Below are 42,930 nucleotides of genomic sequence, written 5' to 3'. Positions count from 1 at the left end.
CTAAAAAGATTAGGCTATGTAATAAACAAGAAGAAAGTACAAAGACTAGTACAAAAACTAAAACTTCAAGTAACAAGTTTCTCAAAGAAAACAAGAAAATATTCCTCATACAAAGGAACAATAGGAAAAGTAGCAGATAATGAAATAAATAGAAACTTTAAAGTAGAAAAAGCCTACACATGTATAACAACAGATACAACAGAATTTAAATACCTAGAAAAAGATAAAAATGGAAACTATCAAGTAAAAAAACTTTACCTAAACCCATATTTAGATATGTATAACAGTGAAATCATAAGTTACGAAATATCAAAACAACCAACACTAGAACCAATACTAAAAGCCTTAGAAAAAGCAATAAAAATAACAAATATAAATAAAGAAGAAAGAGTCTTTCATTCAGACCAAGGCTGGGCTTATCAAGTAAAACAATATACATCAAAACTTGAAGCCAAAGGAATAACCCAATCAATGTCAAGAAAAGGCAATTGTCTAGATAACTCCCCAATGGAAAACTTCTTTGGAATACTAAAACAAGAAATATACTATGGCAAAAAATTCTATTCATATGAAGAATTAAAAGAAACAATAGAAGAATATATGGAATATTACAATAAATATAGAATAAAAGAGAAATTAGGATATTTAAGTCCAATAGAATATAGAGAAAAGAATGCAGCATAAAAATTCCACCCCTAGGGGTGGAAAGTAATAAAATAATACCAGAACTAGCAAACTACCAGTCCTGGTATTAGGTCCAACTTTATGGGGTCACCACATTTGTCGTGGCGATTTTTTTGTGGCTTCTTGCAGATTTTTATGTAAATACAAATTTTCTTGGACTTGTGAAATTTTATCTTATGAATTGTATTTAAAAAAATATAATTTATTTATGTGGCAAAATTTTTTTGTGTCGCAATTTATTTTCCAACTAATAACTTAAAAAGAACATAAAAAAAGAATGCCTTTATTTTCTAAATAAATGACATTCTTTTTAAATATCCAATTCCATCCAACTTAAACTTTTTGGTTCAATCACTACTATCACCTTTATTCTTATTTTACCAAAGCCTTATATAAAATAAATATTTCTCGCATTCCCAACTCTAAGTCTGCGTACCACTTTATATAAAAACTAAGAGTAATATCTAAACAAACTATTTACCATCAATTATTTTAAAAGTTATACTATTAAAAATTCTTTATCGTCCATAAAAAACTATTCGATTTATATAAAAGTCTTGGCATTTTAAGTCAAAACTTGTAAAATTAATAAAAATCAAAAACATTTTTACTGATCTTGGATGGAATTGTCATGTTTCGCCAAATAAGAAACTTCACAATAATTCTATTCACTTCAATAAGTTAATCTTATTTGGTACTATCATTATACCACACTAAATTAAAATGTAAACACTTTTTGCAAAAATTTTTAAAAATTTTTTTATTTTTTTGTAGTATAATGAAATTACTAAAAGGAGGCTGAAAATGAACACATTGATCGGCTACAAAAGATGTAGCACTTGCAAAAATATAGAAAAATTATTGGAAGAAAAAAATATTTCCTACGACTACAGGGAAATCGACAAGGACCTCTTGTCTGTTGATGAGCTTAAAAAAATAAAGGACTTGGCAGAAGTTGACATCTTTAAACTCTTTAACACATCTGGCGTGAGGTATAGAGAGCTTGGACTAAAGGACAAAAAAAATGAAATGACAGAAGAAGAAATTTTTGAGCTTCTCTCCACTGACGGCATGCTAGTAAAAAGACCAATCCTTTTGACAGAGGAAAGAGCCTTTGTAGGTCCCCAAGTAAAAAAATATTTAGAAAGTCTATAAAATTAAATAAAAAATTTACAGAGTGCAAGAAAAACTTGCACTTTTTCTATGCAAAAAAATATAAAAACACAAAAAAATACCAGAGCTTAAGCCCTGGCATATAATTTATTCGTTTTTTAAAAATTTGTCTATCTCTAGGGCGTCTGCTGCCTTTATTAGGACTGTAATTTTGTCACCTAAAAGGATCAAGTCGTCTGCTGTTGGGACGATTTCTGTTCCTTCTCTTTCTATTGACATTATTATTAGGTGCCTTGGGAAATTTATTTCTCTCAGGCTCTTCCCTATTATTTTTAAGTCGCCAGTGATTGTGTACTCAAAGACTGAATAGTCGCCAAGTTCTCTTTCTTTTGGACTGAGTAGGTTTTTGTCCCTTAGTTGTCTCTCGAAAAGGGTGTCATAAATTGGGGCAACTTTTAAGATTTCTGCCACATAATAGGAGACGACGACTACTATGGATAGGGCAATTAAGTGATCAAAGGTCTTGGTCATCTCTGTTACTAAGATCACTGAAAGAATTGGACTTCTCACTACTGATGCAAGGATGCCACTCATGCCGAGAATTATGAAGTTGACATAATATGGATCTAGGTCAAGCTTCTTTCCAAGTAGGGCAAATATTAATGTCCCGCATGACCCACCTATGACTAGGACTGGCAAAAAGATTCCGCCTTGGACTCCTGAGCCATAGCAAAATGTTGTGTAAAATAATTTCACAAGAAGGATTGCCAAAATGTACTTTACTGCAAATTCTTCCTTTGCCATTTTTTCTAGCAGTCCATGTCCGCCGCCTGTTCCTTCAAAAAAGCTAAAGCCAATTATTATTGTCACGCCCATAAGTAGGGCGTACTTTAAAATTTTTGAATCTATTTTTTTGAAGAGGTCTTGAAATTTTGTTATTAGTAAGTTATATAGTCCTCCAACTAAACCTGTGAGAATGCCAATTAGTATTGCCAGCCAAATTAAATTCATGGGTAGGGACTCTGTCACGAAGAAGGAGAAAGATGTTTCCGCCCCCATTATGACAAAGGACACATAGTTGGCTGTTATTGATGCTATAAGGGCTGGCAAGAGGACATACTTTGAATAGGTTTTGTGGAGTTCTTCTATGGCAAAGATGCAACCTGCCATTGGCGCGTTAAAGGCTGCGGCAAGTCCTGCTGCTGCTCCTGCTGTTATCATGTATTTTATTTCGTCGGGAGGCCTTTTCAAGGTCTTGCCTATAAATTTTGCTGCTGCGCCACCCATTTGTATTGATGGACCTTCTCTTCCAAGGGAAAATCCCATGAGGTTACCCAGTCCGCCACCCACTATTTTTGACACCAAGGTTGGGACTTCATCCATATTGAATTTGCCAAGGATTTCGCCACGAATTTGTGGTATTCCACTGCCGCCTGATAGGGGCGCCCATTTTAAGAGCCTATAAATTATAAAAGATATTATTATTGCAAGGACAAGTAAAATTAAAAGGGACTTTATACTAAATTCGCTGTATAAAAATTTTCTGTAAGAATCCATCTTCATTATTACAAACCTGTAGAGAACTGAAAAGAGTCCTGCGAAGATCCCTACAATTAGGGAGTCAATTAATATTCTAAATATTAATTTGCTTTTTTGGTTAAAATCATCTTTCATTCCTTGCTCCTTTTATTAAATTATTCCAATCTTCTTCACTTAATTTTAAAATTTCTATATAATTTTTTTCTTTTTCTATTTTATTTGGGACTGTATAAAAATTGAAGTTGACTTTTTTTATCTTGCTGCCATCTATGTCAGCTATGACCTTAAATTTTTTGGACTTGATGAGATTATAGAAGCGGGCGTTTATGTGAGTTAGCTCGTCGTGATAGATGAGCTTATTATTTTTGGGATAGTAGCTCATCCTGAAGTTCCTGTCGTCAATCTTGCCCTTAATAGTTTTTAGGCTTTCATTTTCTTCATGCTCAATATAAATATGCCTGTGGGGCACCTTTAATTCAAAGTCCTCCTTAATTTTTAGGCTGTACTTTTTGTCAGCTGACTGAAGTTTTAAGAGGTTTAAATCCTCATCAGTGTCCATGTAAAATACTATGTCATCTCTATTTTTTAGGTCACCTGAAATATTTTTAAATTCTTTTTCCAGAATTTTGCTTATATAAGTGTAGGGAAAATAATTTTCTTCTCTATAAAATTCTTCCACCTTATTCATAAGTTTTTCCAGGTCCTTGGACTTCACCTTGATTTCAAATTTATTGTCAGAAATATTTTTCACATGAGTTGTCCTTATTATTTCCGTCCACTCTTTTTTACAATATTTTTTTAGCTCTGAATTTTTTTCAGAGAAGGAAACTGGTGGGAGAAATAATTTTTTGTTTTCTATGTCGTAGCCCAAATCACTTAGGACATGGGAGTCGCGAGAGAGATTCACCATAGTGTTCCTGTCAATGTATAGGGGCAAGTGGGACAAGTCTTCTCTATAAAGATAGACATCACTATTTACAATTTTTTCGCCAACTGTCTCTATATTATTGTCTTTTTCTCTCCTCTTCATAAAATATCTGGACTTATTACTTGCGCTTTGAAAGTTTATAATATTTAATTTGTCGCCACTTATGCCTTGGCTGCTTAACCTTATGCCATAGTCTCCGCTGGTCTTCACCTTTTCGAAAATATCTGACAGACCAAAGTCTTCTATGTAATCATCGGCAAAGGCAAAAATTCTGTCGTCAATGGTGTAGAGAACTTCTGCCACGATTTTTTTGGGATAGCGTCTAAAGCTTGTCAGGCTCCAAAAAAATCCTCCAAGTAAAATTAATATTAAAAAAATGCTTTTCTTTTTCATATCATCACTGCTTTTTATATATTAAGTATAGTTTACAATAAAACTTTATTTTATTGCAATAAAAAAGGCACCTGTGGTGCCAAATTTTACATATCTATATTTTTTCTCCACTTGCCAAACTTGTAATAAATTGCCATCAATAAGAAATTTGCAAAGTAAGACACTGGATAGATTATACTAATTACTCTTATGGAATTAAATATTGGCATTGCAAAGTAAACTACTACCAGCCTCAAAATGCAAATTGTAAGCAGGGAAATGATCATTGGACCCATGGCATGTCCGCTTCCTCTTATGAAGCCAGAAATGGTTTCTGAGAGTCCAAAGAACCAAATGCCAAGACTTATTATCTTCAAGAAATCGGCACCATAGGCTACTACATCTGGGTCTGGATTAAATATTGCAATAAGTGGTTCTGCCAGTGTAAAGGCAATTACCGATAGGACAGCAGAGATTCCAAAGACTATTAAAAGGGAAACTTTCAAGCCTTCTCTTAGTCTATCGAATTTTTGTGCCCCAAAATTTTGTCCTGAGAAAGTTGTTGCCGCAAGGGCTATGGCTTGAAGGGACATAAATAAAAATCCGTCGATCCTTCCTTCAGCTGCAACACCTGCAATGGCATCGGCACCAAAGTAGTTGATCTTTGCCTGGAAAATTACATTTGTAAAAGACAAGAGTGCTGTCTGCACTCCCGTAGGTATGCCCACATCAAAAATTCTCTTGGCTTCATGCTTGTGAAGTTTTATTTCTTCTTTTCTAAGCTTATAAGACCCGTCTGTCTTTAGTAGTGAATAAGTAACTAGGATGGCTGATACAACTTGTGATGCAAGAGTAGCTATGCCTGCTCCCAAGACTGACATATGAAGCCAGCCTACTAAGATAAGGTCAAGGACAATATTTACTATAGCTGACACACACAAGAAGTTAAAGGGTCTCTTAGAGTCTCCAGTCGCCCTTAGGATAGATGCCCCCATGTTGTAAATTAAAATTGGAACAGTGCCCATAAAGAAAACTCGCATATAAATTGTGGCATCATTAAGAATTTCTGGAGGCGTGTCCATTATTCTTAAAAAGAAGGGTGTCGTTAGATAACCAAAAATTGTTATAAAGAGCCCTGATGCCAGACCAAGAAAGTAGGAAACACCTACAGATTTTTTTAAAGCCTCTCTGTCATTTGACCCATAGTATAGGGAGATGACCACAGATGCACCAGTGGTAAGGCCCAAGAAAAGTCCAATTAGTAAGTTGGAAACAGGTCCCGTTGCACCAACTGCTGCCATGGGATTTTTGCCAGCGAACCTACCAACTATCATAAGGTCGGCAGTGTTGTATAGCTGTTGCAAAAAATTTGTGAGAAGTAGTGGTATTGCAAATTTTATTAGACCTTCAACTATTGAGCCTTCTGTCAAATTTATATTTCTGCTAATTTTTTTACTCATCCTTGTACCTCACAATCCCAATATATATTTTCTTAAGCTCTCCCACATTGCTATTCAAAAGCTCACCCTTTTTTATATCGGATATTGCGTAGGTAACATTACAAGCCACACAGTTGCCATATTCTTCGCCTGTGTCTGCATCCATGCCAGAAGGTATGTCCACAGCAATTATATAATTGCCGTGAATATTTATGGCATCAATTAAAGACCTGTAAAATTTATTTAACTTCCTATTGAGTCCTGTGCCGAAAATTGCGTCTACAGTAATTTCATTTACTTCAATGGATTCAATTAGTTCGTCAAAATTATCATCTTCTATATATTTTACATCTGTAAGTTTTTTTATTATTTCTAAGTTTTTGGAAAATTCTTCGCTCTCCTTGTCGCCAACAACAAAGACTTCCACGATTTTTCCACTGAGAATCAAATGTCTTGCGATGACAAGTCCATCGCCACCGTTATTTCCCTTACCGCAAATTATCGTAAAGGAATCGTACTGATTAATTTCGCGGAAAATTCCCATTCCTGCGTTTTCCATTAAAATAAGAGAATCAATTTTAAATTCTTCTATTGTTCTCTTCTCTAGTTCAATCATTTTGTCTCTTGAAATTGTCACAGTAATCCCTCCCTGCTCTTATTATATGCTATTTAGTAAAAATTGACACCACATTATAAAAATTTTAAAAATTATATTTGACTTCTTTCTTTTCATTTTTAATTTAAAATTTTTTTCGCCAAGAAATTTTTTTAAAAAAATTTTAAAATTATTCATCTCTCAAAGTATCTCACAGAAAATTTTTCTCGCCAATATTTTTTGTGATTTTTCGCAAGGACAATATCTTACAACAAAAAGTGTCAAAATGCAAAAAATTTCACAGACAAAATTTTTTAAAAATTTATAGAATTTATTTGTTGATATTTAATATCATTTGTCTTATAATTGGGTTAAAGATAATACTTATCAAAATTTTAATAATTACACATAAAATAAAATTAAATAATAAAGGAGGACTTATGACAAATTATCTTACTATTGCCGAAAAGGCAAAGCCCGAATGCATAAATTGTGCTCACGAGATTTTTGAAAATATTTCAAAAAATTCACTTAGCAAGAGCCTTGATGAGATGAAAAAGCAAATTGATGACCTAAACACCTTCCTGTATACATATTTCCTAATTACATATAACAAGGATCTAACAGATATACACGATGACTTCACCCTTAAATTAAAAAAGGCAGAAGACAAGTCAGCTCTCAAGTATATTGCCAAGGATTTAATAGAATCTTATTCCAATTCCCTTCTCGATGAAATGGATTTTTCCAGAAACGAAATAATTGACAAGGCTTTAAAAATTATAAACAGCGAATATACTTTAGGCTTAAACCTAGAAGAGCTTGCAGAAAAACTTCACCTATCAAAAAATTATCTCTGCTCACTTTTTAAAGAAGAGACAGGATACACTTTTTGCCAATATTTAAATACCCTAAAGACAAACAAGGCGAAAAAACTTCTCTTAGAGGACAAAAAAACTTTAGAATACATAAGTTATGAGTGTGGATTTTCTTCACAACCACATTTTACTATGACCTTCAAAAAGTACACTGGCAAAACTCCTAGAGAGTACAAGATGAGCGTTGCTCCTTAATAATCCAATATTGAAATCCTCCATCATTTGCTATAATATAAAGTGATTGGAGGATTTTATGCTTTTTAATTCACTTGAATACTTAATTTTTTTGCCAATAGTTGTAATTTTTTACAATTTATTGCCACAAAAACTTAAAAATATATTTTTGCTCTTGGCAAGCCTCACTTTTTATAGCTTTTGGAATGTGAAATACACCCTCCTCATGGTCTTCTCAATATTTGTTACCTACATGACAGGTCTTTATATTGAGAAAAACAGAGGGCAGGTTAAAAAAATGAAGCTTGCTGTCTTTTTGTGCTTTTTTATAAATTTGGGCATACTCTTTGTCTTTAAGTACTTTAATTTTTTTGCCGACCTCTTAAATAATTTTTCTGGCAAAGATTTTAACCTGGCCCTTGATGTCCTTCTTCCCGTTGGGATTTCCTTTTACACCTTCCAGGCTCTGGGCTACACAATTGATGTCTACAGAAAGGACATAAGGGCAGAAGAAAATTTTATTGACTACGCACTTTTTGTATCCTTTTTTCCACAACTTGTGGCAGGACCCATTGAAAGAAGTGTAAACTTACTTCCACAGATCAAAAAACCTAGAAAATTTTCCTACGACAACTTAGTCAAGGGTCTTGTCCTATTTTTTTATGGAATGTTTTTAAAATTAATTATTGCCGACAGGGCAGCCATTCTCGTCAATGAAGTTTTTGGAAATTACAAAAATTTTTCTAGGGAGATCTTAATCATCTCTGGGATTTTATTTACCCTACAAATTTATTGCGACTTCTACTCCTATTCCATAATGGCTAAGGGATCTGCGAAGATCTTAGGCATTGACCTTATGGACAACTTTAAGGAGCCACTTTTATCTAAATCCATAACAGAATTTTGGAGAAGGTGGCATATTTCCCTCTCCACTTGGTTTAAGGACTACCTCTACATTCCCCTTGGCGGCAACAGAAAGGGAGACCTTCGCAAATATTTTAACCTTCTTGTGGTCTTTCTCGTAAGTGGACTTTGGCATGGGGCAGAACTTTCCTTTGTCCTTTGGGGTCTCATCCACGGAGTCTTTAATGTCCTTGAAAATATTTTGGGCATCAATAAAAAGTCCAAGAGAAATATTTTATTAGACAGCCTGAGAAGAGTCCTCACCTTTATAATTGTTGTCTTTGCCTTTATTTATTTTAGGGCAGAAAATATTCATCACGGCAATGAATATCTCCTTGCAATTTTAAATAATCCAAGATCTTTAAATTTAATGGAGGACCTTTCTAAGACTAAATTTGGCACAGCAAATATTTATCCCCTTCTTGTTGGCATAGCCATTTTATTTATCTTTGATGTGCTTAAGTACAACAAGATAAATTTAAGCGAAAAAGTTTTAAAAATAATTCTCCCAATAAGGTGGATAATTTACCTTGCCTTTATCTTTGCCATAATAATTTTCGGCGTCTATGGTCCAGAATTTTCTGAATCCGCCTTTATTTACTTCCAGTTCTAGTTTTGTAGGTGATAAAATGAAAAAATTTCTAAAAATTTTAAAATCAATAATATTTATTGCCCTAATAATTTTTGGTAGCCTAGAGCTAAATAATCTCTTTATGAGAAAGTCCCTGGCTAAGCCTTGGGACATGGGAAATAAAATTGGCGGCTTCTTTAATGAGACAGAAGACTACAATGCCATGTTTTTCGGCACCAGTCACTCCTACTGCTCCTTTGAGCCCCTTGTGATTTATGAAAAGACTGGCGTAAAATCCTATGTCCTCGCCTCACAAAGTCAGCCCCTAAGGATCACAGCATCCTATGTAAAAGATGCCTTAAAAAGAAAAAATCCAAGCGTCATCTTTGTGGACATTCAATCAGCAATTTATAGGATCACAGAAGATTCCAGCGTGGTAAATTCTTATTCAGACTACATGCCTATGTCGAAAAATAAAATTGAGATGATTGCAAAAAAAGTTCCCAAGGGCTTTAAGGCACAGGCAATTCTTCCTCTTGTAGCTTACCACAGCAGGTGGGATGAGTTAAAAGATGAGGACTACGACTTTGACAAGGCTTCCTATGATGACTACTTAAAGGGCTATGTCCTCTTAAAGGGTCAGAGCCAAAACTTTAAAAATAATGAAGAAGCTGAGATAAATAAGTTTAGGAAGTCCGCTCATGCCTATGATGAAAAAACTTACTTTGCCTTTAATATGGCTGCCCTTGATGAAATAATTGACCTGGCAGAGAGAAATGGCGTGAAATTATTTTTCGTCAAGACTCCCATCTACGATTACGACTTATATCGCGATAACATAGGGGTTATAGCCAAGGAAATAGAGGCTAGGGGCGAAAGCTTTATCGACTTCAACGACTTTAATGAAGAGATGAATTTATCCAAGGAAGATTTTTATGATCCCCACCACCTAAATGTTCTAGGCGCAGAAAAGTTTAATTTATTTTTTATAGACTACATGAAAAAGGAGGGCGTCTTCCAAGAAAATTTGGCTGATGATAAGGCTTGGTTTAAGGATATTAAAAGCTACGATATAAATAAATGGTGATAGACAGAAGCTTAAGGCTTTTGTCTATTTTTTTACAAATCTTTTTTATTCTTGATGAGTTCCTTTATCAACAAGAATGAAGAATCTTTACTAAAAAATAAAAATATAACCTTTTTACTATAAATCTTGATTTTTCTTAAAAATAATAATAGAATAAGTTTAAGGAGGTTAATATGACTATAAGGGATTTGGAAATATTTATCGAAGTTGTTAGGGCAAAGAATATGTCTAACGCTGCAAAAAATTTAAAAATTTCGCAGCCAACTGTCTCCCACGCAATTTCGCAAATAGAAAACGAGTACAATGTAAAATTGTTCGATAGGATTTCAAAAAAGTTATACATAACAGATGTTGGCTTAAGGCTTTATGATTATGCCCTAAATATCTTGGAACAATTTGAAGATACTGTTGTTTTTTTGCAAAGTTCATCTACTGCTCACAACATAAATCTTGGTGTGAGTTCAAACTTTAGCTCTCAATTTTTGCTTGAAATAATCAACGATTATGAAAAGAAAAAAGAAGATGTAAGCTTAAGAGTATATGTTGATTCACGCGAAAAAATAATTGAAAAATTACATTCTGGCATTATAAATCTTGCCATAATAGATGGCGATGCTGGCATTGAAGATAATTCAGCTGAGTCCTTCTATGAAGATGAAATTTTTATAATTTCCTCAAAGGATTCTGACATCAAAGACAAGGAAGTCCTTGACGCAGAAGATTTGAGAAACAAAAAATTTGTCCTTGGCGATTTAGATGATAATTCTAAAAAAATGCTTTTAAATTTCCTTCGTGAAAGAGGCATACCAATTGATTTAAAATTCATCTGCCAAAACAAGGACATGGTTCTAAATATTGTAAAAAATTCTGACGCTCTTTCCATTGGCGCATCTTCATCCTTTAAGGACGAAGACGTTGTTAAACACAGACTAGAAGACCTCTCTATTAAGAGAACTTACTACATGGTCTACCACAACGACGCCTTCCTAAAAAAGGACATGAAGAATTTTGTGAACTTTGTAAAGCATAAATTTAGTAAAAAGTAATAATGGAATTAAAATTTTTAGAATCGCTACAAAGTCTCCACTCTCCAATACTAAATTATATTATGATTTTTATAACTAGTCTTGGGAATGGAGGATTTATTTGGATTGTTGCTGCTCTATTTTTGCTCTTTCAAAATAATAACAAATTAAAGAGAGAGGGCTTTAGCCTTGCAGTAGCTCTTATTATTTTTTCTGTCTTTGGTCTCTTGATTTTAAAGCCAATAATAGCGAGACCGAGACCCTTCACAGTAGATGATGTGGCAATCTTAATAAGGGAGCCCATGGGATATTCCTTCCCATCGGGACACACTGGCTCATCCTTTGCCGCTGCATCTGTAATTTATTATTACAACAAAAAAAGAGGAGCCCTTGCCCTAATCTTAGCAGGACTCATTGCCTTCTCCAGGATGTATCTCTTCGTGCATTATCCAAGCGATATAATCGCAGGACTGATCCTGGGCCTTATAGCAGGAAGGCTTGCAATAAAAATTACCCGTGAAATTTTAAAAAGTTCAAGAAAATAGAAAAATGCCCCGTATTAATTACGGGGTAAATATTTTTCTGCAATTTTTATATTTAATTCTTCGCCAAGACCTCCATAGATCTCTTGGTACTCTTCATAGACTCCCTTTAGCCTCTTTAGGTTAAAGTCTATTGCCTCCTTGTCATCAAGCATATCAAGTTGGTTAAGGGGAAACCTGTCAAAGATCATGGATATTTCTATTTCTAGGTCCTCTCTCATGTATTGCAAGTTTTCACTACTTATGTCAAGCTCTCTTGGTCTATCTCTCTTTAAAAATTCTAAAAGACCATCCTCGTCGCAGTTTTTAAAAAGTTCCTCTGCCCTTTCAAATTCCTCAGTTGGAAAATCATTTAGGCTTGGGCTGTAATAAAAGATAACTTCCCTAAAGATGTCCTCGATTTCCTTTCTCTTTTCATCAGAAATTACAGGTCCCTCATCTCTTGCGTACTTATTTTTATTTTCCTCTTCAAGCTCTTTAAACTCTCTCTCAAATTCTTCTTCAGATTTTCTTTTTGCATCTTCAGGAGAAAATTTGTCCAATAATTTTATGTTCCTCCTGACTTTTCTTATATTTAAATTTAAGCTATCAACAAAATTTTCTAGATCACCAAAAATTTCTCCGTATCTCTCGTATGTCTTTGGTATCAAATTTATTATTGTGTCTTCCTTTACAAAAAGCAGTTCTGAAACTAAAAATTTTAAATAAGATTTCTCCATAACATCACCTTTTCTCTAGACCTAAACTCTATTATATTTGACAAAATTAGTCAATGTTAAAAATATTGTAAGAAAAAACTGGAAAATTCATAAAGCCTTTGAGGTTGCTGTAGTCTATGTAGGAAGGAGTCTTGTTCCAACCGTCATAGACATGAAGGATTTTTATCTTCATTCCCCTGTAGTCATAAAGGGAGTAGCCAAAAATAACCAGGGAGTGATTTTTGTAGTAGCCAGTGGCAAGATTCATGAGGACTGGACGAAATTTATCTATCTCCTCTTTTACATGAGAATAAAAATTTCCCAGGTAGATGCCTCTCGCCTTTATCTTCATCTTATTTTTCTTAAAATAAGTATTGGCTATACGAGAAATAAAAAAGGGTAGGGTTCCAATTTCTTTGAAGTATCCATTTCTCCTTGCGATTTCAAAAATTTCCCCATAAATTTTAAACTTGTCCAAGTCCTTAAAATAATAATTTATAATTCTCGTAAGGCTGGCAAGGGTGCAGTTCTTTTCTCCATCTTGAAAGTCTCTCTGCAAAAAGTTTGGAATTTCTATTTCACTTGATTCCATAAAAATTGCCTTGGGATAATTTTTTTCTATATATTTATTTAAGTCTGCAATTCTATTTTTTTCCATTACTTCCTCCATCTTACATATACCCATTGTGGGAGATAAAAAATTTTTATGGCAATCTATAAGGCTCAAAAAATTTCTGCCATCTAAATTTTCAAGATCTAAAGCTTTTAAGCCTTTCCTAAAAAGACATAAAAAATCTGCCCCAAGGAGCAGATCTTAAAATATTATATGGCAAGTTTTCCTGCATTAGAAATGTAGGATGAAATTCTTTCCATGGCTGCCAGTGTCTTTTCGTAGAGAAGTCCACTTTCAGGGTCACAGATTTTTTCTCTCATTCTAAGCATGTGATTGTTTCTAAATTGTGTAGCATCCTTTTGAACTAATTCGTTTGAGGATCTCATAAAGGCAACTCTTTCGTCCTTATCTAATTCGCCAAGGGCTGAAGAAAACATCTTTTCAATTACATCATTTATTTCTTTTAATTCTTCAAAGGTTTTATCTGTAAAGGCAAGACTTTGGTCTTCCTTTAATTTTGCAACTTCAGCAATGTTTTTGGAGTGGTCTCCAATTCTTTCCATGTCCCTTGAAATTCTAAGGTAGGCTGCAAAGTTTGCAGAAGTTTGTTCGTTCATGGCAAGCCCCAAGGAGTCGATTATAAAGGCGGAAATTTCTTTGTTTAAATAATTTATTACTTCTTCACGCCTAAATATTTCATCGTATTTTTCTTCGTCAAAATTTTTCAAGAGGCTAACTGAATTTTCATAGTTTTGACTTACTATTTCAAGCATTCTTCTAATTTCTGCCTTCACATCAGTAAAGGTAGCTGGTGCATCCTTGACAATATTTTTGTTGATATATTGTAGAGACATCTCTTCTTGTTCCTTGTCGATACCAGGAATGATCTTGAAGGATAAATCTGCAAGCTTTCTTGAGAATGGGAACAAAAGTATTGATGTTGCAACGTTAAATAGGGTGTGCAAGTTGGCAATTTGTGCCGCTGGCAAGTCCCTTGAAAAACTAATTATTATTTTATCAATTGGAACTATAAAGGAAACTGTTACAAATATTATAGTACCAATAATGTTAAAGAGCACGTGGACTAGGGCTGTTCTTTTGGCATTCTTAGATGAACCAACTGATGACAAGACAGATGTAATACAAGTTCCAATGTTAAATCCAAAGATTATATACATGGCTGAGTGAAGTGGCATTACACCTTGGTTGGCAATGGCCTGCAAAATACCAAGAGATGCAGAAGATGATTGGAGTATTGCAGTGATAGCTGTACCTGCAAGTACGCCAAGGATTGGGTTGTCAAACTTTGTCATGAGAGTTACAAAGCCAGGATAGTCTCTAAGAGGTTCCATGGATTCGCTCATAAATTGCATTCCCATAAACAAAAATCCAAGTCCAATTACAGCTTGACCAATGTATCTTTTCTTTTTGTTTTTAGAAAATGTATTTAGCAAAAATCCCACAAAGGCAATTATAGGAGCCAGTGTAGAAATATTTAGGGCAACTAATTGTCCAGTGATAGTTGTACCAATATTGGCCCCCATTATAATTCCAACTGCTTGATAAATTGTCATAAGTCCAGCATTTACGAAACCCACAACCATTACCGTAGTGGCAGAGGATGACTGGATTATGGCAGTTACGAAAGTACCAACGAGTATTGATTTAAAAAAACTCGATGTCATTTTTTCGATTACAACGCGTAGTCTGTCACCTGCAACTAGCTCAAGGCCGCTGCTCATCATTTCCATGCCGTAGAGGAAGAGAGCAAGCCCTCCCAATAGTTCGATAAAATAATTAATTGACATAAATCCTCCCAATTTTTTACTCAACTTAATCTTACAATATAATTGTCTTTTTTTAAAGGAAAAGTAAAAAAATTGTAAATTTTCCTTAAAGTTTTTTGAGAAATTTATGCAATAAAAAAAGACGGAGACCGCCTTTATTTTACTCTTGCAACCTTTAAGTATAGTGGAATAGCAAGAAGTTGCGCAGCTATAGAAATACTTATCGTAGCTGGTAGGGAGATGCTATACATAACTCCCAGTAGCCAAGACCCCAAGAACCAGAAAAATCCAAAGGAACATTCAAAAATTCCGTAGCCCGTTGCCCTGTTTTTCTTTGGCACCATGGAAGTCACTGCCGCCTTTAAAATTGATTCCTGTGCACCCATGCCTATGCCCCAAAGGACAAGTCCAAAGTAAAGTGCTGGAAGGCTCTTAAAGCCAAAGATAAATAGAGAGAAGGGAGCAGAAATTATTGTGGAGATTACAAGAGCCTTCACTCCATTTTTGTCGTAAATGTGGCCGAAAACCAGTGCCGCTATGGCATCCACCAGCATGGCTCCTGCATAGAGGAGTGGAATTGAGCCAGAATTTATAATAGCAGATGTCTCCTGAAGGCTTCCAGCCACAGCCGTGTAATTTCTCGTTATGTGCATAATTATTATTGAGTAGTCAATAAAGCCAAAGGCAAAGAAGGAAATACCTGCAATATAATATATAAAGGACTTCTTCATGTGGAAGGCCTCTTCTTTTTTTGACTCAGGCTCAAAGTGCTCTGGGTTTGGAAATTTCATCTTGGTATAAAACAAGAGAAGAATGGTAATAAAACCAGGGATAGCCAAAAAGGCAAAGCAAGTTCTATAGATGTCAAAGGTGCTGCCCTCTGTCTTAAATAACATAACTAAGTAGAGCATAACTGGACCAAGAAAGGCACCAATTTGATCTAGCATCTCTTGTATGCCAAAGGACTTGCCCACGCCCTCTTGGGAGGCAGCAAAGGACATAATAGTGTCCTTGGCAGGTTTCTTTATAGCCTTGCCCATTCTTTGTACCACCAAGAGAATGGATGCCGCAAGCCAACCCTTTTCGCCAACAAGGGCAAGAGCAGGCACTGCCAAAATATCTAAAATGTAGCCAAAAATTACCATGGGCCAATATTTTTTTGTCCTGTCAGTAATTTTCCCAAAGACATACCTCATGGAGTAGCCCACAAGTTCGCCAAGACCTGATATAAAACCAATTGTCCCAGCTGATGCGCCAAGTACACTTAGGTAAGCTCCCCTAATGCTAGCTGCACCTTCATGGGTCATGTCGGAAAATAAACTGACAATGCCAAATAAAATTATAAATAACATAGCTGTGGAAATTTCTTTCTTCTTCAAAATAAGCCTCCGAAATCCTTAGTCCTATCATTATATCATCATATTGTAAATTCTCTTTAAAATAAATAAAAAAGTCCGCAAAATTTTCAAAGTTTTCACTTTACTTTATCTTAAAAAGCGTAATTCCATTTATTATTATTGAAGCAATTGTGCAAAAGAATAAACTTTCTGATATTGTAGGAACAACATCTAAAGCGCCCGCTATATCTCCTTTTGATAGAAACTCCGCTCCCATATAATAAAAAGAAAAAATTGTAAGAGATGTAAAGGTAAGGCTCAAAAATCTATACTTTTGCGGATCCTTTCCATGAGTCCAAGCTATTATATTTTTAATTGCAAAAAATATTGCCAAAATTCCAAGAATAAATTCCATATTTTCTCCTCATTTTTCAAAAGTTCTGCCTCCGTCCCTTGAAATATAGTGGGTCTCATTTTTATTTACATCAGTAAACTTTAAATAAATATTTCCCTTATCATCAACTCTTCCGCTGACGCCTGGGCTTGTTTCTTCTAATTCTGAAATAAATTTCATGTCATCGCCCACTATTTTTACAAAAAACCAGCGACTCCTGGCTCCTGCATGGTCTACTTCAAGTAGTCCATAGTCTGAATTTTCTATTTTTATGGCATCTTCTGCTGTGAAATTTTTTAAAAATTCATTTTTATCTTCTGCTGGATTTTTTTCTTCAGGCTTTTCTTCTACTTGATGATTTTCTTTTGCACCATGATTTTCTTCTTTCATATCTTCTCTTCCATAAATTAAAAACCTTAAAATTTCTCTCTGGTCCTCATCATGAATTTTACTCAAATCAGAAAAGACCTGATCAAGCCCTTCTTCATCTAACTTATCCATGGTGATGAAATTTTTTCTGTAAACTTCATAAAGAGGATCCATCCAGCCCACATTTAAAATATAATATTTTTCGCCAGCATAAATTAAACTTCGATTCTCTTTTCCAGAAAATACAGAGGCTAAAAATATATAGAAGGCAAAAATCAACCCAAGAATTAAAATTAGAATAAAGACAAATATTTTACCCTGCTTATTAATTTTAAATTTCGTAAACTTGTAGAGTGAAAAAATTTGTAGACCAATAAAAAGTAAAAAACCAAATCCTAGGATGATATTATTTATTATTGGGATAAATTCAATTTTATTAACTAAGACTAAAATTCCAAAACTTATAGCAAAGGAGGCAAGATAAAGAAAAATATATGCAATTTTTTTATTTTTTAAACTCATAAAAACTCCTATTAAAATTTCAATTTATTTTCTCTTTATTTTACCATTTTTACTGGGAAAATTATAAAAATTAATAGAAAAAAAGAGACCTCTAAAGTCTCTTTAAAAAATTACATATTGTCCTTTACACCAACGGCAACCATCTTTGCCTTGGCACGAACTTCACCATCAGCTTCCATTACCATGTTTACAATGACTTTTCTTTCGCCAATTTCTTCAGCAGTGGCAGTAATTGTAATTTCAGTGTCCATTGGAGTTGGCTTTTTAAAATCAACTTCAAGTCTTGCAGTTATGAAGCGACCAATTACTGTGTCTTCAGTTAGGTCAAGACCTAGGTCGTGGTGTTTAAACCAAGCAGCAGATGCAGTTCCATGGCAGTCGAAAAGCATGGCAATCATTCCACCAAAAAGATTCTTTGGAACGCCACCAGTGTAAACTGAATCAGGAGTAAGCTTTGTTATGCACTCACTTCCATCTTCTGATGGATAAGATTTTAAATGCATTCCCTCGTGATTTTTAGGACCGCAACCCCAGCAATATTGAAATCTTTCGCCATAAGTTTCTTGAATGGCGATTTTTTTATTTTCTGACATAATATCCCCCTTCTAATTTATAAAAACATTTTATCACATTTATAATTTCTTTTCCCTATACTCTTTTATTTATATCCTTTAAGCCCATAAAAAAACAAAATTAATTAAAAGGAAAGTCCCCTTGCCATTATTCCTTCTTAAAGAATCAAAATATTATCCAAGTCCTTTGTATCTTCACCAAATAAAATAAGGCATAAAAAATTGCCCCCTGTGGAGGCAATTTTTTTAAATTATCTTTTATATTTTGTATTGTAGCCAGTGTTTTCTTCAGGTCTATAGGCATTGGGATAGGCTTGGTCTGTTGCAACATCGAGGGATACTTTTTTAAGTAGTTTATAAACATCGTAGGGATCTTCAATGGAAATAAATTTATTGTTATCAGCCTTAAAGCTGTAAGCTGAATTTCCCCCTTCGCCCTTATAAGCTAGGATAATTGTGCCAAGTCCCTTGATGTTTTCCATAAAATTTACATCTACTTTCAAATTTGTAAGCTCTCTGTGCTCATAATTATTTACATCTCTTCCAAAAACGCCCTGGCTGATGTAAACTCTCTTGTCTGTAATTGCATATTCTATAGTTCCATAATTAAAAATCCTGTAAATGGGCATTAAAATTGCAAACCAGACAGGGAAAAGATGAAACATAAAGAAAATTATAAAAAATCCATTCATAAAGCTAAGTTCTCTAAAAAATCCATTCATAAAGGTAAATTCTCTAAAAAAATTAGAAATAAAAAAGAAGTCAAAGATTCCCCAAATTAATGCAATCAAATAAATGCTTGGCTTGCCTAGAATATAAAGAAAGGCATTGGGCTTTCCTCGCCACAATATATTTTCATTGTCGTCAATAATTTTTTCAATCATAATTTCCTCCATTGCTTTCTCTTTATTAAGATAAAGTATTCTTGTCTAATATTTTATCATAAATGTCCTTGCGAAAAAATATTTGAATGATTGAATTCCCATCTTATCAGTAAATTTCTCTTTACATTTTTTGAATTTAATTTTTTAAAGACCTATAAAAATTAAAAAGTAAAACTTTCTATTTGAAATATTTCCACCCTGCCAACAATAAAAACCCCTCTACTGGAAATTTTCCAATAAAGGGGTTAGGAAGAAATAAAAATTTGTACTCTAGTTTATATTTTTATTCCTTATTTTCTACTCTTAGGCTTAATTTTTTTCTAAGCAAAAGTTTTTTGAGCCAATAGAATTTCTAGATTTTATTCTGGCACATCTAAGCCGTCAACTGTTACTGTTTCCATATCAGCAAGAGGCACTTGGATTTTGCTTTCATCTGATCCATCTATGTCAGATATTTTTATGGTAACTGGACTTTCTTTGTCCTTTAGCTTATAGGAAGTGAAAAATACTTTGCTTTGTCCTGGCTCTACATTTTCAAAGGAGTAGTCTGCCAACTGGTCTGTAGAACCTTCTTTAATGAAAATTGAGCCCGGTGTATCCATGTCTTGGTCCTTTTGCATAAAAGTTATATAGACATTTAGGGCAGCTGATGTTGCTTCCTTAGTGTTGTTTGTAAATTTCCAAGTGTTTACAAGGTCTGTGTCGCCATCGGAATCTTCTATTAGGTTACTTTCTAGGAGCTCAAATTTATTGCCTGCAAGCTCAAAAATCCTTTGGTCTCAAATTTTTTCTTCCCTATTTTCTTTTTCCCTTTCAATTTTTTCTTTTTTCATATATTCTTTTTCAGCAACATCATCTGGCCCTCCAGTTTCACCACCAGTTTCATTGCCACAAGCTCCTAAAGTCATGGTCATTAAAATTAATGCCAAAAGTAAGGACAGAATTTTAATTTTTGATTTTTTCATAGTCCACCCCCAAATTTTTACTGGTCTTTTTCTTCTAGTTTCTTTTGATTTTCAAGGGCTTCATCTAGGACTCCCTTATCCATTGCTTTTTTAAGCACCTTGTCCTTACTTAGGTCTAGTTTGTTGCCCTTTAGTTCATCTGTGTTGTCTCCCCAGATTTGGCTGTTTCTCACTGAGTAAATACTTGTCACAAAGTTATCTTCACAGACTAGATTTGAAATTGCGTGCTTAGTCTCAAGCTCGTAGTGGTGTCTGGCATTGGCGTTTCTGTAGCGCAAGTACATGGTTACAAAAAATACAAAGCCTGAAAGCAAGAGGAGCCAAGCATAATTTCTGTAGTCTTGAAAATCTGTGCCATTAAATTTTTCCATGGCAGCAAAAGTCGTGATGATAAATGCCAATATTCCTCCAAAAATTTCTATTAAAATTGAAACGGAATAAAGCTTGGTGAAATTAATTGGAACGCTGCCCATTGTCTCCAAGGTCCTGGCATTTACTGCTACATAGTGAAGGAGGTTCTTCTTGCCCTTAGTTTGCATGTAGCTGTAGAGCCAGACTGGCAAGTAGGCTGACTTCCATGAGTCGCCCTTGACTTCAAAATCTTCTTCCTTCCACCTTACTCCCCTGTCATACTCTGTAATGGTATTCTTGGCTTCAAGCCTTGCCACATCAGAGCTTTGTGCATGAACTACTTCTTGAAGAAGGTCTATGTTTGTGTCCCTCTTTTCTGATGTGTAGCCTGTCAAATAATTTGAGTTGAAGTTTACGCAATTTTCTGTGTCAAAGGGCATAATGGAATTTATTATGTTGTTGGTTTTACTTTTTGATGAGTAATCTAGTTTGTCGCTTGATGATTCAATGGAGAGGTCGTCTATAAATATGTCAAAATCTCTTATAACGTCATAGACATCTGCGTCGTATTCGTAATGCTCCTTGCCCTCTTCTCCAACTTTCCTGCAAGCTGTTTCGATTTCACCTTCGCCAACAAGTCTCATGTGGCCATTGACATCTATTAACATGTAAGGAATGTAAACTCCGCAAATATTTTCTGTGGAAAATTCTCTGGTAAAGCTTGGGTGAGCAAAAAACTTTCTCGCCTTTACAAAGTCTGCAATTTCTTTTTTTGCATCTTCCTTAGATACCTTGAAGGGAAGTATTACATCGGGCACAGCACCATTTGGTATTTTATTGTTAATAGACAAGGTATTGCGGCACCAGTGGCATCTAGCCTGAGTTGAAGTTCTGGTATCTATGACAACTTCTGCGCCACAGGATTCACATTTTAGGGTGATTATATCTTTACTGTCTTCTTCTATGTCCTTGGCGCCAGCTCTAATTTTTCTTCCTTCCAAAGTGCTTATATCTTCATCTTCTTCTGCAAGGTCCAGTTCAAATTCGTGCCTGCAAAAGTTACATCTTAGTTTCCCCGTCTTGGTGTTTGTGGCAATGTCAGTAGAGCCACATTTTGGACATTTCACCTGACCATCTTTTTCTTTTTCTTCGCCTTCTATTATTTTTACATCTTCTCTTGACTTGTCATCTGTCATAAGATCACCTCTTATATGCCTAGCAAATCAGACTTCATCTTGGCAAATTCTTCTTCAGTGATAACTCCTGCGTCGAGAAGTTTTTTCATCTTGATTAATTTTTCTGTTGGGTCTTCTTGGTCTTGGCTTGGACTTGGACTAGCTTGTCCTTGGTTGTAGGCTTGATTTTGTCCTTGATTATATCCTTGGTTTACCTGTCCTTGGTTGTAGGCTTGGTTTGCCTGTCCTTGGTTGTAAGCTTGGTTTTGATTAACTTGTCCAGCCCCAAAATTTGGTTGGTAAGAATTTCCAGCATCTGGCTGTTTTACTCCACCCATCATATTTCCAGCTGCATTCATGCCCATGCCCATAAATGCCATATTTGCTCCGCCGCCATTTTCACCAGCAGACTGCATACCTCTTGCTGCTGCTTGTTGGAAGAAGGAGTTGCCACGGCTGCCAGCAAGGGCATCTGCCTTTTTGACATCAGACATAAGCGTCTTAGTATCTTCGTCATATTCAATGGCAAGTATGGCAGTCTTTGCAATTTGAAGTCCCCTTGAAGTCTTCCATTGATAGCCCTCTTCCACTGCCTGAGCTAGAGCTTGGGCAAAGCCAATTTGATCGCCTTGGATCCTGCTCATGCGGTTGCCCCTACTTGGGTCATTGGTATAATTTGAAAAGGCTGCTGAAAGACTACCCACAACTTCGTTAAATAGTTGCTCTGCTGCGTCATTGTCCATGTCGGATAAGTCAAAAATTTCTGCATCGGCTATTAAATATTTTACTGGCACGAAATTTTTTATAAATAAAATAGGGTCGATTATGTTAAGGGTGTAGGTACCACGAGTTATGGCGCCAACTTGTGTGCCAAAAAAGGCATCGTCCCAATAAATTTCTGACTGTGTGCCAAACCTGTTGTTTGGAATTTCCTTTAAGTTCACATAGAAAAGCAATTGGCTAGTGGCAGGTATGCCCCCAAACTTAAACTTTTCCCAAGAAGACTTAACTATGGAGTCCACAAAGCCGTCGCCTGCAAATATTGATTTAGAGTTTGGGTCCTCAGTATTGTATTCGTATCCGCCAACTTCAGTTATAATATTTGTAATTGCTCCATCTTGAATAGTTATAAGGGCTGTGCCTTCAGGTACGATTACCTTTGTGCCATTAGTAATTACATTTTCGTTGCCCTTATAGTTTGCTCCCCTCTTGTTGTTTACTCCCATAGGTATTCCAGGAAAGACTGCTGCTGTTGCAGGCACTCCTGGCATTGGTCCATAAAAATCCTTCCATTGATCTGCTAGTGTTCCACCTAAAGAACCCATAAAAGCTTGTATAAATCCCATTATTTCCTCCTTATATCTTTAACTTTTAATTAACTCCAATTAAGAGCTTAAAATTATCTTTTACCACATCATATTCCATGATTATAGTCCCCTTCTTGTTGATAAAGTATTGCCCCATCATTTCCGTCAAATTCTCATCAATAGGGTTGTCCTTCCTAAGAGTAACTAAATAGCCCTCATAACTTCCGCCATCTAGTTTCATTTCATAGTCATCTACCTCAAAATAAACTTTTTCATTTTTAAAAATTCCAAGTTCCTTCAATCTTTCAAGGACTTCTTCTAATGCATTATCTCTATTAATGTAGTCATGCAAATAAGATTTTTCCTTTATGTAGATAGCTCTCTTACCTCCATCCCAATCAACCTGCATGCCAAATAATTCTGAAATAGACCTCAGTGGCAGGTAGGTCCTATCATCTCTCAAAAAAGCTGGCGCATCTAAGATTGCAGGTCTCGTCTCCACATCACTTGAAATTCGAGCAATATCATCGCCAATGGCAAGTAAAATATTTGTCTTGTCTCTTTTTATTGTCACAATTCTGTCTTTATTGTCGTAGTTAACTATTGCACCAAGATCTTCTGCAATTACCCTAATTGGAACGAAGGTCCTGTTATCTATAATAAGTGGCGGTTGATCTGACTCTACCAGTTGCCCATTAATATAAATTTTTATTGGCTTTTGAATCTTATATCCACTAAAAATAAAGGATGATAAAATTAAAAGCAGTAACAAAATTTTTGAAATCCCATTTTTCTTTTTCATGTCGTCACCTTCCTATACTTTTGTAAGTTCTATCCTTAAATTCTCTTGGCCTTTCCTAAAACTTTTCATTCCTATCTCCTCTCTTTCTAAAAATATTTCTTCCTAATTTCAAATTTTTCCAACTTTCTATCTTTATAATTTCATTCTACTAAAATTTAAAATTTTCACATCACCCAAAAGGGTGATTTTTTATAAATTTTTAAAAAATTTTTTATTTTTTTGCTAAAATAATTTCCACCCCTTATCCAAGGTCTGAAATCAAATAGCTTAAAGACCTTTTTTTTGATATAATTAAAAAAACTTTAAGTGATTAAATCTCTATCTAAATAAAATTGTGGAAGAAGGGAGGGAGACTAGTGTATCGCAAAGAAATAATTAGCTATTTGCTTTCAATTTTTTTAGTTTTTGTGGCAGGCATCCTTCACACATTGGATTATTTTTCTCTAATAAATTTTCCTGTACATGTAATAATTTTTTGCCTCTACACCACAATAATTTTCTTGTGGCTTAGAAATATGAATAACAGAGTTTTAAGGGCATCAGTTGTCAGAAGATTTAAAACTATTGGCATCCTCTTAATTTTTTATTTGGCATTTAGAACTCTTAAGTACGAAATATTATTAGAAAGTCCCTTGGCTGTCAGATACATCAGATATTTTTATTATGTCTTCCCCATAGTCCTCATCCAGCTTGTATTTTTGACATCCCTCTTTGTTGGAAAGTCTGAAAGGGAAAATATTAGCGACTTTTGGAAACTCCTTTGGGTCCCAACGGGAGTTTTAGTTGTTCTCATCTTGACTAACGACATCCATGGACTTGTCTTTTCCTTAGACGCAAGCTCAAGGGGCTTAAACCAATATGGACCTGTTTTTTATTTTGGAATTATTTATATAGGTATCCTTTCTCTTTTGACCCTATTTTTTACAATGATTCCATACATAACAAGAGGACCCATCTCCATAATAATCCCTTCCATTTCCATTTTATTAATTTGGGCACTTTACACTTTTTTATACATGCTTGGCTGGCAGCCCTTTGAATATTTTAAAATGGTCTTTAAAAGTGCCGAGTTCAATATTTTAATGGTGATTTTATTTATTGAATCCCTAGTTTTTAAAAGGCTCATCCCTTCCAACAGGGGCTACGAATCTTTTTTAAAGATGTCATCACTTAACATTGGCATAATGGACTTAAATGAAAATATTATTTTCACTCCCAAAAATTATCCCAATATAGAGCCTAAGCTCATTAATAAGGCCTACAAGAAGCCTGTCCTCTTAAATGAGAACACCCTACTTGAAAGTGCCAGCATCAAGGGCGGCAAATCTTTTTGGTTCGTTGACCTAACAGATTTTAACAAGCTCAAGAAAAAATTAATGCAGCTAAATGAAGAAATGCTTAGCGAAAATGAACTTTTAAAGGCCAACAACAAGCTAAAGAAAAATATGGTAAAGGTCCAGGAGCAAAAGGAAATAAGAGAGTACATCCAATTAAAGCTGGAACCTCAATTTGAAAAGCTAAAATACATTATGAAAAACCTGCCAGAAGATGAAGTGGAGTTTGAAAAGACTTTAAAGTATGCCTGCATCTTAGATGTCTACATAAAAAGATATGCAAACTTATTTTTGCTCACAAAGAACAAAAAAAATTTGGACCTTTCAGAGTTAAGGCTCGCCTTCTCTGAGTCCCTAGATTATTTAGAATTAAGTAACATCAAGACAGATTTAGCTTGGCGAATTAACAGAAGCTTTGATGCAAAGATTTGTCTAAAATTATATGAAATTTTCCAAAGTATTTTGGAAATTTATCAGCCTCACATGTCTTCTATTAGCCTTATCTTTGCCGACAAGAGAAGGCGCCCCGAATTAAAGATAAAAGTCATATCTTCAAAAACTTTTGCTCTCTTTAAGGAGCTAGAAAAAAATTATAGGAAAGAGGGCATCTTAATCCACGAAAACTTTAGTGGTGATCAAATAAATTGGACTATTTCTATTGAAAGGGGTGCCCTATGAAACTAATGGACCTAAACACCTTTAGGTTGACCTACCTCTTTGTGGTAAACCTAGTGATTTTAGTTGTAAGCCTAAAATTTGTCGTTGCAGCTTCAAACATTAAAAGAGAGTCCCCCTTTTTTGCCTTTAGCTTAGGGATTTTCCTCTTGAGCTTTTTGCCCCTTCAAGTTTTGGCAGAAATTGGCAGTGGAAAAATTAATATGAGCAAATTATTTTTATCCTTGCCAGTATATATATTTATTTACTACGACCTCTTTCTTTGCTCCTTGGAATATTTATTTTTTAGCAAATTTTTTAAAACGCAAAACACAAGCATTGGCAAGAACTCCATTAAGGAAAGCATGGACAACCTACCCGATGGCATTTGCTTTTCTAAAGCAGATGGGACGCCTCTTTTAGTAAATAGGCAGATGCAAGAAATTTCCTACCAAGTCTTTGGCAGGATGCTAGTAAATGATGTAGTTTGCGCTGAAGATGTGAAAAATAATAAAATCAAGGCTCCCACAAAAGTTTTGCAAAGGGACCCCCTTGTCATTGAGTCCAAGGGCAAGGTTTGGCTCATAAAAATTATTCTTCACGAAAATTTTAGAGAGACCTTGGCTTATAACATTACCCTTGAATGGGCAATGTACCAAGAAATCGAGAGCAAGACTTCGCAAATTCAAAGAATAAACGAAAGCCTAAAGGACTACCAAAAAAATGTGGTGGAATACACTAGGGAAAAGGAAATTTTGCAGGCGAAGATAAAAATTCACGACAAAATCGGTCAGTCCCTCATATATTTTAGGCGCTACTTGAAGAAAAAGAAGAAGACCAAGGAAGACCGCGACATGCTCATAAAACTTTGGATGGAAAGTCTCTTGATCCTAGATGAAAAAATAGATGAAAAAAATGACTTCACAGAAGAAAAGCCTGACACTTCAAAAAATAAGTTGCTCTTTGAAAAATTAATTTCAGCAGCAAAGGACATTGGCGTAAAAGTTCATCTTCATGGAAAAACTCCAGACAACGAAAGGGACTGGATCCTTTTAGTTGACATTGTCCACGAAGCCCTAAATAATGCCCTAAGACATGGCGAGGCAAAAAACATTTGGATCTATCTAAGTGAAGATGATCTTAACAAGTTCTTAAAAATAGAAAATGATGGACTTCCTGCTCATGGACCCATAAGGGAAAAGGGCGGCCTAAAAAATATTCGCCAGCACATAGAAAGTTATGGTGGTAGAATGGAGATAAAGGCAATCCCAAAATTTCAGCTAAACTTGTCTTGGCCTAAAGGAGAAAATTATGACTTATAAAATAATGATTGTAGACGACCAGTTCGTTTCCCGCGAGATGTTTAAACTTTATATAGACCAATGCCCCAATTACGAAGTTGTCTACTGCATTGACACAGCCATGTTTGCCGACACCTATGTCATAAAGGATGACTTGGACCTAATCATTATGGACATACTCATGGAAGACGGGTCTAACGGGCTTGATGCTGCAGAAAAGATAAAAAAATTAAAGCCAAACATAAAAATAATCGCCGTTACAAGTATGCCCGAAATTTCTTGGATGGACAGGGCGAAAAAAATTGGCATAGATAGTTTTTGGTACAAGGAAGTTTCTGAGAAGACAATTTTGGAAATCATCGAGAGGACCCTGGCAGGCGAATCAATTTATCCCGAAGAAACTCCAGAGGTAAAGCTTGGTTTGACAAAGTCAACAGAGCTTACGCCTAGAGAAATTCAAGTCCTTCGCCTCTTGACTACAGGCGTGGGAAATGACGAGATAGCAGAAAAACTTAACATTTCGCAAAACACAGTGAAGACTCACATTAAACACCTCTTGGATAAAACTGGCTTTAACACTAGGACCCAACTTGCCATACAAGCCCGCATAACAGGCTTTGTAATAGAAGAAGATTAAAATTATAGAAGAAAACCCTTTGTCAGAAATATTCCAACAAAGGGTTTTTTTCTCTCGCAAAATCATTGGGTCTTCACAGTATTTTTTATGTAAAAACCAAAAATTATTCCCAAAGAAAGAGGCAGGTAAAAAAGATAGTTGCTACTTAAAAAATATATCCAAAATAAATGTGGAATGAATAAGAAAATTAGAAGATAAGAAAAATATCCTCGCCTTTTAAATAAGCTTGGCAAAAAAATCAAAAGCCCCAACAAAAAGGGCATGACAAGCCTTATGTTTATAACTGCCACAGCCATATAAACTTTTGGCATTTCGCCAATACTTAAAAATAAAATGCCGCTAAAAAAATAAATCAAAAATAAAATAATAGCCTTGTCTTTGTCCTTTTTGTCGTAAAATTTTATTAGCTTTTCTTTCATTTTTTACTCCTTTTCTAGCTTTCATGTAGGTAGATTTTAATTTTTTTTGACGGTTCTTTTTTGCCTGTATTATATCTTTTTTCTCTTCAGGCGAAGATACTTGCAATAGGCCTTGTAGAGCCTGTACTCCAAGCTGCCAAAAGTAAGCATATATGCAGTTTTAATATTTTCACAAATAACAAACTTAAGATTGTCCCTTTCAAAAACAAGGTCCTCCAAAGTTTTTTTAAGCTCTTGGATCTTCTCCCTTGCCCTCTTGTCATCTGGAAACTCAATAATATGTCCCATGCCCTGCCTCCTTCCTCAATCATCATATTTTAATATATCAAGACCCCTTTTTACAGTATCAACATAAGCCTCGTTTACTTATTTCTATATCCTGACCATCAAAGTTATACATTCTGCATGGCTCGTTGGTAACGCCGAGGAGATATGAAAATTTGCTACAACAGGTAACTGCATCGTGACTCTTTTATAAATTAAGAACATATTAACAAAACTTAAATAAGGTCTTAATCCGCCTGTTTTCTGACATTTTTTACTTTCTCTTGGTTAATTGAGCGGTTAATAGAATTCATCTATTACAGATATCGCATTAAATATGTCCAGTTTTAATTCTTCATCTGTATCATATGTATAATTTAAAATAGCATCTAATATTCTTCGGAGTAATTTTTCATCAATATGTCCAGCCGCAACATGGTAGCTTATATTTTCCATCTCCCTAAAATATACCTTTGCGACCGCCATATAACCATTTTTCAATAAAAACATTGCGGTGAGAGTGATTGTTATTCTTTTATTACCATCTGCAAAGCAATGAAACTTACATGCACAGAAAAATAGATGCTCCAGCTTATCTAAAAAGGTTGGATAATAATCATCATTCTGTATATGAAACAAAACACTTTCTAACTTTCCAGTATCAAGTTGACCATAGTCTCCACCACCACTGTTTTCTATGGTAGCTTGGTGAATAGCCTTAGCTTCTTCAATAGTAATATAATTGATTTCTGCCATTAGCTACGCTCCTTTAATCGTTTTAATACATCACTATTCTCTTGCATCAACTTTTCAAGCTCATCACCAGCTACACCCAAGAATTTTTCATATTCTTCTGTATCTAATGGTTTGATATATTCTTCCAATTGATAATGAAAAGCATCTCTTAGCGCCATATCTCGACTAGCCATTTTCGTTCTCGCTCTAATTATTAAAGGTTTCCATAACGGCAACGTTTCAAATGATGTAAAAATGTCAGACAATTCCCAGTTATTAAGTTTCCTTCCCAATTGTTCCGATTGAGCTTTTATCATTGAAGCCAAACCACATTCATAGGATGCAATCAAATCTAAAACTTCTGAATACATAGTATCCCTTGCATTATCTTTTTTGGTCAAATGAAGTATATGTTTATATTCTTGTGCCTTTTCCTTAAATATACTTTGATATATTTTATCCGTATATATAGCATATTTACTATTTCCCATATCAACATAATCTCTTAATGCATCAGTAAATTCTCTACGATAGTTCTCCTCTTGAAGAAAAGCACTTATAAAGTCTTGATCTCTTTTATTGATGTACTTTGTAGAACCACCAGTTCTTTGATTAATAAAATCAATGACAATGTCTAACATTATTTGTCGAAGAACTTTTGCATTTTCACTTTCTGCCAATAACATTGCCATATTTAGAAAGGCTTTAAAATCAAATATTGCTATTTGCGGAGTTCTATTGCTAATGTTCCCGACATTTATGTCGGGAACATCCTGTGCTAATACACAATCCATGAATTCTTTGAGCTTTTTACCCTTTAGAATCTCATATCCATTTGAAGCAATTTCCTCAGAATTCTCGCTAACATATCTCTCGATCGTTCTCACATCAACATCAAAATATGTTGCCACCATTGATTTTGTTAATCTTAATCGTCCATCAAACATAATACCTTGAATACCTGTCTGATTTTGAATTTCATTAACTGCTAAATCATTATTCAAAATATTTTGTCTAGCGATTTGAGACGTAGTTAAATCTTTTGCCATTCTCATACTTCCTTTTTACTATATATTTACAGAATATAAGAAAAATTATTTCCCGTACTTTTCTTTTAACCTATATTCATCTAATTCAATCATAAGTTCCACATATGCTTCTCTCAATTCTACTTGTGACATAGTTTTTGCAAATCCCATATACTTATCATATTTCTTAGCCCTGCGCTCCTCTTCCTCTGATTCATACATTGTCTTTTCATTCTTAAAACAATCTGCCTCTGACTCATCAAGGCAAAAATAAACAGCTACAATGTGTTTGCATATTATTTTATTTCCATTTGCTAAAGAACAATCGCAAGTGGATTTTCTTGGATGCTCCATATCTACATGAACATGATAATCCTCATCGCCACTACCTGCTACTAAACCTTCGCAAGTTCCATCTTCATTCACAGTATACGAAAGAACTTTATTCTGTTTATAATAATCCATTCCACGCCATATAGATTTACTGCTGGCAATATCTATTAATCCCATAAAGAACCTCCGCAAAATACTCTTTCAATCTAAATCCGTTAATAATATTGGATATCATCGTTTTCTAAAATTCCAAGCAATAAAAGTAAATAAGCTTACCCTAGCAAAATCATTTGATCTTCACAGCCTTTTTTATATAAAAACCAAAAATTAGTCCCATGCCCTGCCTCCTTCTTACTTTTATTTTAATCCTTTTAATCTAGAAAATTAAAGGGGAAAACTAAAAATTCAGGCACTGTTTTATAAGAGCCGTCCCTAGCCACTATTCCATACCTCTTATAGGAGTAAAGAATTGCTCGGTAGGAAACACACAACGCCCTCTTCAGAGCTGCCAATAATGGGAAAGAACAAGACTATAACAAGTAATAAAATACGCAGCTTTTTCCTTTTCTTTTTATCTTTCTCTCTTTTTCTCATAAATACTCCCCCTTAAATTTTTACTAAACTTGCTTCTTCTTATGTCTTTATTTATCTTAAAAAATTAAAGGGGAAAATTAAAAACTCCTTAGCTGTAAAATAGGACTCATCCTCTTCCATCCTGTGGTAGATGGTGTAGGAATAAAGGATTGCCTTATAAGAAACAGTGCCACCATCCTTGTAGCGATAAGTTATGGGAAAGAATAAAACTAAAATAAGTAAAATAATAAATATCTTTTTCCTTTTCTTTTTATCCCTCTTTCTTTTTCTCATAAATTATCCCCCTTAAATTTATATTAAAATCCATAAAGCGAATATTTAATATTTCCTCTAAATAAATAATATCATTTTTTTACAATCTTTTTCTAAGTAATTTAATACTTTTTCTAATTATTGCAATTTTATTTGTCCTTTTATCTTAAAAATACAAGATACAAAAAAACGACTAAGATTTTTTCTTAATCGCCTTTCCCTTTTCCATTATTCAAATTGTTTTTAATTTAAAAAATTATTATAATTAATAATTTATTTTTTACTTTTAAAAAATTTTACCAGACAAGTAAACATTCCTATTACATATATAATATAAAAAATGTGTAGGACAGCAACTGGCATCCTAATACTTGCCTCTGGATGTCTTAGGGCGTAGTTTAAAAAAATAATCATAATTACAAACATCACTATAAAGCAGAATAAATATTTTCTCCTGCCTTGTCCATTTAACATCTCCTACCTCCCTTTATAAGTGGAAGCCTCCTAAAACTCCCTCCTAGATAAGGAGGGCCTTTACTTTTCCCCTTGTTTATTAATTAATTTGTTTTTTTAATTTGAAACTAATCTTTCTTTAAAATTCCTTCATCAAATAATTTTTTAATTTTACAATTTCAAAAACTGATAGGACTCTCAAAATCCATAACTGTAATAATTTTTCTAGGAACTTCTATCTCGACTTATCTTTCTTTTAATTTTTTTGTTTACTCAATTTTACTGAATTCAAATGATAGTCTGATTTTAATTTCTTAAAAAATTTACCAATATTATAATTCCTATTAAAGGATAAAGTTGAATTAATCATTGATTTATCGTCTATTTCTTCATCAATTATATCTAATTTTCTAACTTCCACGCCCTCTTTTGAAGCAAAATCTAGAAAGCTTTCTTCATCGAAATTGTCAGTATCAAATACCATTATATAAGACTTTGTTGTCATATCATTTATAAAATCACTGACGCCCTTTAATGATACCAAGGTTACTAGACAAATTATAGTTGCAATTACTGCTCCTTCATAAAATCCAATTCCCACTGCAAGTCCAATTGCTGCAGATAACCATAGGGTCGCAGCTGTTGTAAGACCCGATACACCTTCTTTTTTTTGAAGTATAGTACCTGCACCTAAAAAACCAATTCCACTTACAACTTGGCCCGCAATCCTTGCCGCATCTCGTCCAACATCATCAGATATTTTGCCAAATCCATCTATTCCTATAAGCATAATTAAACAGGCGCCAACACTAACAATAATATGCGTTCTAAAACCAGCAGCTCTATTTTTCATTTCTCTTTCTACACCAATAATGGCTCCCAAAAAGGCCGCTAACAATATTCTAAGTGTCACTAAAAATATATCCATCTTTCCCTCCTTACATTATACTCACTAATATTTTAAATAAGTCCTGTAGTGAAAATTTGTTTTTTATATTTTTACTTATTTTCTTTTTGGAAATTTTATTAAATATATTTTAATTACTATAAAAATCAAAATCTTCCCTATAATTTTTCCTTTGTTTTAATTCAAAAATAAGTTTGAGATACAAGTACTATCAAAACCTATTTTTTAAGAAGAGTAATACATTCTGCGTGTCTTGAGTGGTCAGTATGGATAAAATTTAATATTTCTCAAAAGCCTCGTATGTGGAAATATGTCGATAAACGCTAAAACCGATTAAGGTCTTAGAGGAGTAATATATATTACGTAAACACCATCATTCCTTTTATAAGCAAAAAGGCGCTTTGGCGCATAATACCGTCATAAATTATAGTTTAAAAATATTTTTTATATCTATCTTTGATGACATATCTTTTAAAGGTTCATCACTTTCTTCATTAATTAACCATCACCGAGTTTAATTTCAATCAGTCCATAAGCTCCATTTCTTAGATGAATCACTCCATCACATTTTAAGTCCCGCTTCTCCCTATAATAATAGGCTCTTACGTCTAAACAGTCGGTATAATTTCTTAAATTATTGCCCTTAAATCATAACCAGCTATTAGTTAGTAATTATTATTTTCTTAGTTTCGCCTTTAAAAAAGGATACTGATATATCCTTTCATCTCTATTTTCACCATATAAAGATCTTAAAACAAAATAATAAATCACAAAATCTAAAACTAAACTAGCACTTAAAAGCTCATCTATCGTTCTAAATCTGCTTTTATTTCTTTGATTATTTGCCCCATGAGTATAAAAATTTCTCGTATCTTTTAATCTTTGTGAGAAATTAAATATAAAGTTAGTATCTTCTTTCCAATTAGGATCCATTTCAGAAAACACAACTTTAAGTTCATCTGGGAATCTTTCTAATACTACTTCTAATTTTTCTCTCAAATTCATCTTTTTCTTTTTGTTTTTGTATAAACGCCTATTTACCTCTTCTTTAGTCGATTCTTCAATCTCAGAGCTATCCATAAAATTTTTTATCTTTTCTCTTGCTTCATTAAATTTTAAATCTGTATCAGTTAATTCTTCTTGACTTTGTAAGAAGTTGTCATAGTAGGTCTCCATCATTTTTATTTTATTTACTAAAATTGTTTCTATCTCTAAACTTGAATTCAAGTTTTGATAATATAAGTCAACAATATACTGTAGGCTATCTTTCTTTTCAAACCATACTTTAAGTAGCTCTCCATAATCGTCTTTAATATCGCTTAGTCTTAAAGAATTTATTTTTAATTTATGAGCTTCCTTTGAAACTTGTCTAAATATGAGTCTACCTTTACATTTAGGACTATAAAACTTAATTTCTCCATTCCCGAGATCTTCTATTCTCATCCTATTAATTTTGTCTTCTAAATAAAATTCAAAGTAAGTATACTTTCCAAAATTTTGTGTTAAAAAATCATTGAATTTTAAGGTCCAGTTTGCAATTCCAATGAATATTTCAATTGTCTCTGCTTTATATTCTTTTGTATAAATTGATATATATGATTCAACTTTTATCTGCGCTCCCTGATGAATTACTTGATTTGGTTTTATATCTTTTTTTAAGCTTAAAATATATTTTCCATCTAAAATTTCAAACTTATTATTATCAAAAAATTCATTATTGTAGTGTATCGTAACTGCCTTTGATACGCTTGAATCATCAAAGCTCGGTAAATCAATATTGTACCAATTATCTAAATAATCAATCCCAAAATTAACCTTAGTAGCCATAATTCTTTCTTCAATCTTAAAATCAGTATGTATTGGATCTATATTCAGTACATAAGCTACATTCGCAAGATATTTTTCTACTACGTAACCTGGAGCACTAAATGTTTTATCAATAATAAAACATTTTTCTAATATTACAAACAATCCTGAACTTAAATATCCATAAATACGATATATATTTTTATCAAAATCAGATCTAAATCCACTAAAACAACCATTAATATCTAAAGTAATCCTTCCTTCTGATAATTCAAGGGTGCCTGGCATGGCCTCATCTGAAAAAGTAGAACTATTCTTTTCAAATAAATCTCCTAAATTCAAAACCCACATACCTTTAACACTACAATTATTATCTAGCTTGAAAGACTTAATATTTCCCATTTAGTACCTTCCTAATATAAATAACTTCCCAATTTGATAAACCATTTAACTAATTTTATTATACCATTCTGTGTAATATAAAAAACAGCTCACTCGGAGCTGCATTTTAGTAATTATTCTTTTGGCTTATTCTGAAATCATTAAAGAATGCTTTCCCATTTCTCTATAAATCCTAAGTGCTTTAATTCTACTGATGGATATTTATTAATTATTTCTAATAAGTCACTATGAAATTTATCGTAATAATCATCTTCAGCTAACGTTTTAAGATTAATTATACTAGCAAAAATGGTATTATTAGATATTCCTTGGTTTAAATATTCTTTATATAACTTTGGAGTTTTCGTTAGTTTTGCACCATACAATCTGCCATAATGAGCACATATATTTCTGACATAAGATAAGTTTTCAATCCAAGATTCTAAATAAATATAGTCAACCTCGAATACTTTGGCAATTTCTCTCTTATCTTCATTCGCCATATTTTTGTACATTTTAGAAAGTGTGCCAAAGCTTGCTACTTCTATTGCAGCATATAATGGAATCTCTCCTCCTTCATAGTTTTCTTTGAAGTTATGTATAAAAGGTGACTTCTCGTTTCTGTTTATTTCTCTTTCTAATTCCTTTAAAGTACTTTCTGGAAATTCTTTTTCTTATAATTATCAAGATCTTTATATCCAAAATTCCCATATTTTAAGGAGAAGTAATTTGTAATTAAAGCTCTTAAATAGACTTCTATGTGCTCTATAATAGGGAATAAAATATGTCTAAGTTCCATGTCAAATAAATATAGGTCAACTATATTTTCAAAAGTAGTTCCATATATGTACTTCCCATTTTCTTTTAAAGTTATACTATAAGCTTTGATGATCCTAATAATAGGATACTTTGTTAAGCACATTTATTGCATAATCTTTATCTTCTATTTCTAAACCTAGAGAGATTAAATTGTCTATTTGTTTACTCACATCTATGGGAGCTTGATGAGACTTTTTCACTTTATTTCTCCTTATAATAAAAAGACCCGACTTGGTCCGCATTGTTAAGAGGCGTGTCGGGTACTGTTATTTATTATAATACACCATTGCCGGTTATTTGTCAATTTTTAAGCAATACTTCTATTAAAGTTTTTACTGTCTTTTATCTGCTTATCAAATCCAATTTAAATCAGAACAAGAATTTATTCCAGGTACTTTTGACTATTTTTATACTACTTTAAATTTTCCATTATATTTCAACTTAATATTCTAGAAATATAAGTTTTTAAGTCTTTGTTCCACTTCATATGCTAATTTTATATGATAAATTTTATTTTAACCCTATATCTAGCATTAATCAATGTTTGTTTAACTTATAATGTCTAAACTAAATTCCTAGCTAAAACAATATCACTTTCATCTTGATATATTGGTATGCAATTAATATCTAGTAATTCATTTATTAAGTATATTCTATCTGATTTGTTAAGATCTAAAATTAAAGCCTTGGACATAAAAAGCAATGTCCCTGTACCTATTATTTGTAATTTCTCTATTGTTTTTGCTAAAAAGTATTTAATCATTTGTGTTTTCTCATAAAAATCTTTCGGCTCATCTATTAGATTAAAATCATCTATTATAGCAACGGAGCCTATTCCTCCAACTTCATTACAATAAACATTATAAGCACTTGCCACATATTCTAAATCACCAGAAATACTATCAGCTAATAATAACATATCTTCAATATTATAAATATTAAAGGTATAAAATTTTATACTAGCTATAAACTTTTTAACTTCTACCTCGTCTCGCCATAAATATTTGAAAAAATCTATTCTTCCCAACATAATATCATCATATTCACAATCAGACGTTAAAAAAATTTCAAAATCAATTATCTCATACTTTTGAGAAAATTGATTGGATTGATATGTCATCTAAACCTCCATATTCTGGTAAAATCAATACTTTAATGTACTCAGCAATAATATCTTGATCAAGAATTTCTCCTTTAATAGCAATATGACTTAAATCGTCTATATATTCAGATTCTTTTTCAAACTCTATTTCTTTCTGTAAATCAAACTTGTTTAACAAGTTTATTTTTTCTATATTTATTGAGTTCTCTTTATAAAGATATGAAACAAATTTTGATTCTACAAAAGCTGTAACATACAAATGAGGAAAGTACATATTATTCTTTTCTTTTATAATATATTCAAATAAAATTTTATTATTATTGCTAGTAATGCTAATATATTCTGTAAATTGATTAAGAATATTAGCTGTATTCCTAATATAATTCCATATATATTCTGATAAAGATAAACAATCTTCAACTGAAGGTGGAGATTGATTTTCATGTTCTATAAGATTTCTAAGATTAAGATACTTATTTAATGTCAGTGTTTTTATAATTTCAAAATATTCTAAATCCCCTAAAAAATCTTTGGTTTTCTTTTTAGAACTGTATTTTATATTGTCAATCCCTAAATTTTTTCTTAACTCCATTGACGTTACATTAAAGGCTCTTTTTAGAGATAAGAATCCCTGGTTTAGCTTTTCTTTATTATCATTACAATTTAATATAGTATTATTTGCTTCATTCCATATTTCATAAGCACTATTTAACCCATAAATTTTACCAACATTTACAACCCTACCAATCATACAATCTTCAATAATCTTTGAATCTATCCATACATTTTCTAAAAAATTGCCTTCCATATTCACTTCCTATTAAATAAAAATTTTTGTAGTTGGTTAATCTACCTTAGAAATTAAAGTGATACATTCTGCGTGTGAGGTTTTGGAAATTGGTCGACGCAACGGACGGATATTTCCAAGTATCCACATTCTCTAAATGTTTTGATTTTTTCTAATTCCTGCTCTTGGTTGGTCTACACCGCTTATATCGTATTTATTTTCCATTTCTCTTACTAACTCGTAGACTTCTCCTTCGTAGATGTCCCTTCTCTTAGTAGCTTTTTAATCATTTCTTATTTGTAGGAGACTTCCTTTATTTATTTTTCAGACATAAATATACTTTATGGTCCCCAAATCATTATTCTGCCTGTGCATCAAAGGATTGCTTCACAATTTCCATAACTTGATCTAATTCATTTTGGTGCTCCATAAATAGTTCTACATCGCCATTTCCCCAACGTCCAACGTCAGTAATATCTCTGCAAATGCCATTAGGATCAATAATATCTGAAAACTTCATATTAACCACAATAAGAAGTCTCTCTTTCTGGATAATAATATCTACAAAATTAGTATCCAGTTTATAGGCAATATACAACTTTTTAAATTCCCTTTTTACCCCTGGAGATAGATTCATTATTCTCTTATCTAAAGCTTCGAATAGCATTCTTGTCACATCATTCATTTCATATGTTTCCAAGGAATACTCCGGAGTGGTATTATCTTCTACTTGATACTTTGCAAGTTCTTTATTTGTTAAATCTGGATAAGGCCAAATAGATTCTGCTTTCTTAGTTAATTCCTTTGCTCTCTCTTTAATATGAGCTTCATTCCACGTATTTTGTAAAACCACATATCTATTAAGTCTAAGAGCGCTTTCTTTGAATCCGCCCTCCATGTCCATCTTTTCCATAAAACACTTGTCGCTCATCTCAGAGTTATATGCTGTCAAAGTTAGATTACCAATTGTGTGTAAATATTTTTTCTGAACCTCTTGCCAATCATTGCCAAGATCAGCTTGCCACTCTCTTGAAAGATTTTTGTTCTGCGGCATAATATGCTCAATGGTATAACCCTCTATTATAATTGGAGCTTTGTTTTTAAAGTTTTCTAAACGACTAAGAATATAATTTCTATTACGCATATTGTAAATATCACGACTGACAAATGCAACTTCAAACTTATCGTTATCTGGGAATTCTTTGTAACTATCTAGCATCAAGAAGAAGGCCTTGACAGAATTCACATAATCATCTGGTCTAATAAAATTTTTCATAGTTGCAAATGTTTTGTTCAGTGAGTTAGTAGGAATCTCGCAAATTGAACGTCTTAATACATAGCTTATGCATAGCGTTAGAATTTCCTTCAGCTCGTCCAATGTAATTAACCCTTCATCGCAGTCACGATGAATTTTTAGTAAGAATGGATAAGATACTTCCATTCTTAAATCAGTAATATCCTCATAAATTCTTTTTAATCCTTTGTCAGAATTTCGCACGAATACAATGTCTGTATAATATTTTGCATAATCGAGCAAATCTTTACATAACTCTCTTATAGTTCCAAATTCACACTTCAAATGATAAAGCTTAAACTCTTCATATACACGTTCTTTCTTTGGAATACGAGAATTTTTCATAGTCAAGTAATCACGGAAGAAGGCATCCATTACTGTTCCTTGAGTTTCATAGACAAAAAGTTGTTCCATAGGTCTCCAAAGATGTTCATACACATAGGTTTGTTCTGAAGGTGCAAGGCCCATCAATATGTAGTTACGAATCAAATCAGATTCAGAAAGTTCTTTACCAGTAGAATTAAGACTTTCAAAAATTGCCTGTGCATCATCAACTGCTCTATCTAATGTGATATTGACAATTTGTAATTTCCCAATTGACTCATATACCTCAGTAGGCTCAATCTCTTTATCGGCAATCTTACCTACAAAGAAGTTATAATTTTCAATCAGTCTTGACCTAGTGTCATCCATAATTTGCTTATTCTCAACAAGGCTTATGAGAATATCTCGATCTGTTTCAGTTAAGAGCAGCTTATATCGTTCATCACCATCTTCATACTCATTTTTTAAAAGCATATTATCTATACGACGAGCATTTATAGTTTTGTCATCCGGATTCTTTATTGCATAATCGCGTGGAGCCAAGAGAAGCAGCGTTAAAGTAGTCATTCGCTGTTGACCATCAATAATCATATATTTTTGAACACCTGTTGGCATTGCCTGCTCAGCAATATTAACAATAGACCCAACAAAATGACCAAGCTTTCCTTGTTTCTGCATTTCTACAATATCATTCCAAAGTCGTTTGCACTGACCAATATCCCAGCTATAAAATCTCTGATAAACTGGTATCAAAAACTGCTTATTTCCATTTAATATCTCATAGATATTGCCTTTACGTGCATCCATATAATACCTCCATTATTACTTTTCTCCTACTGTCATCTATTTCATCGCCAAGTTTGTCTCTTCTTCCCTCTGTTTTTTAAATCAAATAATAATTTCTTAGCCACTTAGATTTTGGAAAATGAATCTCAACCATTTATTTTACTTTCTTAAATAAAAATTCATTTTTAAAACGTCTTTAATAAATTATTTAAATTGTGTATATGATCCTTCAAACATCTTGTATTATATCATTTTACCATAATAAAATAAAAAACAAGAATGACACATTACTTTTATTTGTATAATAGTTATTATAAATTTAAGATTAAATTCCATAAAAGAAAGACAATTTCCACATAAAAAGGCTTCTAAAGTTTCTTTGAAAACCTCAAAAACCTTGCTTTTTTTATTGATTCTATTTACTTTCAAGAAGAACAATTACTTCTGCGTGCGTTGTCTTTTGATTGGGAACATAATTTTTTATCCTCGTCATTCTTGTAGGAACACAATTTATTAATGTCATTGTCTTTGGCATTTTTTCTTTTATCTTTAAAGTTATTAGAATCTTGACTATCCTTAACTCCTGTTTTGAAATAGAATGTTAAGTCATATGGATGGACTGTTCCGTCTTTATCAATTCTACCCACTACGACTTTATCAACTATGCTTTCAAATACTGTTCTATTAAATTCCTCTATAATTTCTCTATTTTCTAAGACCTTTTTAAATTGCTTTAATCTTTCTTTAATAGAGTTTTCATCTTTTATTGTTAGCTCTAGGGTTTTCTTTTCATCAAGTAATTCTTCTTTTTGTTTTGTCAGTTTTTTATACTTTTTAGCATAAACTTCTTCGTCTATACTATCTTCCAAATGAAGATCAACTAACTTTCTTTCTTGACTAATGATTCTGTTTAATTGGTTTTCTATCTTTTTCAGATCCTTGACTAAAGTATTATCATTTATTTCTTCTTCAACAATTTTTAAAAAGTCATCTATTACTGTTGAATCTGCATGGCATAATTGCCTATAGCTTTCAACAAAAGCTTTTTCTATTGCTGCTTCTTGTATTCCTTTTGAATGAGGACAATATTTTTTACCTTTTTTAGTTGATTTTACACACTGCCAATTAATTTTTTTGTAAATTGAACTAGTGTGCCAAGTTCTTCTTGAAAGTATTTCTCCACAAAATCCACATTCCAGCATACTTGAAAAAGCGTATTGTCTTGATAGTTTCTCTCTTTTTCTATCCTTATTAGCAATGGTGTTTCTATTTTGTGCTCTCCTGAGTCTAATCTCTTGTGCCTTTTCAAAATCTTCTCTTGATATAATTGGCTCGTGATGATTTTCAATGTGATATTTATCAGATTCTCCAAAATTTGCTAGTCTTCTTTTTGTTATGGGATCAACTGTAAAGGTCTTTCCCATTAGTATATCTCCAATATACTTTTCATTTTTAATTATTCCTAACACTGTAGTGTCAGACCATTTTGTTTTACCTCTAGGGGTGAGATATCCTTGCTCTTCTAGTTCCCTACCAATGACTGAGCCACCATTGCCCTCTAAATATCTTTTAAAGATGTATCTAACAATCTTAGCTTCTTCTTCATTTATAGAGATACTTTTTGTTATAGGGTCATAGTCGTAGCCAAGGCAACCTTGAAAACCAATAAGCTCCCCCTTTTCCATTTTCATTTTCAGTCCTTTTTTTACATGGGCTGAGGTATTTTCTACTTCTTGTTGAGCTACTGAACTTAATATTGTTAATAGTAACTCTCCATCCATTGTCAAAGTATCTATATTTTCTTCTTCAAATACTACACCAACGTTATTTTCCTTTAGAAGCCTTACATATTTCAAAGTATCTAATGTGTTTCTGGCAAATCTTGATATAGATTTAGTAATTATCATGTCTATATCCCCATTTTGGCAATCACTAATTAGTCTCATGAAATCTGCTCTTTTAGTAGCAGTTGTTCCTGTTGTTGCTTCATCTGAATATATACCAGCCAGAGTCCAGTTCTTATTATTTTTTATTAGATTTGTGTAATAATCAACTTGCGATTTATATGATTCAAGTTGGTCTTTACTATCTGTACTTACTCGACAATATGCTGCAACTCGTTTTAAATCTAAATGTATTGAATTTCTATTTCTTGCTCCTGTATTTGAAGCTTTTATTACTTTTACTTTGGTATTCATTTTACCTCCTTCCCATTTTGTATCTTTCTACAGTATTAGTATATCACAAGAACAATTACTTTCTATTCTTCTTATAATCCTTTTCTAACCTGTTCTTAATTTTTGTATATTCCTTATCATTAATTAATTTAAGATCATACAGTCTACATAACATAGCAACTCTCATACTATAAACCTTTATTGCTTGCATTTTTACCTCCTATGTAAGTTGATTTTTTTACCTTGATAAGTGAATTAAATATGAAATATGTTAATCTCACCTAAGCATTTTCAAGAATATTCACTCTTCAAAGTATTTGGTTTTTTATAAAAAGATGACAAAACACCCATCACTTTATATAGTGAAATTTGCCCTCTTCGGTAACCTGAATTTTTATTTTTTATAGTATTTTTGAGTTTTAATGATTAATTTGAGCATAAAAAAATGAGGACTTATGATATTAGGCATAAATCCTCTAAAATGAAAGAAACTATTTATATTGTTACTTATATTTAATTTTCAAACTAATTTTATCCATCCTATTTAATTCACCAAACATCATTACTACACCAGCTATTATCATAATTAAATCTACAAGGGGTTCTGCAAACCATACTGCTTTAACTCCAAATATCATTGGTAAAATAATCATGGCAGGTACGAATAAAAATAACTGTCTTAGCATTACTATTATGCCGGCTTTTTTAGCGTTTCCTATTGATTGGAAGAATGTTATAGTCATTACCATTACTCCATATAGGATAAAGATAGAATAAAATAGTCTAAAGTTTCCTATTCCCTGAGTTATAATACTTTCTTCTACTCCAAATAAAGAAAGAATATTCTTTGAAAATGCTAATGCTGGTATCCAAAATATTGATGCAAGAACTAATCCTCCGATAGAAAATACTTTCAT

At 33.1% G+C, this 42,930-nt stretch carries 43 protein-coding genes and 1 pseudogene; 10 read left to right on the top strand and 34 right to left on the bottom strand.

The window, feature by feature from the left end:
• Together WMO19_RS06475 and WMO19_RS06470 are read left to right on the top strand one after the other, a co-directional pair.
• Positions 1-684 (top strand): IS3 family transposase (locus WMO19_RS06475; RefSeq protein WP_349170855.1); only part of this gene is annotated, 684 nt, incomplete at its 5' end.
• Between the two features lie 804 nt (positions 685-1,488).
• Positions 1,489-1,839 (top strand): Spx/MgsR family RNA polymerase-binding regulatory protein, encoded by a 351-nt coding sequence (locus tag WMO19_RS06470; protein WP_349170853.1) that lies wholly within the window; start codon positions 1,489-1,491, stop codon positions 1,837-1,839.
• 105 nt (positions 1,840-1,944) lie between these two features.
• Here WMO19_RS06470 and WMO19_RS06465 read toward each other — a convergent pair whose 3' ends face one another.
• The 4 genes from WMO19_RS06465 to WMO19_RS06450 form a co-directional block, all read right to left on the bottom strand.
• A complete protein-coding gene (locus WMO19_RS06465) occupies positions 1,945-3,471 on the bottom strand; it encodes a ClC family H(+)/Cl(-) exchange transporter (RefSeq protein ID WP_349170852.1) in 1,527 nt (508 codons plus the stop codon).
• Positions 3,461-4,657, bottom strand: coding sequence for a hypothetical protein (locus tag WMO19_RS06460; RefSeq protein ID WP_349170850.1), 1,197 nt, complete (start codon positions 4,655-4,657; stop codon positions 3,461-3,463). The genes WMO19_RS06465 and WMO19_RS06460 overlap by 11 nt, the downstream gene beginning before the upstream one ends.
• Before the next feature lie 86 nt (positions 4,658-4,743).
• Entirely contained in the window at positions 4,744-6,096 is a 1,353-nt protein-coding gene (locus WMO19_RS06455) for an MATE family efflux transporter (protein ID WP_019125039.1), read from the bottom strand.
• Positions 6,089-6,712 (bottom strand): NAD(P)H-hydrate epimerase, encoded by a 624-nt coding sequence (locus WMO19_RS06450; RefSeq protein WP_316719396.1) that lies wholly within the window; start codon positions 6,710-6,712, stop codon positions 6,089-6,091. The genes WMO19_RS06455 and WMO19_RS06450 overlap by 8 nt, the downstream gene beginning before the upstream one ends.
• A gap of 398 nt (positions 6,713-7,110) precedes the next feature.
• Here WMO19_RS06450 and WMO19_RS06445 point away from each other — a divergent pair, with 398 nt between their 5' ends.
• From WMO19_RS06445 to WMO19_RS06425, 5 genes are all read left to right on the top strand, one after another.
• Complete coding sequence (locus tag WMO19_RS06445) at positions 7,111-7,743, top strand: helix-turn-helix domain-containing protein (RefSeq protein WP_019125041.1); 633 nt, start codon at positions 7,111-7,113, stop codon at positions 7,741-7,743.
• Positions 7,744-7,801: 58 nt separating this feature from the next.
• Positions 7,802-9,238 carry an MBOAT family O-acyltransferase gene (locus WMO19_RS06440; protein ID WP_349170848.1) on the top strand — a complete coding sequence of 479 codons (1,437 nt, stop codon included), beginning with the start codon at positions 7,802-7,804 and terminating at the stop codon, positions 9,236-9,238.
• A gap of 16 nt (positions 9,239-9,254) precedes the next feature.
• Entirely contained in the window at positions 9,255-10,283 is a 1,029-nt protein-coding gene (locus tag WMO19_RS06435; RefSeq protein ID WP_349170846.1) for a hypothetical protein, read from the top strand.
• 173 nt (positions 10,284-10,456) lie between these two features.
• Positions 10,457-11,329, top strand: coding sequence for a LysR family transcriptional regulator (locus WMO19_RS06430; RefSeq protein WP_349170845.1), 873 nt, complete (start codon positions 10,457-10,459; stop codon positions 11,327-11,329).
• Between the two features lie 62 nt (positions 11,330-11,391).
• Positions 11,392-11,853: a phosphatase PAP2 family protein gene (locus tag WMO19_RS06425; RefSeq protein ID WP_349170843.1), complete on the top strand. Its 462-nt coding sequence runs from the start codon at positions 11,392-11,394 to the stop codon at positions 11,851-11,853.
• 14 nt (positions 11,854-11,867) lie between these two features.
• Here WMO19_RS06425 and WMO19_RS06420 read toward each other — a convergent pair whose 3' ends face one another.
• The 13 genes from WMO19_RS06420 to WMO19_RS06360 form a co-directional block, all read right to left on the bottom strand.
• Positions 11,868-12,569, bottom strand: coding sequence for a hypothetical protein (locus WMO19_RS06420; RefSeq protein WP_311565703.1), 702 nt, complete (start codon positions 12,567-12,569; stop codon positions 11,868-11,870).
• Between the two features lie 46 nt (positions 12,570-12,615).
• Positions 12,616-13,206 carry a C39 family peptidase gene (locus WMO19_RS06415; protein ID WP_349170842.1) on the bottom strand — a complete coding sequence of 197 codons (591 nt, stop codon included), beginning with the start codon at positions 13,204-13,206 and terminating at the stop codon, positions 12,616-12,618.
• A 164-nt stretch (positions 13,207-13,370) separates the two neighbouring features.
• Positions 13,371-14,969: a Na/Pi cotransporter family protein gene (locus WMO19_RS06410; protein WP_349170840.1), complete on the bottom strand. Its 1,599-nt coding sequence runs from the start codon at positions 14,967-14,969 to the stop codon at positions 13,371-13,373.
• Between the two features lie 134 nt (positions 14,970-15,103).
• Positions 15,104-16,327: an MFS transporter gene (locus WMO19_RS06405; protein ID WP_349170839.1), complete on the bottom strand. Its 1,224-nt coding sequence runs from the start codon at positions 16,325-16,327 to the stop codon at positions 15,104-15,106.
• A gap of 100 nt (positions 16,328-16,427) precedes the next feature.
• The gene (locus WMO19_RS06400) at positions 16,428-16,700 is read right to left on the bottom strand and encodes a hypothetical protein (protein WP_349170837.1); all 273 of its coding nucleotides are present in this window, start codon (positions 16,698-16,700) and stop codon (positions 16,428-16,430) included.
• Positions 16,701-16,709: 9 nt separating this feature from the next.
• Entirely contained in the window at positions 16,710-17,570 is an 861-nt protein-coding gene (locus WMO19_RS06395; protein ID WP_349170835.1) for a hypothetical protein, read from the bottom strand.
• 110 nt (positions 17,571-17,680) lie between these two features.
• Positions 17,681-18,163 carry an acyl-CoA thioesterase gene (locus tag WMO19_RS06390; protein ID WP_332086933.1) on the bottom strand — a complete coding sequence of 161 codons (483 nt, stop codon included), beginning with the start codon at positions 18,161-18,163 and terminating at the stop codon, positions 17,681-17,683.
• Positions 18,164-18,393: 230 nt separating this feature from the next.
• Positions 18,394-19,026, bottom strand: a complete 633-nt coding sequence (locus WMO19_RS06385; RefSeq protein WP_349170832.1) for a PH domain-containing protein — start codon at positions 19,024-19,026, stop codon at positions 18,394-18,396.
• 359 nt (positions 19,027-19,385) lie between these two features.
• A complete protein-coding gene (locus WMO19_RS06380) occupies positions 19,386-19,796 on the bottom strand; it encodes a DUF5067 domain-containing protein (RefSeq protein WP_349170858.1) in 411 nt (136 codons plus the stop codon).
• 9 nt (positions 19,797-19,805) lie between these two features.
• A complete protein-coding gene (locus WMO19_RS06375) occupies positions 19,806-19,991 on the bottom strand; it encodes a hypothetical protein (RefSeq protein ID WP_349170831.1) in 186 nt (61 codons plus the stop codon).
• A 17-nt stretch (positions 19,992-20,008) separates the two neighbouring features.
• Positions 20,009-21,538, bottom strand: coding sequence for a TFIIB-type zinc ribbon-containing protein (locus tag WMO19_RS06370; RefSeq protein ID WP_349170829.1), 1,530 nt, complete (start codon positions 21,536-21,538; stop codon positions 20,009-20,011).
• Positions 21,539-21,549: 11 nt separating this feature from the next.
• Complete coding sequence (locus WMO19_RS06365; RefSeq protein WP_349170827.1) at positions 21,550-22,863, bottom strand: SPFH domain-containing protein; 1,314 nt, start codon at positions 22,861-22,863, stop codon at positions 21,550-21,552.
• A gap of 25 nt (positions 22,864-22,888) precedes the next feature.
• Positions 22,889-23,626 carry a copper amine oxidase N-terminal domain-containing protein gene (locus WMO19_RS06360; protein WP_349170826.1) on the bottom strand — a complete coding sequence of 246 codons (738 nt, stop codon included), beginning with the start codon at positions 23,624-23,626 and terminating at the stop codon, positions 22,889-22,891.
• Positions 23,627-23,982: 356 nt separating this feature from the next.
• On the opposite strand from WMO19_RS06360, the gene WMO19_RS06355 reads away from it, so the two are divergent.
• From WMO19_RS06355 to WMO19_RS06345, 3 genes are read left to right on the top strand one after another with little or no spacing between them, the layout of a single operon-like run.
• The gene (locus WMO19_RS06355; RefSeq protein WP_349170824.1) at positions 23,983-25,638 is read left to right on the top strand and encodes a hypothetical protein; all 1,656 of its coding nucleotides are present in this window, start codon (positions 23,983-23,985) and stop codon (positions 25,636-25,638) included.
• Positions 25,635-26,936 carry a sensor histidine kinase gene (locus WMO19_RS06350; protein WP_349170822.1) on the top strand — a complete coding sequence of 434 codons (1,302 nt, stop codon included), beginning with the start codon at positions 25,635-25,637 and terminating at the stop codon, positions 26,934-26,936. Before WMO19_RS06355 ends, WMO19_RS06350 begins: the two co-directional genes overlap by 4 nt.
• Entirely contained in the window at positions 26,926-27,552 is a 627-nt protein-coding gene (locus tag WMO19_RS06345) for a response regulator transcription factor (RefSeq protein ID WP_349170821.1), read from the top strand. The genes WMO19_RS06350 and WMO19_RS06345 overlap by 11 nt, the downstream gene beginning before the upstream one ends.
• 62 nt (positions 27,553-27,614) lie before the next feature.
• On the opposite strand, the gene WMO19_RS06340 is transcribed toward WMO19_RS06345, so the two are convergent.
• The 17 genes and pseudogenes from WMO19_RS06340 to WMO19_RS06260 form a co-directional block, all read right to left on the bottom strand.
• The gene (locus WMO19_RS06340; RefSeq protein ID WP_349170819.1) at positions 27,615-27,971 is read right to left on the bottom strand and encodes a hypothetical protein; all 357 of its coding nucleotides are present in this window, start codon (positions 27,969-27,971) and stop codon (positions 27,615-27,617) included.
• Positions 27,972-28,040: 69 nt separating this feature from the next.
• Positions 28,041-28,259, bottom strand: a complete 219-nt coding sequence (locus tag WMO19_RS06335; protein ID WP_349170817.1) for a hypothetical protein — start codon at positions 28,257-28,259, stop codon at positions 28,041-28,043.
• Between the two features lie 276 nt (positions 28,260-28,535).
• The gene (locus tag WMO19_RS06330; RefSeq protein ID WP_349170815.1) at positions 28,536-28,991 is read right to left on the bottom strand and encodes a type II toxin-antitoxin system death-on-curing family toxin; all 456 of its coding nucleotides are present in this window, start codon (positions 28,989-28,991) and stop codon (positions 28,536-28,538) included.
• Positions 28,991-30,019 carry a hypothetical protein gene (locus tag WMO19_RS06325; protein WP_349170814.1) on the bottom strand — a complete coding sequence of 343 codons (1,029 nt, stop codon included), beginning with the start codon at positions 30,017-30,019 and terminating at the stop codon, positions 28,991-28,993. The genes WMO19_RS06330 and WMO19_RS06325 overlap by 1 nt, the downstream gene beginning before the upstream one ends.
• A 45-nt stretch (positions 30,020-30,064) precedes the next feature.
• Positions 30,065-30,508 carry an SWIM zinc finger family protein gene (locus WMO19_RS06320; protein WP_349170812.1) on the bottom strand — a complete coding sequence of 148 codons (444 nt, stop codon included), beginning with the start codon at positions 30,506-30,508 and terminating at the stop codon, positions 30,065-30,067.
• A 468-nt stretch (positions 30,509-30,976) separates the two neighbouring features.
• Positions 30,977-31,198: a hypothetical protein gene (locus WMO19_RS06315; protein ID WP_349170810.1), complete on the bottom strand. Its 222-nt coding sequence runs from the start codon at positions 31,196-31,198 to the stop codon at positions 30,977-30,979.
• Between the two features lie 252 nt (positions 31,199-31,450).
• Entirely contained in the window at positions 31,451-31,651 is a 201-nt protein-coding gene (locus WMO19_RS06310; RefSeq protein ID WP_349170808.1) for a hypothetical protein, read from the bottom strand.
• 235 nt (positions 31,652-31,886) lie between these two features.
• On the bottom strand, positions 31,887-32,558 hold the full coding sequence (locus WMO19_RS06305) for an MgtC/SapB family protein (protein ID WP_349170806.1): 672 nt from the start codon (positions 32,556-32,558) through the stop codon (positions 31,887-31,889).
• Positions 32,559-33,212: 654 nt separating this feature from the next.
• Entirely contained in the window at positions 33,213-34,745 is a 1,533-nt protein-coding gene (locus WMO19_RS06300; RefSeq protein WP_349170804.1) for a HEPN domain-containing protein, read from the bottom strand.
• 140 nt (positions 34,746-34,885) lie between these two features.
• The gene (locus tag WMO19_RS06295) at positions 34,886-35,326 is read right to left on the bottom strand and encodes an Abi family protein (protein WP_349170857.1); all 441 of its coding nucleotides are present in this window, start codon (positions 35,324-35,326) and stop codon (positions 34,886-34,888) included.
• Positions 35,327-35,370: 44 nt separating this feature from the next.
• Positions 35,371-35,646, bottom strand: coding sequence for an Abi family protein (locus tag WMO19_RS06290; RefSeq protein ID WP_349170802.1), 276 nt, complete (start codon positions 35,644-35,646; stop codon positions 35,371-35,373).
• A 459-nt stretch (positions 35,647-36,105) separates the two neighbouring features.
• A complete protein-coding gene (locus tag WMO19_RS06285; protein ID WP_349170800.1) occupies positions 36,106-36,663 on the bottom strand; it encodes a hypothetical protein in 558 nt (185 codons plus the stop codon).
• Positions 36,626-37,453, bottom strand: a complete 828-nt coding sequence (locus WMO19_RS06280) for a hypothetical protein (protein WP_349170799.1) — start codon at positions 37,451-37,453, stop codon at positions 36,626-36,628. Before WMO19_RS06280 ends, WMO19_RS06285 begins: the two co-directional genes overlap by 38 nt.
• Before the next feature lie 337 nt (positions 37,454-37,790).
• Positions 37,791-39,857 carry a DUF262 and DUF1524 domain-containing protein gene (locus tag WMO19_RS06275; RefSeq protein WP_349170798.1) on the bottom strand — a complete coding sequence of 689 codons (2,067 nt, stop codon included), beginning with the start codon at positions 39,855-39,857 and terminating at the stop codon, positions 37,791-37,793.
• A 404-nt stretch (positions 39,858-40,261) separates the two neighbouring features.
• On the bottom strand, positions 40,262-42,034 hold the full coding sequence (locus tag WMO19_RS06270) for a recombinase family protein (protein WP_349170796.1): 1,773 nt from the start codon (positions 42,032-42,034) through the stop codon (positions 40,262-40,264).
• Positions 42,035-42,089: 55 nt separating this feature from the next.
• Positions 42,090-42,224, bottom strand: a complete 135-nt coding sequence (locus WMO19_RS06265; protein WP_349170794.1) for a hypothetical protein — start codon at positions 42,222-42,224, stop codon at positions 42,090-42,092.
• Between the two features lie 292 nt (positions 42,225-42,516).
• Positions 42,517-42,930, bottom strand: a pseudogene (locus tag WMO19_RS06260) (MATE family efflux transporter); the annotation flags it as partial.

Source organism: Peptoniphilus hominis (ex Hitch et al. 2025) (genome assembly GCF_040096015.1).
Taxonomy (GTDB): domain Bacteria; phylum Bacillota; class Clostridia; order Tissierellales; family Peptoniphilaceae; genus Peptoniphilus_A; species Peptoniphilus_A hominis.
This window is presented reverse-complemented; position numbering and strand designations above follow the sequence as displayed.

What these genes read in the sequence shown, in the direction of transcription:
- WMO19_RS06470 (WP_349170853.1), top strand. Translation starts at nt 1,489, where the DNA reads ATGAACACATTGATCGGCTACAAAAGATGTAGCACTTGCAAAAATATA.
- WMO19_RS06465 (WP_349170852.1), bottom strand. Translation starts at nt 3,471, where the DNA reads ATGAAAGATGATTTTAACCAAAAAAGCAAATTAATATTTAGAATATTA.
- WMO19_RS06460 (WP_349170850.1), bottom strand. Translation starts at nt 4,657, where the DNA reads ATGAAAAAGAAAAGCATTTTTTTAATATTAATTTTACTTGGAGGATTT.
- WMO19_RS06455 (WP_019125039.1), bottom strand. Translation starts at nt 6,096, where the DNA reads ATGAGTAAAAAAATTAGCAGAAATATAAATTTGACAGAAGGCTCAATA.
- WMO19_RS06445 (WP_019125041.1), top strand. Translation starts at nt 7,111, where the DNA reads ATGACAAATTATCTTACTATTGCCGAAAAGGCAAAGCCCGAATGCATA.
- WMO19_RS06440 (WP_349170848.1), top strand. Translation starts at nt 7,802, where the DNA reads ATGCTTTTTAATTCACTTGAATACTTAATTTTTTTGCCAATAGTTGTA.
- WMO19_RS06435 (WP_349170846.1), top strand. Translation starts at nt 9,255, where the DNA reads ATGAAAAAATTTCTAAAAATTTTAAAATCAATAATATTTATTGCCCTA.
- WMO19_RS06430 (WP_349170845.1), top strand. Translation starts at nt 10,457, where the DNA reads ATGACTATAAGGGATTTGGAAATATTTATCGAAGTTGTTAGGGCAAAG.
- WMO19_RS06425 (WP_349170843.1), top strand. Translation starts at nt 11,392, where the DNA reads ATGATTTTTATAACTAGTCTTGGGAATGGAGGATTTATTTGGATTGTT.
- WMO19_RS06420 (WP_311565703.1), bottom strand. Translation starts at nt 12,569, where the DNA reads ATGGAGAAATCTTATTTAAAATTTTTAGTTTCAGAACTGCTTTTTGTA.
- WMO19_RS06415 (WP_349170842.1), bottom strand. Translation starts at nt 13,206, where the DNA reads ATGGAAAAAAATAGAATTGCAGACTTAAATAAATATATAGAAAAAAAT.
- WMO19_RS06410 (WP_349170840.1), bottom strand. Translation starts at nt 14,969, where the DNA reads ATGTCAATTAATTATTTTATCGAACTATTGGGAGGGCTTGCTCTCTTC.
- WMO19_RS06400 (WP_349170837.1), bottom strand. Translation starts at nt 16,700, where the DNA reads ATGGAATTTATTCTTGGAATTTTGGCAATATTTTTTGCAATTAAAAAT.
- WMO19_RS06395 (WP_349170835.1), bottom strand. Translation starts at nt 17,570, where the DNA reads ATGAGTTTAAAAAATAAAAAAATTGCATATATTTTTCTTTATCTTGCC.
- WMO19_RS06390 (WP_332086933.1), bottom strand. Translation starts at nt 18,163, where the DNA reads ATGTCAGAAAATAAAAAAATCGCCATTCAAGAAACTTATGGCGAAAGA.
- WMO19_RS06385 (WP_349170832.1), bottom strand. Translation starts at nt 19,026, where the DNA reads ATGATTGAAAAAATTATTGACGACAATGAAAATATATTGTGGCGAGGA.
- WMO19_RS06375 (WP_349170831.1), bottom strand. Translation starts at nt 19,991, where the DNA reads ATGAAAAAATCAAAAATTAAAATTCTGTCCTTACTTTTGGCATTAATT.
- WMO19_RS06370 (WP_349170829.1), bottom strand. Translation starts at nt 21,538, where the DNA reads ATGACAGATGACAAGTCAAGAGAAGATGTAAAAATAATAGAAGGCGAA.
- WMO19_RS06365 (WP_349170827.1), bottom strand. Translation starts at nt 22,863, where the DNA reads ATGGGATTTATACAAGCTTTTATGGGTTCTTTAGGTGGAACACTAGCA.
- WMO19_RS06360 (WP_349170826.1), bottom strand. Translation starts at nt 23,626, where the DNA reads ATGAAAAAGAAAAATGGGATTTCAAAAATTTTGTTACTGCTTTTAATT.
- WMO19_RS06350 (WP_349170822.1), top strand. Translation starts at nt 25,635, where the DNA reads ATGAAACTAATGGACCTAAACACCTTTAGGTTGACCTACCTCTTTGTG.
- WMO19_RS06345 (WP_349170821.1), top strand. Translation starts at nt 26,926, where the DNA reads ATGACTTATAAAATAATGATTGTAGACGACCAGTTCGTTTCCCGCGAG.
- WMO19_RS06340 (WP_349170819.1), bottom strand. Translation starts at nt 27,971, where the DNA reads ATGAAAGAAAAGCTAATAAAATTTTACGACAAAAAGGACAAAGACAAG.
- WMO19_RS06335 (WP_349170817.1), bottom strand. Translation starts at nt 28,259, where the DNA reads ATGGGACATATTATTGAGTTTCCAGATGACAAGAGGGCAAGGGAGAAG.
- WMO19_RS06330 (WP_349170815.1), bottom strand. Translation starts at nt 28,991, where the DNA reads ATGGCAGAAATCAATTATATTACTATTGAAGAAGCTAAGGCTATTCAC.
- WMO19_RS06325 (WP_349170814.1), bottom strand. Translation starts at nt 30,019, where the DNA reads ATGGCAAAAGATTTAACTACGTCTCAAATCGCTAGACAAAATATTTTG.
- WMO19_RS06320 (WP_349170812.1), bottom strand. Translation starts at nt 30,508, where the DNA reads ATGGGATTAATAGATATTGCCAGCAGTAAATCTATATGGCGTGGAATG.
- WMO19_RS06315 (WP_349170810.1), bottom strand. Translation starts at nt 31,198, where the DNA reads ATGAGAAAAAGAAAGAGGGATAAAAAGAAAAGGAAAAAGATATTTATT.
- WMO19_RS06310 (WP_349170808.1), bottom strand. Translation starts at nt 31,651, where the DNA reads ATGTTAAATGGACAAGGCAGGAGAAAATATTTATTCTGCTTTATAGTG.
- WMO19_RS06305 (WP_349170806.1), bottom strand. Translation starts at nt 32,558, where the DNA reads ATGGATATATTTTTAGTGACACTTAGAATATTGTTAGCGGCCTTTTTG.
- WMO19_RS06300 (WP_349170804.1), bottom strand. Translation starts at nt 34,745, where the DNA reads ATGGGAAATATTAAGTCTTTCAAGCTAGATAATAATTGTAGTGTTAAA.
- WMO19_RS06290 (WP_349170802.1), bottom strand. Translation starts at nt 35,646, where the DNA reads ATGTGCTTAACAAAGTATCCTATTATTAGGATCATCAAAGCTTATAGT.
- WMO19_RS06285 (WP_349170800.1), bottom strand. Translation starts at nt 36,663, where the DNA reads ATGACATATCAATCCAATCAATTTTCTCAAAAGTATGAGATAATTGAT.
- WMO19_RS06280 (WP_349170799.1), bottom strand. Translation starts at nt 37,453, where the DNA reads ATGGAAGGCAATTTTTTAGAAAATGTATGGATAGATTCAAAGATTATT.
- WMO19_RS06275 (WP_349170798.1), bottom strand. Translation starts at nt 39,857, where the DNA reads ATGGATGCACGTAAAGGCAATATCTATGAGATATTAAATGGAAATAAG.
- WMO19_RS06270 (WP_349170796.1), bottom strand. Translation starts at nt 42,034, where the DNA reads ATGAATACCAAAGTAAAAGTAATAAAAGCTTCAAATACAGGAGCAAGA.
- WMO19_RS06265 (WP_349170794.1), bottom strand. Translation starts at nt 42,224, where the DNA reads ATGCAAGCAATAAAGGTTTATAGTATGAGAGTTGCTATGTTATGTAGA.